45 protein-coding genes and 1 pseudogene are annotated in these 53,831 nt (G+C 59.7%); 26 read left to right on the forward strand and 20 right to left on the reverse strand.

What is annotated here, in order from left to right; translation table 11 throughout:
* Nucleotides 1-265 precede the first annotated feature (265 nt).
* The 3 genes from AC07XF_RS18245 (at nucleotide 266) to AC07XF_RS18255 (ending at nucleotide 7,006) form a co-directional block, all read left to right on the forward strand.
* Nucleotides 266-3,541: a transglutaminase family protein gene (locus tag AC07XF_RS18245; RefSeq protein ID WP_495027532.1), complete on the forward strand. Its 3,276-nt coding sequence runs from the start codon at nucleotides 266-268 to the stop codon at nucleotides 3,539-3,541.
* 88 nt (nucleotides 3,542-3,629) lie between these two features.
* Nucleotides 3,630-6,116 carry a circularly permuted type 2 ATP-grasp protein gene (locus tag AC07XF_RS18250; RefSeq protein ID WP_495027533.1) on the forward strand — a complete coding sequence of 829 codons (2,487 nt, stop codon included), beginning with the start codon at nucleotides 3,630-3,632 and terminating at the stop codon, nucleotides 6,114-6,116.
* Nucleotides 6,116-7,006: a transglutaminase family protein gene (locus AC07XF_RS18255; protein ID WP_495027534.1), complete on the forward strand. Its 891-nt coding sequence runs from the start codon at nucleotides 6,116-6,118 to the stop codon at nucleotides 7,004-7,006. Before AC07XF_RS18250 ends, AC07XF_RS18255 begins: the two co-directional genes overlap by 1 nt.
* Before the next feature lie 224 nt (nucleotides 7,007-7,230).
* On the opposite strand, the gene AC07XF_RS18260 is transcribed toward AC07XF_RS18255, so the two are convergent.
* Both AC07XF_RS18260 and AC07XF_RS18265 read right to left on the reverse strand, forming a co-directional pair.
* Nucleotides 7,231-7,410 carry a hypothetical protein gene (locus AC07XF_RS18260; RefSeq protein ID WP_007973286.1) on the reverse strand — a complete coding sequence of 60 codons (180 nt, stop codon included), beginning with the start codon at nucleotides 7,408-7,410 and terminating at the stop codon, nucleotides 7,231-7,233.
* A gap of 68 nt (nucleotides 7,411-7,478) precedes the next feature.
* On the reverse strand, nucleotides 7,479-8,066 hold the full coding sequence (locus AC07XF_RS18265; protein ID WP_495027535.1) for a cytokinin riboside 5'-monophosphate phosphoribohydrolase: 588 nt from the start codon (nucleotides 8,064-8,066) through the stop codon (nucleotides 7,479-7,481).
* A gap of 344 nt (nucleotides 8,067-8,410) precedes the next feature.
* On the opposite strand from AC07XF_RS18265, the gene azu reads away from it, so the two are divergent.
* Complete coding sequence (azu, locus tag AC07XF_RS18270; protein WP_495027536.1) at nucleotides 8,411-8,857, forward strand: azurin; 447 nt, start codon at nucleotides 8,411-8,413, stop codon at nucleotides 8,855-8,857.
* Nucleotides 8,858-9,058: 201 nt separating this feature from the next.
* Here the strand turns inward: azu and nadE are convergent, their stop codons facing one another.
* From nadE to AC07XF_RS18285, 3 genes are all read right to left on the reverse strand, one after another.
* Nucleotides 9,059-9,886, reverse strand: coding sequence for an NAD(+) synthase (nadE, locus tag AC07XF_RS18275; RefSeq protein WP_495027537.1), 828 nt, complete (start codon nucleotides 9,884-9,886; stop codon nucleotides 9,059-9,061).
* A gap of 4 nt (nucleotides 9,887-9,890) precedes the next feature.
* The gene (gene pncB, locus AC07XF_RS18280; protein WP_495027538.1) at nucleotides 9,891-11,114 is read right to left on the reverse strand and encodes a nicotinate phosphoribosyltransferase; all 1,224 of its coding nucleotides are present in this window, start codon (nucleotides 11,112-11,114) and stop codon (nucleotides 9,891-9,893) included.
* Between the two features lie 204 nt (nucleotides 11,115-11,318).
* Nucleotides 11,319-12,224: a LysR family transcriptional regulator gene (locus tag AC07XF_RS18285; RefSeq protein WP_495027539.1), complete on the reverse strand. Its 906-nt coding sequence runs from the start codon at nucleotides 12,222-12,224 to the stop codon at nucleotides 11,319-11,321.
* A gap of 175 nt (nucleotides 12,225-12,399) precedes the next feature.
* Here AC07XF_RS18285 and amaB point away from each other — a divergent pair, with 175 nt between their 5' ends.
* The 10 genes from amaB (at nucleotide 12,400) to AC07XF_RS18335 (ending at nucleotide 23,766) form a co-directional block, all read left to right on the forward strand.
* A complete protein-coding gene (amaB, locus tag AC07XF_RS18290; protein ID WP_495027540.1) occupies nucleotides 12,400-13,890 on the forward strand; it encodes an L-piperidine-6-carboxylate dehydrogenase in 1,491 nt (496 codons plus the stop codon).
* Nucleotides 13,891-14,045: 155 nt separating this feature from the next.
* Nucleotides 14,046-15,329 (forward strand): L-pipecolate oxidase, encoded by a 1,284-nt coding sequence (amaA, locus tag AC07XF_RS18295; RefSeq protein ID WP_495027541.1) that lies wholly within the window; start codon nucleotides 14,046-14,048, stop codon nucleotides 15,327-15,329.
* Nucleotides 15,330-15,691: 362 nt separating this feature from the next.
* Nucleotides 15,692-16,825 carry an ABC transporter substrate-binding protein gene (locus AC07XF_RS18300; RefSeq protein WP_495027542.1) on the forward strand — a complete coding sequence of 378 codons (1,134 nt, stop codon included), beginning with the start codon at nucleotides 15,692-15,694 and terminating at the stop codon, nucleotides 16,823-16,825.
* Nucleotides 16,826-17,075: 250 nt separating this feature from the next.
* Nucleotides 17,076-17,990, forward strand: coding sequence for an ABC transporter permease subunit (locus AC07XF_RS18305; RefSeq protein ID WP_008001868.1), 915 nt, complete (start codon nucleotides 17,076-17,078; stop codon nucleotides 17,988-17,990).
* A gap of 3 nt (nucleotides 17,991-17,993) precedes the next feature.
* Nucleotides 17,994-19,274 (forward strand): high-affinity branched-chain amino acid ABC transporter permease LivM, encoded by a 1,281-nt coding sequence (gene livM, locus AC07XF_RS18310; protein WP_495027543.1) that lies wholly within the window; start codon nucleotides 17,994-17,996, stop codon nucleotides 19,272-19,274.
* Nucleotides 19,271-20,146, forward strand: coding sequence for an ABC transporter ATP-binding protein (locus AC07XF_RS18315; RefSeq protein WP_223462546.1), 876 nt, complete (start codon nucleotides 19,271-19,273; stop codon nucleotides 20,144-20,146). The genes livM and AC07XF_RS18315 overlap by 4 nt, the downstream gene beginning before the upstream one ends.
* Nucleotides 20,143-20,859 carry an ABC transporter ATP-binding protein gene (locus tag AC07XF_RS18320; RefSeq protein ID WP_008016858.1) on the forward strand — a complete coding sequence of 239 codons (717 nt, stop codon included), beginning with the start codon at nucleotides 20,143-20,145 and terminating at the stop codon, nucleotides 20,857-20,859. The genes AC07XF_RS18315 and AC07XF_RS18320 overlap by 4 nt, the downstream gene beginning before the upstream one ends.
* Nucleotides 20,860-21,154: 295 nt before the next feature.
* A complete protein-coding gene (locus AC07XF_RS18325) occupies nucleotides 21,155-21,403 on the forward strand; it encodes a hypothetical protein (protein WP_495027544.1) in 249 nt (82 codons plus the stop codon).
* 514 nt (nucleotides 21,404-21,917) lie between these two features.
* A complete protein-coding gene (locus tag AC07XF_RS18330; protein ID WP_007991197.1) occupies nucleotides 21,918-22,688 on the forward strand; it encodes an SDR family oxidoreductase in 771 nt (256 codons plus the stop codon).
* Between the two features lie 172 nt (nucleotides 22,689-22,860).
* Nucleotides 22,861-23,766 (forward strand): cation diffusion facilitator family transporter, encoded by a 906-nt coding sequence (locus AC07XF_RS18335; protein ID WP_495027545.1) that lies wholly within the window; start codon nucleotides 22,861-22,863, stop codon nucleotides 23,764-23,766.
* 114 nt (nucleotides 23,767-23,880) lie between these two features.
* On the opposite strand, the gene AC07XF_RS18340 is transcribed toward AC07XF_RS18335, so the two are convergent.
* From AC07XF_RS18340 to AC07XF_RS18370, 7 genes are all read right to left on the reverse strand, one after another.
* Nucleotides 23,881-25,014 (reverse strand): AGE family epimerase/isomerase, encoded by a 1,134-nt coding sequence (locus tag AC07XF_RS18340; RefSeq protein WP_495027546.1) that lies wholly within the window; start codon nucleotides 25,012-25,014, stop codon nucleotides 23,881-23,883.
* A 173-nt stretch (nucleotides 25,015-25,187) separates the two neighbouring features.
* A complete protein-coding gene (locus AC07XF_RS18345) occupies nucleotides 25,188-25,760 on the reverse strand; it encodes a HupE/UreJ family protein (RefSeq protein WP_495027547.1) in 573 nt (190 codons plus the stop codon).
* A 27-nt stretch (nucleotides 25,761-25,787) separates the two neighbouring features.
* Nucleotides 25,788-26,402 (reverse strand): urease accessory protein UreG, encoded by a 615-nt coding sequence (gene ureG, locus AC07XF_RS18350; protein ID WP_007979691.1) that lies wholly within the window; start codon nucleotides 26,400-26,402, stop codon nucleotides 25,788-25,790.
* A gap of 23 nt (nucleotides 26,403-26,425) precedes the next feature.
* Entirely contained in the window at nucleotides 26,426-27,100 is a 675-nt protein-coding gene (locus AC07XF_RS18355; RefSeq protein WP_495027548.1) for an urease accessory protein UreF, read from the reverse strand.
* Nucleotides 27,097-27,597 (reverse strand): urease accessory protein UreE, encoded by a 501-nt coding sequence (gene ureE, locus AC07XF_RS18360; RefSeq protein ID WP_495027549.1) that lies wholly within the window; start codon nucleotides 27,595-27,597, stop codon nucleotides 27,097-27,099. Before ureE ends, AC07XF_RS18355 begins: the two co-directional genes overlap by 4 nt.
* 283 nt (nucleotides 27,598-27,880) lie before the next feature.
* Nucleotides 27,881-28,513: a TetR family transcriptional regulator gene (locus tag AC07XF_RS18365; RefSeq protein ID WP_495027550.1), complete on the reverse strand. Its 633-nt coding sequence runs from the start codon at nucleotides 28,511-28,513 to the stop codon at nucleotides 27,881-27,883.
* 173 nt (nucleotides 28,514-28,686) lie between these two features.
* On the reverse strand, nucleotides 28,687-29,241 hold the full coding sequence (locus AC07XF_RS18370) for a WD40 repeat domain-containing protein (protein ID WP_495027551.1): 555 nt from the start codon (nucleotides 29,239-29,241) through the stop codon (nucleotides 28,687-28,689).
* A gap of 387 nt (nucleotides 29,242-29,628) precedes the next feature.
* Here AC07XF_RS18370 and AC07XF_RS18375 point away from each other — a divergent pair, with 387 nt between their 5' ends.
* On the forward strand, nucleotides 29,629-31,698 hold the full coding sequence (locus AC07XF_RS18375; RefSeq protein WP_495027552.1) for an AsmA family protein: 2,070 nt from the start codon (nucleotides 29,629-29,631) through the stop codon (nucleotides 31,696-31,698).
* 78 nt (nucleotides 31,699-31,776) lie between these two features.
* Here the strand turns inward: AC07XF_RS18375 and AC07XF_RS18380 are convergent, their stop codons facing one another.
* The 3 genes from AC07XF_RS18380 to AC07XF_RS18390 all read right to left on the reverse strand — a co-directional run bounded on the left by AC07XF_RS18380 (nucleotide 31,777) and on the right by AC07XF_RS18390 (nucleotide 34,574).
* Entirely contained in the window at nucleotides 31,777-32,463 is a 687-nt protein-coding gene (locus AC07XF_RS18380) for a hypothetical protein (RefSeq protein WP_495027553.1), read from the reverse strand.
* A 71-nt stretch (nucleotides 32,464-32,534) separates the two neighbouring features.
* Entirely contained in the window at nucleotides 32,535-33,314 is a 780-nt protein-coding gene (locus AC07XF_RS18385; protein WP_495027554.1) for a hypothetical protein, read from the reverse strand.
* Nucleotides 33,315-33,629: 315 nt separating this feature from the next.
* On the reverse strand, nucleotides 33,630-34,574 hold the full coding sequence (locus AC07XF_RS18390; protein ID WP_495027555.1) for a LysR substrate-binding domain-containing protein: 945 nt from the start codon (nucleotides 34,572-34,574) through the stop codon (nucleotides 33,630-33,632).
* A gap of 110 nt (nucleotides 34,575-34,684) precedes the next feature.
* On the opposite strand from AC07XF_RS18390, the gene AC07XF_RS18395 reads away from it, so the two are divergent.
* The 3 genes from AC07XF_RS18395 to AC07XF_RS18405 all read left to right on the forward strand — a co-directional run bounded on the left by AC07XF_RS18395 (nucleotide 34,685) and on the right by AC07XF_RS18405 (nucleotide 36,616).
* Nucleotides 34,685-35,323: an FMN-dependent NADH-azoreductase gene (locus tag AC07XF_RS18395; RefSeq protein WP_495027556.1), complete on the forward strand. Its 639-nt coding sequence runs from the start codon at nucleotides 34,685-34,687 to the stop codon at nucleotides 35,321-35,323.
* Nucleotides 35,324-35,629 carry a DMT family transporter gene (locus AC07XF_RS18400; RefSeq protein WP_495027557.1) on the forward strand — a complete coding sequence of 102 codons (306 nt, stop codon included), beginning with the start codon at nucleotides 35,324-35,326 and terminating at the stop codon, nucleotides 35,627-35,629.
* A 96-nt stretch (nucleotides 35,630-35,725) separates the two neighbouring features.
* A complete protein-coding gene (locus tag AC07XF_RS18405) occupies nucleotides 35,726-36,616 on the forward strand; it encodes an alpha/beta fold hydrolase (protein ID WP_495027558.1) in 891 nt (296 codons plus the stop codon).
* Nucleotides 36,617-36,705: 89 nt separating this feature from the next.
* Here AC07XF_RS18405 and AC07XF_RS18410 read toward each other — a convergent pair whose 3' ends face one another.
* Nucleotides 36,706-37,593 (reverse strand): DMT family transporter, encoded by an 888-nt coding sequence (locus AC07XF_RS18410; protein WP_495027559.1) that lies wholly within the window; start codon nucleotides 37,591-37,593, stop codon nucleotides 36,706-36,708.
* 97 nt (nucleotides 37,594-37,690) lie between these two features.
* Between AC07XF_RS18410 and AC07XF_RS18415 the strand changes: the two genes are divergently transcribed.
* The 3 genes from AC07XF_RS18415 to AC07XF_RS18425 all read left to right on the forward strand — a co-directional run bounded on the left by AC07XF_RS18415 (nucleotide 37,691) and on the right by AC07XF_RS18425 (nucleotide 40,128).
* On the forward strand, nucleotides 37,691-38,485 hold the full coding sequence (locus AC07XF_RS18415) for an AraC family transcriptional regulator (RefSeq protein WP_495027560.1): 795 nt from the start codon (nucleotides 37,691-37,693) through the stop codon (nucleotides 38,483-38,485).
* 64 nt (nucleotides 38,486-38,549) lie between these two features.
* Nucleotides 38,550-38,858 carry a PsiF family protein gene (locus AC07XF_RS18420; protein WP_495027561.1) on the forward strand — a complete coding sequence of 103 codons (309 nt, stop codon included), beginning with the start codon at nucleotides 38,550-38,552 and terminating at the stop codon, nucleotides 38,856-38,858.
* Nucleotides 38,859-39,114: 256 nt separating this feature from the next.
* On the forward strand, nucleotides 39,115-40,128 hold the full coding sequence (locus tag AC07XF_RS18425; RefSeq protein WP_116263033.1) for an AI-2E family transporter: 1,014 nt from the start codon (nucleotides 39,115-39,117) through the stop codon (nucleotides 40,126-40,128).
* 114 nt (nucleotides 40,129-40,242) lie between these two features.
* Here the strand turns inward: AC07XF_RS18425 and AC07XF_RS18430 are convergent, their stop codons facing one another.
* Nucleotides 40,243-41,517, reverse strand: a complete 1,275-nt coding sequence (locus AC07XF_RS18430; protein ID WP_495027562.1) for an Hsp70 family protein — start codon at nucleotides 41,515-41,517, stop codon at nucleotides 40,243-40,245.
* A 297-nt stretch (nucleotides 41,518-41,814) separates the two neighbouring features.
* On the opposite strand from AC07XF_RS18430, the gene AC07XF_RS18435 reads away from it, so the two are divergent.
* Nucleotides 41,815-42,762 carry a DnaJ C-terminal domain-containing protein gene (locus tag AC07XF_RS18435; RefSeq protein WP_495027563.1) on the forward strand — a complete coding sequence of 316 codons (948 nt, stop codon included), beginning with the start codon at nucleotides 41,815-41,817 and terminating at the stop codon, nucleotides 42,760-42,762.
* A 27-nt stretch (nucleotides 42,763-42,789) separates the two neighbouring features.
* Nucleotides 42,790-43,095, forward strand: a complete 306-nt coding sequence (locus AC07XF_RS18440; RefSeq protein WP_495027564.1) for a chaperone modulator CbpM — start codon at nucleotides 42,790-42,792, stop codon at nucleotides 43,093-43,095.
* A 5-nt stretch (nucleotides 43,096-43,100) separates the two neighbouring features.
* Here the strand turns inward: AC07XF_RS18440 and AC07XF_RS18445 are convergent, their stop codons facing one another.
* Nucleotides 43,101-43,946 (reverse strand): RHS repeat-associated core domain-containing protein, encoded by an 846-nt coding sequence (locus AC07XF_RS18445; protein ID WP_495027565.1) that lies wholly within the window; start codon nucleotides 43,944-43,946, stop codon nucleotides 43,101-43,103.
* Nucleotides 43,947-44,034: 88 nt separating this feature from the next.
* On the opposite strand from AC07XF_RS18445, the pseudogene AC07XF_RS18450 reads away from it, so the two are divergent.
* A pseudogene (locus AC07XF_RS18450) lies at nucleotides 44,035-44,130 on the forward strand (chaperone modulator CbpM); the annotation flags it as partial.
* Nucleotides 44,131-44,310: 180 nt separating this feature from the next.
* Here AC07XF_RS18450 and AC07XF_RS18455 read toward each other — a convergent pair.
* Nucleotides 44,311-45,438 carry a sensor histidine kinase gene (locus tag AC07XF_RS18455; RefSeq protein WP_495027566.1) on the reverse strand — a complete coding sequence of 376 codons (1,128 nt, stop codon included), beginning with the start codon at nucleotides 45,436-45,438 and terminating at the stop codon, nucleotides 44,311-44,313.
* A 247-nt stretch (nucleotides 45,439-45,685) separates the two neighbouring features.
* Between AC07XF_RS18455 and AC07XF_RS18460 the strand changes: the two genes are divergently transcribed.
* Nucleotides 45,686-50,950, forward strand: coding sequence for a dermonecrotic toxin domain-containing protein (locus AC07XF_RS18460; RefSeq protein ID WP_495027567.1), 5,265 nt, complete (start codon nucleotides 45,686-45,688; stop codon nucleotides 50,948-50,950).
* Nucleotides 50,951-51,389: 439 nt separating this feature from the next.
* A complete protein-coding gene (locus AC07XF_RS18465) occupies nucleotides 51,390-51,785 on the forward strand; it encodes a DUF6124 family protein (protein ID WP_495027568.1) in 396 nt (131 codons plus the stop codon).
* A gap of 230 nt (nucleotides 51,786-52,015) precedes the next feature.
* Here the strand turns inward: AC07XF_RS18465 and ureC are convergent, their stop codons facing one another.
* Nucleotides 52,016-53,716, reverse strand: a complete 1,701-nt coding sequence (ureC, locus tag AC07XF_RS18470) for an urease subunit alpha (RefSeq protein ID WP_495027569.1) — start codon at nucleotides 53,714-53,716, stop codon at nucleotides 52,016-52,018.
* Between the last annotated feature and the right edge of the window lie 115 nt (nucleotides 53,717-53,831).

Genomic DNA, 53,831 nt, shown 5'->3' on the forward strand with positions numbered 1-53,831 from the left:
GAACCTCCAAGTTGGCGAAATCATATCGCCCTTAAGAGGTGTCCGGAATTATTAGGCCAGTTCAGCTTGCTCGCGAAGGGGCCGACTCAGGCGACGACTTCGTAGCTGGATGCCACATATACGTGCAATCGCCTTCAATCAATTTCCTGCATCGCCCGATTTTGGTGCTGTACTGCCTCCAGTAATCGAAGAAAGCGCCAGCGCTGCTGGATGGCATAAGTCTTGCGCGCTTTCCCATACGCTTAAGGCTCGCAGGAGGCACGCCGTGTCGATTCATGTCGCATTGCACCATGTCACGCATTACCGCTATGACCGCGCTATCGAGCTCGGCCCGCAGATCGTTCGCCTGCGTCCCGCCGCCCACAGCCGCACGCGGATTCTGTCGTATGCGCTGAAAGTCTCCCCGGAACAGCACTTCATCAACTGGCAGCAAGACCCGCAAGGTAATTACCTGGCGCGGTTGGTGTTCCCGGAGAAAACCGAAGAATTGCGAATTGAAGTCGATTTGCTGGCAGAAATGGCGATCTTCAATCCGTTCGACTTCTTCCTCGAGCCCTACGCGGAAAAAATCCCGTTCGCCTATGCCGCAGACGAGCGCAAGGAGCTGGCGCCCTACCTGGAAACCCTGCCCCTGACGCCGAAGTTCAAGGCTTATCTGGACGGCATCGACCGCACACCGTTGCCTGCCGTGGATTTTCTCGTCGCGCTCAATCAGCGCCTGAGCGAAGACATCGACTACCTGATTCGCATGGAGCCCGGCGTACAAACGCCTGAACACACCCTCGAACAGGCCTCCGGTTCGTGCCGCGATTCCGCCTGGTTGCTGGTGCAACTGCTGCGCAATCTGGGGCTGGCGGCGCGTTTCGTGTCGGGCTATCTGATCCAGCTGACCGCCGACGTCAAAAGTCTCGACGGTCCGTCCGGCACCGAAGTGGATTTCACCGACCTGCACGCCTGGTGCGAGGTTTACTTGCCCGGCGCGGGCTGGATTGGCCTGGACGCGACATCCGGGTTGTTTGCCGGTGAAGGGCATATTCCGTTGGCCTGTAGTCCCGATCCGTCCTCTGCGGCACCGATCAGTGGCCTGGTGGAGCCGTGCGAGTGCGAATTCAGCCACGAAATGTCCGTGGAGCGGATTTGGGAGGCGCCACGGGTCACCAAACCCTACACCGACGACCAATGGCTGGCGATTCAGGCCCTGGGCCGACAGATCGATGCCGACCTGCTCGAAGGCGATGTGCGCCTGACCATGGGCGGAGAGCCGACTTTCGTGTCCATCGATGATCCGGACGGCGCCGAGTGGAACACCGCCGCACTGGGGCCGGATAAGCGACGCTTGTCCGCCGAGTTGTTCCAGCGCATGCGTAAACACTACGCGCCCAAGGGCCTGGTGCATTTTGGTCAGGGCAAGTGGTATCCCGGCGAGCAACTGCCGCGCTGGTCGCTCAATTGCTACTGGCGCCGTGACGGCGCGCCGATCTGGCACAACGGCGCGCTGATCGCCGACGAGCAAGAGGATTACGGCGCCACTGGCGAACTGGCCGGACGTTTTCTGGCGAGCGTTGCCGAACGCTTGAAAATTCCGACACGCTTTGTGTTCCCGGCCTACGAAGACAATTTTTATTACCTCTGGCGCGAAGGGATGTTGCCGCAGAACGTCAGCGCCGAAGACTCACGTCTGGAAGAACCGCTGGAGCGTGCGCGCCTGCGTAAAGTCTTCAGTCAGGGTTTGGACAAGGTGATTGGTCAGGTCCTGCCGCTGGCCCGCACCGCCAAGGGCGATCAGTGGCAGAGCGGCCGCTGGTATCTGCGCGATGAACATTGTCGCCTGGTGCCAGGAGACTCGCCGCTGGGTTATCGCTTGCCACTCGGTTCGCAACCGTGGGTAAAAGCGGCGGAGTACCCATTCATTTATCCGCAAGACCCGAATCAGGACTTCCCGACGCTGCCCGACACAGGGCAACTGCAGAACCAAAGTGCGGCTGCCGTCACTGATGAGCGCGTGCCAGACATCGACGAGTCCGCCGATTGGCTGACCCGTACCGCGTTCTGCGCCGAAGCCCGGGAAGGCCGGTTGTACCTGTTCATGCCGCCGCTGGAGCGGGTCGAGGACTACCTCGAACTGATCGCCGCCATCGAGGCCACCGCTGAAGAACTGCTGTGTCCGGTATTGCTCGAGGGCTACGAGCCGCCGAGCGATCCGCGCTTGAGCAATTTCCGCATCACTCCGGATCCGGGGGTGATCGAGGTCAACGTGCAGCCGTCCGCGACCTGGGATGAATTGGTCGAGCGCACCGAGTTTCTCTACGAAGAGGCGCGCCAGACCCGCCTGACCACCGAAAAATTCATGATCGACGGCCGGCACACCGGCACGGGCGGCGGTAACCATTTCGTACTGGGTGGCGCGACACCGGGCGACTCGCCGTTTCTGCGGCGTCCGGATCTGCTGCGCAGCCTGATCAGCTACTGGCATAACCACCCGTCCTTGTCCTACCTGTTTTCCGGATTGTTCATCGGCCCGACGTCCCAGGCGCCCCGCGTCGACGAAGCGCGCAACGATGCCTTGTACGAACTGGAAATCGCCTTCGCGCAGATGCCTGAAGCGGGTGATGAGTGTCCTCCATGGCGGGTGGATCGGTTGCTGCGCAATCTGCTGATCGATGTGACCGGCAACACCCACCGCGCCGAATTCTGCATCGACAAACTCTATTCGCCGGACGGTGCCACCGGGCGCCTCGGATTGCTGGAGTTGCGTGCGTTCGAGATGCCGCCCCATGCGCGCATGAGCCTGGCGCAACAATTGTTGCTGCGGGCGTTGGTCGCGCGGTTCTGGCGTGAGCCCTATGCACCGCCGAAGCTGGCACGCTGGGGGACGGAGTTACACGATCGCTTCCTGTTGCCGCACTTTATCGAGCAAGACTTTGCCGATGTCATCGTCGACCTCAACGCCGCCGGTTATGCGGTGCGCGCCGAATGGTTCGCCGCGCATCTGGAGTTCCGTTTCCCCAAGGTTGGCGACTACGCCGTCAGCGGTATTGCGCTGGAACTGCGTCAGGCGCTCGAGCCTTGGCACGTGCTGGGCGAAGAGGGCGCCATGGGCGGCACGGTACGTTACGTGGATTCATCGCTGGAGCGTTTGCAGGTCAAGCTCAGCGGCTTGCCGCCCCAGCGTTATCTGCTGACCTGCAATGGCATCCCGGTGCCATTGCAACCCACGGGGCGGGTCGGCGAGTTCGTCGCTGGCGTGCGTTTTCGTGCCTGGCAACCGGCCAACTGCCTGCAACCAACCATCCCGGTCCACGCGCCCCTGGTGTTCGACTTGCTCGACACCTGGATGCAGCGCTCGCTGGGCGGCTGCCAGTATCACGTCGCCCATCCGGGCGGACGCAATTACGACAGCTTGCCGGTCAATGCCAACGAGGCCGAGAGTCGGCGGATGGCGCGTTTCTTCCGCATCGGACACACGCCGGGGAAACTTCCCATACCCAATCTGGAAATTAACGACGAACTGCCGATGACACTCGATTTGCGACGTTTCTAAACCGTACGCGACGCTCGGATTTTTCGTATATCCGGGTGTCACGAGCCTGCGTTAGTCTGACCGTTCATTGCTGTCTGCCGAGCTTTCCATGCCTGACCTGCTAGACCGCTACCCGCTGACGGCGGGCACCTATCACGAACTGCTCGACGACAGTGGCGCCGTGCGCCCGCACTGGCGTCGGCTGTTCGAGCAGTTGCAACGCAGCACGCCGGCGCAACTGGTGCAGCGCCAGGCCCTGCTGACCCGGCAAATCCAGGAAAACGGTGTCACTTACAATGTCTATGCCGATCCCAAGGGCGCTGACCGGCCATGGGAGCTGGATCTGCTACCCCATGTGATCGCGGCTGATGAGTGGGAGCAATTGTCGGCCGGCATCGCTCAGCGGGCGCGCTTGCTCAATGCCGTGCTGGCTGACCTTTACGGTCCGCAACGGCTGATAGCCGAAGGTCTGCTGCCCGCCGAGCTGGTGTTCGGTCACAACAACTTCCTTTGGCCCTGTCAGGGCATCAGCCCGCCTGACGGGGCTTTTCTGCATCTGTACGCCGTGGACCTGGCGCGCACGCCCGATGGCCGCTGGTGGGTCACGGCGGATCGTACCCAGGCGCCGTCGGGTGCCGGGTATGCGCTGGAAAACCGCACCATCGTGTCCCGGGCCTTTCCCGAGCTGTACCGCGATATGAAAGTGCAGCACCTGGCCGGGTTCTTCCGTACCTTGCAGGAAACCCTGGCCCGTCAGGCCCCGAGTGACGGGGATGCGCCATTGGTGGTGCTGCTGACGCCGGGGCGTTTCAACGAAAGCTATTTCGAACATTTGTACCTGGCGCGTCAGCTCGGTTATCCGTTGGTGGAGGGCGGTGACCTGACGGTGCGCGATGCCACGGTCTACCTGAAGACCCTGAGTGGTCTGCGTCGGGTACACGCGATCATGCGTCGGCTCGATGACGATTTTTGCGACCCGCTGGAGCTGCGCACCGATTCGGCCCTCGGTGTGCCGGGTTTGCTGGAAGCCGTGCGGCAGGGGCGGGTGCTGGTGGCCAACGCGCTCGGCAGCGGAGTGCTGGAGTCGCCGGGCTTGTTGGGTTTTCTGCCGAAGATCAATCAATTCCTGTTCGGCGAAGAATTGATCCTGCCGTCTATCGCCACCTGGTGGTGCGGTGAGGCGCCGGTTTTGGCCCAGGCCTTGGAAAAACTGCCGGAGCTGCTGATCAAACCGGCGTTTCCGTCCCAGAGCTTTGCACCGGTATTTGGTCGTGATTTGGGTGAAAAACAGCGCCATGAGCTTGCCGAGCGCATGCAGGCCAGGCCCTACGCTTATGTGGCGCAAGAACTTGCGCAATTGTCCCAGGCGCCGATCTGGCAAGCCGAAGACGGTCAACTGCAACCCCGGGCCATCGGTATGCGCGTGTATGCGGTGGCCAGCCGCGACGGTTATCGGGTACTGCCCGGTGGCTTGACCCGGGTCGCCGCGCAAGCCGATGCCGAAGTGGTGTCGATGCAGCGCGGTGGCGCCAGCAAGGACACTTGGGTGCTGGGCGATCGAGCGCCCAGCGGCGAACAATGGAAGGCTCAGCGCAACATCGGCGTGCATGACCTGGTGCGGCGCGATCCATACCTGCCATCGCGGGTGGTGGAAAACCTGTTCTGGTTTGGCCGTTACTGCGAACGTTGCGATGACAGTGCCCGTTTGCTGCGCATCATGCTGGCGCGCTATGTCGACGGCGACGACCCGCAAGCCTTGCAGGCCGCGGTCGATCTCGGCGAACGGCTGATGCTGCTGCCCGATGAAGGCGATTTACCCGAACGCCTGTTGGCAGCGTTGCTCGGCGACGATTGGCCGTTCAGCCTGCGTTCCAACCTGCAACGCTTGCAGTGGGCCGCTTCGCAGGTGCGCGGCAAGCTCTCGCGGGAAAACTGGCAGGCGCTGGTGGAGTTGCAGCGCGAAGCCATGGAGCTGGAAACCGAAGAACCGGATTTCGGCGAGTTGCTGGATTTTCTCAACCGTCTGGTGATGTCCCTCGCGGCGTTGTCCGGCTTTGCCCTGGACGACATGACGCGGGACGAAGGCTGGCGTTTCCTGATGATTGGCCGGCGTATCGAGCGTCTGCAATTTCTCAGCGGTAGCCTGGCGGCGTTCCTGCGGGGCGCCGGGGCTTTCGATCAGGCCGGGCTGGAATGGTTGCTGGAACTGGGCAACAGCAGCATCACCTACCGTTCTCGATACCTGGCGGTGGCGCAACTGATCCCGGTGCTCGACCTGCTGTTGCTCGACGAGCAGAACCCTCACGCCGTGTTGTTCCAGTTGAAACTGGTGACCCGCACCCTCAAACGCCTCAACGATGACTTTGGCGTCCCGCGTGAAGCGGGGCTGGCGCAATTGGTAGAGCGTCTGGCGCGATTCGATCTGGGCTGCCTGGAAAACCCGCTGTTCGGCGACGCGAGCGTTCGCGCCGCCATCGAGGGGTTGGCCGCGCTGCTGCAAGAGATCGCCGATGCCAGCGGGCAAGTTTCCGATCGCCTGGCGCTGCGGCATTTCGCCCATGTCGACGATGTCAGCCAGCGCACGGTGTCCGTCTGATGAGTGCTCAATACCGGATTTTCCACGACACTCATTATCACTACGACAGCCCGGTGTCCCTGGCCCAGCAACTGGCGCATTTGTGGCCGCGGCCTTGTACCTGGCAGCGCTGCACCGACCGGCAATTGCAGATCAGTCCACAGCCGACCTCGCGTCGCGATGAGCTGGATGTATTTGGCAATCCGCTGACCCGGCTGGCGTTCGAGCGTCCCCACGATGAATTGCTGGTCAACGCCAGCCTCACCATAGAAGTGTTGCCTCGACCTGTGCTGGACTTCAGTCGGTCTCCGGCGTGGGAACACACACGAAGCGCGCTCACCTACAGCAGCCAACCGTTGTCGCCAGAGTTGCTCGAAGCCTGCCGATACCGGTTCGAATCGCCGTATGTGCATTTGAAGAGAAACTTCGTCGAGTTTTCCGAGAGCTGCTTCCCGGCGGGTCGACCGCTATTGCTTGGTGTGCAGGCACTGATGGAGAAAATCTTCAGCGAGTTCACCTTTGATGCCGAGGCGACCCAGGTGGCGACGCCGCTGGTGGAGGTGCTGGAGCGCCGGCGCGGGGTCTGCCAGGACTTTGCGCACCTGATGCTCGCTTGCGTGCGTTCCAGAGGGTTGGCGGCGCGGTACATCAGCGGCTATTTGCTGACCCAACCTCCACCGGGTCAACCACGATTGATCGGTGCCGATGCGTCCCATGCCTGGGTCTCGGTGTTTTGCCCGGTGCTGGGGTGGGTGGATTTTGATCCGACCAACAATGTGCAACCGGCGCTGGAGCACATCACCCTGGCCTGGGGCCGGGATTTTTCCGATGTGTCGCCATTGCGGGGGGTGATTCTGGGCGGGGGTAACCACGACCCGGAAGTCCGCGTCACCGTGATGCCTCTGGATTAACAACGATCAAACTGTGGGAGCGGGCTTGCTCGCGAAAGCAATTTCATATTCAACAAGGATGTCGTCTGACACTGCGCTTTCGCGAGCAAGCCCGCTCCCACAGGGGATGTGCAGTGGTTTCTGGATAGGGGTATTTCAGATTGGTCTGTGAGGGTCGGCAGCAAAGCTGCCAACCCTGGACACAGATCCGGCAGGCCTGATCAGATCAACCGGCCCGGAGGTTCTCAGGCGTCGGGCGCCGAGTCTTTCGGTGCATCAACATCGTCTTCCGCCGCCACTTCACCCTCAGGGTTCAGTGCCGCTTCTTCAGCTGTAGCTTTCTTGCGCTGAAGCTTTTCCTCTTTCTTCTGCTCCTTGGCCAAGTCTCTCTGACGTTTGGCGAAGGAATAATTAGGTTTAGCCATGGGCGATCCTCTGGGGTCGAAGGTGAGGTTGAGCGGCGCATATTCTGCCCTGTATCGGTGCCGAGCCGTTAGCTGGGTTTTTGCTCGGCCCATTTTGGCGCTACGGACGGTTGCCAGGCATCCAGTGCATCGAGCAGGGTTTGCGGCGATTCGCTCACTTGCAGCATGTCACGGTGCTGCTCGCGAACGAAGCCTTCGCCGACGATGTGATCGAGAAAAGACGTCAATTTGCTGTAGAAACCGTTCACTTCCAGCAAACCCAGCGGTTTGCCGTGGTAGCCGAGTTGGCCCCAGGTCCAGACTTCGAACAGTTCTTCGAGGGTGCCAAGGCCACCGGGCAGCGCGATAAAGGCATCGCTGAGCTCGGCCATCCGAGCCTTGCGTGCGTGCATGCCATCGACGACTTCCAGGCGAGTCAGGCCGCTGTGGCCGATTTCCTTGTCCTTGAGGCTTTGCGGGATGATGCCGATCACTTCACCGCCGGCCGCCAGGGCCGCATCGGCGACGATTCCCATCAGCCCCACGGCGCCACCGCCATACACCAGGGTCAGCTTGCGCTCGGCCAACGCCCGGCCAAGGGCAACGGCTGCTTCGCGGTAAGCCGGGTTGGTGCCGGTGCTGGCGCCACAAAATACACAAACAGATGCTAAAGACATACCTTGCTCCATGGTCGATCAGGGCCACAGAGTAAAGGCAGGCGCCCGGCACTCCAAGGACTAGACTTCTTGTTTTGGCGTTTCGTACGTTCCGCTGGCGCCGCAGGCGTAGGCGGCGAGCAAACTGCACAACAGGCTGTTGATGGACATAATCAGTGCTCCGGGTTGAGGGGGACGGCCTGATGATAGGGCCGGACCAGACGCTTGGCCGGTAGATTGTTTTCATCGGTGTCATAGCCTGAAAGTTGTATACAATTTTTGATTCAAGTCATATGAACTTGCGAAGTTTTCAGGCAGTCTTCTGTCCATTCGCGATTTTGTTAACCCTGCCTTGGAGATTCACCATGTTTGCCAAACTCGTTGCGGTATCCCTGTTGACACTGGCTAGCAGCCAACTGATGGCTGCCGAGTGCAAGACCACCATTGACTCCACCGACCAGATGTCTTTTGACACGAAGGCCATTGAAATCGACAAGAGCTGCAAGACGTTTACCGTGGAACTCAAGCACTCCGGCAGCTTGCCGAAGAACGTCATGGGCCATAACTGGGTGCTGAGCAAAGACGCCGACATGCAGCCGATCGCCACCGACGGCCTGAGCGCCGGCATCGACAAGAACTATCTGAAAGAAGGTGATGCGCGCGTTATCGCTCACACCAAGATCATCGGCGCTGGCGAGACAGACTCGGTGACCTTCGATGTGTCCAAGCTGAATGCCGCTGAAAAATACGGTTTCTTCTGCTCGTTCCCGGGCCACATCTCGATGATGAAAGGCACCGTGACCCTGAAGTAATCAGGCACACCGCGTTATCGTTCTTCGCGAGCAAGCCCGCTCCCACAAGGTTCTATGTCGGACACAATTTTTGTGAACACCTGAAACCCTGTGGGAGCGGGCTTGCCCGCGAAGGGGCCAGAAGCATCGACGCATGTTTTGGCCAAAGAAAAAGCCCGCTGAAGCTCAACACTTCAGCGGGCTTTTTCATTCACTCACGGCTCAAGGCGCAAACGGCATTACACGCTTGTGATGGGTCTTGTTGTACGTGTCGCAAATGATCTTGAACGCTTCCTCACGCACCGGATTGCCGTGCAGGAAGGCGTCGATCTCGGCGTAGGTCACGCCGTGGGAGGCTTCGTCCGGTTTTCCGGGCGAGAGGTCTTCAAGGTCGGCGGTCGGGACTTTCTCCACCAGCGACTCCGGTGCGCCGAAGCTGCGGGCGATGGCGCGGACCTGGTTTTTCACCAGGCCGCTCAGTGGCGCGAGGTCGCAGGCGCCGTCACCGAACTTGGTGAAGAAACCCATCACCGCTTCCGCCGCGTGATCGGTGCCGATCACCAGGCCATGGGCCGCGCCGGCGATGGTGTACTGGGCGACCATGCGCATGCGCGCCTTGGTGTTGCCGAGTACGAAATCCACCGACACCGCATGCTTGCCTTCGAAGGCCGCCACTTCATTGGCCAGGGCCTTGACCGCCGGGCCGATATTCACGGTGTGGCGTTCGTCCGGTTTGATGAAATCCACCGAAGCCTGGGCGTCGTGCTCATCGAACTGGGTTTCATAGGGCAGGCGCACGGCGATGAATTTGTAGGCGGCATCACCGCTGCGCTGGCGCAGTTCGCGGACGGCACGCTGGGCCAGCAGGCCGGCGGTCAGCGAATCGACGCCGCCGCTGATGCCCAACACCAGGGTTTTCAGCCCGGAATTGACCAAGCAGTCCTGAATAAAGGCAATCCGTCGGGCGACTTCGGTTTCAAGAGCGGCCTCGTCGGTGAACGGTGGCTGGACCTTGAGCTGTTCAGCAATCTCACGCTGTACGGCTTGCATGAATTTACTCCTTGCTAGGTGAACTGGATAAGGCAGGAACCTGGAAAACATGTCGCAAATAAGCGACGAAATTCGGGTCTTTGCAGTGCGTCTTGCCAGGCTCGTCGGAGATCTTCGCCACCGGCTGGCCGTTGCAGGCGGTCATTTTAAGCACGATGCTCATCGGTTCGACACCCGGAATGTCACAGGTCAGGTTGGTGCCGATGCCGAAACTGACATTGATCCGACCGCGCAGCGCCCGGAATATCTCCAGGGCCTTGGGCAGGGTCAGGCTGTCGGAGAAGGTCAGCGTCTTGCTCATCGGGTCGATGCCGAGCTTGTGATAGTGGGCGATGGCTTTTTCCGCCCACAGCACCGGATCACCCGAGTCGTGGCGCAAACCGTCGAAAAGCTTGGCAAAAAACAGATCGAAATCGCCGAGGAAGGCATCCATGGTGATGCAGTCGGTCAGGGCAATCCCCAGCAGGCCACGGTATTCGCGGACCCAGCAATCAAGTGCGGCGATCTGGCTGTCGATCAGCCGTGGGCCGAGTTGCTGGTGCGCCATGATCCATTCGTGGGCCATGGTGCCCAGGGGTTTCATGTCCAGCTCCCGGGACAGGTGCACGTTGCTGGTGCCGACGAAGCGTCCGGGGAAATCGTGCTTGAGCACATTCACCACTTCTTCCTGCACGCGGTAGGAAAAACGACGTCGGGTGCCGAAATCGGCTACCTGCAATTCGGACAATTCGTCGCTGCTGGCGTTGGCGCTCAGCCAGTCGAACTTGCGGTAGAGCTGTTCACGGGCCTGCCCCAGCACGACTTCGCGGTAGCGATAGCGGTTGCGCACCTCACTGACCAGCGCCAGCAGCGGCACTTCGAACAGGATCACATGCAGCCAAGGGCCTCGCAGGCGGATAAACAGATCGCCGTTTTCGATGCCGGTGTGGATGTAGCGCAGGTTGAAGCGAAACAACCCGAGAAAACGCAGGAAGTCCGGTTTCAGGAAGCTAATGCGTTCCAGAAAACTCAATTGGTCGGCGCTCAGGCTCAGTTCGGCCAGGCGCTCGATCTGGAAACGGATCTCCGCCAGGTACGGGCGCAAATCCTCGCTGTTACGGCAACGAAACTCCCATTCGACTTCGACATTCGGATAGTTGTGCAGCACCGCCTGCATCATCGTCAGTTTGTAGAAGTCGGTGTCGAGCAGGTTCTGCACGATGCGATCGGCAAACACACTCTCGCTCATAACGGGAATCTCCAGCGTTGCAGCGGTATTGATCAATGGCGCTAGTGGCGCATATCAGGGACAAGGATTACCAGCATTTTTTAGACTAAGGCAGGCCCTTGTAGGAGCTGGCTTGCCAGCGAAAGCGGACTTTCAGTCAACATTGTTTTTGAATGTGCCGGCCTCTTCGCTGGCAAGCCAGCTCCTACAAGGCGATGGCGCCCGTCAGGTCGCATCCGGGCTATCAACCTGCTCCAGCATCCACTTCACAAAATCCCGCACCTTGGGTACTTCCGCCGAGTGCTCTGGGTACGCAAGGTAATAGGCATCGCTGCTGGGCATTGCATGCTGCCAGGGAATGACCAGCTTGCCGTCGGCCAGTTCCTCCTCCACCAGAAAACGGGGTAGCAGCGCCACGCCGCAGCCGACTTGGGCGGCGCGGATGCACATATAGAAAGTTTCGAAACGCGGACCGTGGTAGCTGTGCTCGGTGTGGTAGCCCTGGTGGTCGAACCAGTCATGCCAGGCCTGGGGGCGGGAAGCGTTTTGCAGCAGGACCAGGTCGGTCAGTTGCGTCGGGTCGGTGAACGGTGTGTCTGGCAGGCTGCCCGGGGCACACACCGGCACCAGTTCTTCGCCGAACAGCTTCAGGCATTCGGTGCCGGGCCGTGAGCCCTGGCCGAAGTAGAACGCCAGGTCGCTGCGACCTTGCAGCAGGTCGTCGGCTTCCTGCTCGCTGCACAGGTCCAGATGGATCGACGGGTGCCGCAGGCGCCAGCCTTTCAGGCGCGGCACCAGCCAGCGTGCGCCGAAGGTGGGAGGCGTGGAGACCCGCAGGACTTCTGTTTCGCCACCGTAGGAACGCAGGTAATGGGTCGACATCTCGACCTGCGTGAGGATTTTTCGCACCTCAACCAGATACAGATCGCCGGCCGGCGTCATCTGCAGGCGTCGGCGCACCCGACGAAACAGCAGGTGCTGCAATAGTTCTTCGAGTTGCGCGACCTGTTTGCTCACGGCGCTTTGGGTCAGGTTCAGCTCTTCGGCGGCCCGGGTGAAGCTCAAGTGCCGGGTAACGGCCTCGAAGCACTGCAACGCAGCGATCGATGGCAAGTAGCGTTTATTCAGCATGGGCGGTCCTTGATTCTTGTTTCTTTATTGCCAGCAATGCACAGCATGAATAAACGGAATGATATCTCTCTTAAAGGTCGTTTGTTGAGTAACCTCCGGGCAGCTAAAACTACAGGTCTGATCAGCCGTGAATTTCCGGCTGCACGTGTTCTGTCTTTTGCTTGAGGAGTGACCCATGGTTGCCGCATTGCTTGATCGTCTAGGTGTGAACCCGGCCCTGTACCAGAACGGCAAAGTGCCGGTGCATTCGCCAATCGATGGCAGCAAGATCGCCGCCGTGAACTGGGAAGGCGCCGCTGAAGTCGAGCAGCACATCAGTCGCGCAGATCATGCGTTCGAACTGTGGCGCAAGGTTCCGGCACCGCGCCGTGGTGAACTGGTGCGGCAGTTTGGCGAGGTGCTGCGCGAATACAAGGCCGACCTCGGCGAACTGGTGTCCTGGGAAGCCGGCAAGATCACCCAGGAAGGCCTGGGTGAAGTTCAGGAAATGATCGACATCTGCGACTTCGCCGTTGGCCTGTCCCGTCAGCTGTACGGCTTGACCATCGCCTCCGAGCGTCCTGGCCACCACATGCGCGAAACCTGGCACCCGCTGGGCGTCGTCGGCGTGATCAGTGCGTTCAACTTCCCGGTCGCCGTCTGGGCCTGGAACACCACGCTGGCGCTGGTCTGCGGCAACCCGGTGGTGTGGAAACCGTCGGAAAAGACCCCGCTCACTGCACTGGCCTGCCAGGCGCTGTTCGATCGCGTCGTGAAGAACTTCAGCGATGCACCTGTGCACCTGTGCCAGGTGGTCATCGGCGGTCGCGATGCTGGCGAAGCGCTGGTGGACGACCCTCGCGTGGCGCTGATCAGCGCCACCGGCAGCACCCGCATGGGCCGCGAAGTGGCACCGAAAGTGGCCGCGCGCTTTGCCCGCAGCATTCTCGAACTGGGCGGTAACAACGCGATGATCCTCGGTCCGAGTGCCGACCTGGACATGGCCGTTCGCGCGATCCTGTTCAGCGCCGTCGGCACTGCCGGTCAGCGCTGCACCACCCTGCGTCGCTTGATTGCTCATGAGTCGGTGAAAGAAGAAATCGTCACCCGCCTGAAAGCCGCGTACTCGAAAGTACGTATCGGCCATCCGCTGGAAGGCAACCTGGTCGGCCCGCTGATCGACAAGCAAAGCTTCGAGAACATGCAGGATTCGCTTGAGCAGGCCTTGAGCGAAGGCGGTCGGGTGTTCGGTGGTGAGCGCCAACTGGAAGGTCAATTCCCCAACGCCTACTACGTTTCGCCAGCCATCGTCGAAATGCCAGAGCAGAGCGACGTCGTGTGCCATGAAACCTTCGCTCCGATCCTGTATGTGGTCGGCTACACCGACTTCCAGGAAGCGCTGCGCCTGAACAACGCCGTGCCACAAGGCCTGTCTTCGTGCATCTTCACTACCGATGTGCGTGAAGCAGAGCAGTTCATGTCGGCGGTGGGCAGCGACTGCGGCATCGCCAACGTCAACATCGGCCCGAGCGGCGCGGAAATCGGTGGTGCGTTCGGTGGCGAGAAAGAAACCGGCGGCGGTCGTGAGTCCGGCTCCGATGCATGGCGCGGCTACATGCGCCGCCAGACCAACACCGTGAACTACTCGCTGGAATTGCCGTTGGCGCAGGGCATCACGTTCGACTAAATCTCGAGTCGGACAGTGATCCCCTGTGGGAGCGGGCTTGCTCGCGAAAGCGGTTTATCAGTCACATTGATGCTGGATGTGCCGACGCTTTCGCGAGCAAGCCCGCTCCCACATTTGAATGAATGTGTTTGTTGGGTTTCTGTTGGAGTCTGGCAATGCCGTTACGCGATGAGTGTCTGTGGGAAAAACTGACGCCGCAAAGGCCGGACAATTCGGCCCTCAAGGGGGAGGTCACGGTGGATGTCTGCGTCATCGGCGCCGGGTTTACCGGTTTGTCGGCGGCGGTGCATCTGCTGGAACAAGGCAAGACCGTTTGTGTGCTGGAGGCCCATCGTGCCGGCCATGGTGGTTCGGGGCGCAACGTCGGGCTGGTCAATGCCGGGATGTGGATTCCCCCGGACGAGATCGAAGCCGGGTTTGGCAAGGAGGTCGGCAGCCAGCTCAACCGTATGCTGGGTGCGGCGCCATCCCTGGTGTTCAGCCTTGTGGACAAGTACAACATCGATTGCCAGTTGCGCCGCGAAGGTACGCTGCACATGGCGCACAACGCCCGTGGCGAAGCCGACTTGCGCAGTCGTGAAGAACAATGGAAACGCCGTGGGGCGCCGGTGGAATTGTTGACGGGTCAGGCCTGCGAACAAGCGACGGGTACCCAAAAGATCGCCGCCGCGCTGCTCGATCGCCGCGCCGGCACGCTCAACCCGATGGCCTATACCACGGGTCTGGCCAAGGCAGCCATCGGCCTGGGCGGTCAATTGTTCGATCATTCCCCGGTCACCCGACTCGAACGCCAGGGCCAGCGCTGGTCAGTGCAAACCGCCCAGGGCTCGGTCATGGCCGAGAAAGTGGTGATTGCCTCCAATGCCTACACCGAAGGCGACTGGACGGAGCTGCGGCGCAATTTCTTCCCAGGTTATTACTATCAAGTGGCCTCGGTCCCGCTGACCGAAGAGGCTGCGCAGCAAATTCTCCCCGGCGGCCAGGGTTCCTGGGACACCCGCCAGGTCCTGAGCAGCATTCGTCGGGATAAGGACGGAAGGCTGCTGCTTGGCAGTCTCGGCAATGGCAATCAGAAGCCGGCCTGGTTTCTCAAGGCCTGGGCTGACCGGGTGCAGCAACACTACTTCCCGTACCTCAAACTGGTGGAGTGGGAGTGCACCTGGACCGGTTGTATCGCTTTCACCCCCGACCATTTGATGCGCCTGTTCGAACCGGCGCCCGGTTTAGTGGCAGTTACCGGTTACAACGGACGGGGCGTGACCACGGGTACGGTGGTCGGCAAAGCCTTTGCCGACTACTTGTGTAACGGAAATCCTCAAGCGTTACCGATTCCTTTCGCGCCCATGCAGCCTTTGGCCGGGGTGGGGTTGCGCAGCTGTCTGTATGAGGCGGGGTTCTCGCTGTATCACGCAGGCCAGTGCCTGCGGATCGTGATCTGAATGTTGATTTTCGTAGTGAAAAGCGGCGCTTTTTCGATCTGCAGCTAGCCTGTAGTGGTGCGGGTTGTAGCAGTCCCGCACCAGCAGTGTGCACTTCGGTGACGCACGTTGTTACAGGCTGGTTGCACGTCGTTTAAAGCCGCGGTTGCAATGATGGCGCAGGCGGGTTGCGCCTGAAAAAAATTATGGTTTTACCTTCCGCGGTCTAGACGGTTGCACGCCCAATGAAAATGGGCCCGAAACAGTCGAAATAACAAGAAAGCAGCGACTTTTTTCAGAATAAAAAACCGATGGCACGGCCCTTGCTCTGAGCATTCAGTGAAGTCGCAGTGCCAATTAAAAAAACCATGGAGCACCACCTCATGTCCCAGACGTTTTACAAGAAAGGCTTTCTGGCCCTCGCAGTGGCAACTGCGTTGGGTGTTTCTGCGTTTGCTCAGGCTGACATCAAGATCGGCGTAGCGGGACCCATGACAGGCGCCAACGCGGCATTTGGCGAGCAGTACATGAAGGGTGCACAGGCAGCAGCCGATGCGGTCAACGCAGCGGGCGGCGTGAACGGGGAAAAAATCGTCCTGGTCAAGGGCGATGACGCCTGCGAACCGAAACAGGCTGTGACAGTCGCCAAGGATCTGACCGAAAAGAAAGTCGCTGGTGTGGTAGGTCACTTCTGCTCCTCGTCGACCATCCCTGCCTCCGAGATCTACGACGAAGCCGGCATCATCACGATCACCCCGGGTTCCACCAACCCCAAGGTGACTGAGCGCGGCCTGAGTGCCATGTTCCGCATGTGCGGGCGTGACGACCAGCAAGGTATCGTGGCTGGCGACTATGTTGTCGACGTGCTCAAGGGCAAGAAAGTCGCCGTACTGCACGACAAGGACACCTACGGCCAAGGCCTGGCGGATGCCACCAAGGCTCAGCTGGAAAAACGCGGCGTGAAGCCGGTGCTGTACGAGGGTCTGACCCGCGGCGAGAAAGACTTCAGCGCCGTCGTCACCAAGATCCGTGCGGCCGGTGCCGACGTGGTCTACTTCGGCGGCTTGCACCCGGAAGCCGGTCCACTGGTTCGGCAGCTGCGTGAACAGGGCCTCAAAGACGTCAAGTTCATGTCCGATGACGGCATCGTGACTGACGAACTGGTGACCACCGCCGGTGGCCCACAGAACGTTGATGGCGTACTGATGACCTTCGGTGCCGACCCACGTCTGCTGCCAGACAGCAAGACCGTGGTAGACGCTTTCCGCAAGGCCGGCACCGAGCCTGAAGGCTACACCCTGTACGCCTACGCTTCGGTCCAGACCCTGGCTGCAGCCTTCAATGGCGCCAAGTCCAACAAGGGCGAAGACGCTGCCAAATGGCTCAAGGCTAATCCGGTCAAGACCGTCATGGGCGAGAAGACCTGGGACAGCAAGGGCGACCTGAAAGTCTCCGACTACGTGGTTTACCAGTGGGACAAGGACGGCAAATACCACCAGCTGGAAAAACAGAAGTAAGGGCTGACCCGATCGGCTGAACCCACTGATCCCCTGTAGGAGCGAGCACGCTCGCGAAAAACGTCAACGATAACGCGTGCTTGCTGGTTCAACGCGTTGTCCTCAGGTTCTTCGCGAGCAAGCTCGCTCCTACAGGGGGGCGGTGGTGGCCGGCCTGATCGTGGCTGACATTGCTCCGACGTAAATCTGTATTTTCCTTAGAAGAACCGCACAGCCACATGTGCAGGTTCTCATTGCGTGAGATTGCGTTATGGATGGTATTTTCCTGCAGCAACTGGTCAACGGCCTGACCCTCGGGTCGGTCTATGGCCTGATCGCCATCGGCTACACAATGGTCTATGGCATCATCGGCATGATCAACTTCGCCCACGGCGAGGTTTACATGATTTCCGCTTACCTCGCGGCAATCAGTCTGGCTCTGCTGGCATACTTCGGTATTGAATCCTTCCCCCTGTTGATGCTCGGCACACTGATCTTCACCATCGTCGTCACGGCGGTGTATGGCTGGGTCATCGAGCGTGTTGCCTACAAACCCCTGCGTAACTCCACCCGACTGGCACCGCTGATCAGCGCCATCGGGATCTCGCTGATTCTGCAAAACTATGCACAGATCGCCCAGGGTGCCCGCCAGCAAGGCGTTCCGACACTGCTGACTGGTGCATGGCGAGTAGAAGTCGGGACCGGCTTCGTCCAGCTCACTTACACCAAGATCTTCATTCTGGTCGCAGCGTTTGTCGGGATGGGCCTGCTGACCTATGTCATCAAGTACACCAAGCTCGGCCGCATGTGCCGCGCGACCCAGCAAGACCGCAAGATGGCCTCGATCCTGGGGATCAACACCGACCGCATCATTTCCTACGTGTTCATTATTGGTGCAGCGATGGCGGCCCTGGCCGGCGTGCTGATCACCATGAACTACGGCACGTTCGACTTCTACGCAGGCTTCGTCATCGGCATCAAGGCGTTCACCGCCGCGGTGCTCGGCGGGATTGGCTCGTTGCCTGGTGCCATGCTCGGCGGGATCATCCTCGGCATCTCCGAGTCGCTGTTCTCCGGTCTGGTCAACTCGGACTACAAAGACGTCTTCAGCTTCTCGCTGCTGGTTCTCGTTCTGGTCTTTCGGCCCCAGGGCCTGCTCGGCCGTCCTCTTGTGTCGAAGGTGTAAGCAATGTCTTCAACCACTCATAAAATTGGTCTTAAAAAAAGCCTGGTTGACGCGGTTCTTGCCGGCCTCGTGGCCCTGATTGTGTTCGGCCCGATTGTCGGCATCGTCCTCGATGGCTATGGCTTCAACCTGGAAACGACCCGGGTAGCCTGGATTGTCGCTATCGTCATGGCCGGTCGTTTTGCCTTGAGCCTGTTCCTGCAAACCCCAAAGGGCCTGAGAATTCTCGAAGGCTTTGAAAGTACCGGCTCCGGGGTTCATGTACTGGCGCCTGATTACAAATCCCGGTTGCGCTGGATCATCCCGCTGATGATTGTCATCGCCGTGGTGTTCCCGTTTTTCTCCAACTCCTACCTGCTGGGCGTGGTCATCCTCGGGCTGATCTACGTATTGCTGGGGCTGGGTTTGAACATTGTGGTCGGCCTGGCCGGCCTGCTCGACCTGGGTTACGTGGCGTTCTACGCCATCGGCGCCTACGGCCTGGCGCTCGGTTATCAGTACCTGGGGCTGGGTTTCTGGACGGTGTTGCCACTGGCGGCGATCACGGCCGGTCTGGCCGGTTGCATCCTCGGTTTCCCGGTGCTGCGCCTGCACGGTGACTACCTGGCGATCGTGACCCTGGGCTTCGGTGAAATCATTCGGTTGATCCTCAACAACTGGCTGTCCCTGACCGGCGGCCCGAATGGCATGGCAGCGCCGTTGCCAACCTTCTTCGGCATCGAGTTCGGAAAAAGGGCGAAAGAGGGCGGGGTGCCGTTCCATGAGTTCTTCGGCATCGCCTACAACCCTGACGTGAAGTACTACTTCATCTACGCCGTGTTGTTCCTGGTGGTCCTGGCCGTGTTGCACATCAAGCATCGCCTGACCCGCATGCCGGTCGGCCGCGCCTGGGAAGCCCTGCGCGAAGACGAAATCGCCTGCCGCTCCATGGGCCTGAACCACGTGCTGGTCAAGCTCTCGGCATTCACCATCGGTGCTTCGACTGCCGGGCTGGCCGGGGTGTTCTTCGCCACTTACCAGGGTTTCGTCAATCCGACGTCGTTCACTTTCTTTGAGTCGGCGCTGATCCTCGCCATCGTGGTACTCGGCGGCATGGGCTCGACCATAGGTGTCGTCATCGCGGCATTCGTGCTGACCGTGGCTCCGGAACTGCTGCGTGGCTTCGCCGAATACCGAGTGCTGCTGTTTGGCATCCTTATGGTGTTGATGATGATCTGGCGACCGCGCGGCCTGATTCGGATCAGCCGTACCGGTGTGACCCCGCGTAAAGGAGTAGCGCCATGAGCGAAGTCGTACTCTCGGTAGAGAAGCTGATGATGCACTTCGGCGGCATCAAGGCGTTGAACGATGTCAGTCTGAAAGTCCACCGCAACTCGATCTTCGCCCTGATCGGCCCCAACGGCGCCGGCAAGACCACGGTGTTCAACTGCCTGACCGGGTTCTACAAGGCCTCCGGCGGCAAGATCGAACTCAACATTCGCGGCCAGCAGACCAACGTCATCAAGTTGCTGGGCGAGTCGTTCAAGCCAACCGATTTCGTCTCGCCTAAATCCTTCGCCAGTCGGCTGTTCTACAAGGCGTTCGGCGGCACCCACCTGGTGAACCGTGCCGGGCTGGCGCGGACCTTCCAGAACATTCGCCTGTTCAAGGAAATGTCGGTGCTGGAAAACCTGCTGGTGGCCCAACACATGTGGGTCAACCGCAGCATGCTCGCCGGCATCCTCAATACCAAAGGCTATCGCAAGGCCGAAAGCGATGCGCTGGACCACGCGTTCTACTGGTTGGAAGTGGTGGATCTGGTGGACTGCGCCAACCGCCTGGCCGGTGAGCTGTCCTACGGCCAGCAACGCCGCCTGGAAATCGCCCGGGCCATGTGCACCCGTCCGCAGATCATCTGCCTCGACGAACCGGCCGCCGGCCTCAACCCTCAGGAAACCGAAGCGCTGAGCGCGATGATCCGGCTGCTGCGCGACGAGCACGATCTGACCGTGGTGCTGATCGAACACGACATGGGCATGGTTATGAGTATCTCCGACCACATCGTGGTGCTGGACCACGGCATCGTCATCGCCGAGGGCGGACCCGATGCGATTCGTAACGATCCGAAAGTGATTGCGGCCTACCTGGGCGCCGATGAAGAGGAAGTGGTGCTATGAGCCAACCCATCCTCGAACTCAAGGAACTGGATGTGTTTTACGGGCCGATCCAGGCCCTGAAGAAAGTCTCGCTGCACATCAAGGAAGGGGAAACCGTCAGCCTGATCGGCTCCAACGGCGCCGGCAAGTCGACCCTGCTGATGTCGATCTTCGGCCAGCCACGGGCAGCCGACGGGCAGATCCTCTATCAGGGCGTGGATATTACCCACAAGTCGTCCCACTACATCGCTTCCAACGGCATCGCGCAATCGCCGGAAGGGCGGCGGGTGTTCCCCGACATGACCGTCGAGGAAAACCTGCTGATGGGCACCATCCCCATCGGTGACAAGTACGCCAAGGAGGACATGCAACGCATGTTCGAGTTGTTCCCGCGGCTCGAAGAGCGGCGTACCCAGCGGGCGATGACCATGTCCGGTGGCGAGCAGCAGATGCTCGCCATTGCCCGGGCCCTGATGAGCCGGCCCAAGTTGTTACTGCTGGATGAGCCGAGCCTGGGCCTGGCGCCGATCGTGGTGAAGCAGATCTTCGCCACCCTGCGAGAACTGGCCAAGACCGGCATGACCATCTTCCTGGTGGAACAGAACGCCAACCACGCCTTGCGGTTGTCGGACCGGGCGTACGTGATGGTCAACGGCGAAATCCGCATGACCGGCACTGGCAAGGAGTTGCTGGTCAACGAGGATGTGCGTAACGCCTATCTCGGCGGGCACTGAGTTCTGGTTGTGACGCACAAGCCCCGGCGCGCAATCGCCGGGGCTTTTTTGTCTCTCCAAATACCGCCAATTCCCCTGTAGGAGCGAGCTTGCTCGCGATAAACCCGAGAACGCTGCAGGGTGTCTGGCTTCCCGCGTTATCGTTCACGACCATCGCGAGCAAGCTCGCTCCTACAGGGATCGCAGGAAATTGTGGAAAACAATATTTCCAAGCTCGCAAAGCGCGACATAAAGCCGCTGCAAATAGTTGTTTTGCCACGGTTTTGACTTGTCCCCGTTTGCTGTGGAACCGGCTGTGAATAACGTGGGAGTAGCTGGCTGCAGGCCTTTGAAACCGTGGCTTGCAGAGGTGTGGTTGTTTTTTGATCAGGTGTTTTTGAGCAACTCTCAGGCTGCTTTGTCAACCTTTTTGTTCGTGATGGAACTGCGTGGATTCAGCGTGGACAAGCCTGTGGATAAGTCTGTGATTAAACTCTGGAAAGACCCGGCTGAAGGCCGTGGTTACTGGCTTGGCGCCATCGCTGGTTTGACCCGTCAGTCATGAAAATGGCCAAGGGCTACACAGCAGGTGGTTGAGGGTCAAGCAAAAAAGTTTTGAATCCCCGCGCAAAGCCTTGTGGTTAGCGGCTTGCAGCTTTTTCACTTGCCCCCAAAGACTGTGGACCGGCCTGTGGATAACGTGCGCGCACATGGCTGCAGGCCATGCTGGTCAAGGGCTTGCCGGGGTTGAGCGTTTTTTGAACAGCTTGAGCGGTGGTTGCCGCTGTGAACAAGGCCGGGCATGCTGCCTGCTGCCGATCGGTTAAGCCACAACGCAATCTGTAGCCGCTGGCGTAGCCTGCGTCCGGCAGTGCAGCAGTCGTAAAATCAGAGTTCGCGGTACGTCAGAGAGATCGTGCAAGCCGGATTTACGACTGCTGCGCAGCCGGACGCAGCCTTCGGCAGCTGCTACAAGGGAGGCTTAGCGTCTGGGGCCGCCTGACTGATCGGCATTAGGCATGCTGCCTGCTGATTTTCTATTTCAATGGCTGGCGATCAGCCGAAGCAAGGAGAACACGATGTCCAACACCCTGTTTATTACCGGCGCGACCTCCGGTTTTGGTGAAGCCTGTGCCCGTCGTTTTGCCGAGGCTGGCTGGAAACTGGTGCTGACAGGCCGTCGTGAAGAGCGCCTCAATGCGCTGTGCGCCGAGCTGTCGAAGCAGACCGAAGTCCATGGCCTGGTGCTCGATGTGCGTGATCGCAAGGCCATGGAAGAGGCGATTGCCAATCTGCCGCCATCCTTTGCCAAGCTGCGCGGGTTGATCAACAACGCCGGCCTGGCCCTGGGTGTCGATCCGGCACCCAAGTGCGACCTGGACGATTGGGACACCATGGTCGATACCAACGTCAAAGGCCTGATGTACAGCACCCGTCTGCTCTTGCCACGCCTGATCGCCCATGGTCGCGGCGCCGGTATCGTCAACCTGGGGTCCATCGCCGGTAACTATCCGTATCCGGGCAGCCATGTGTATGGCGCGACCAAGGCGTTCGTCAAACAGTTCTCCCTGAACCTGCGTTGCGACCTGCAAGGCACGGGCGTGCGCGTCAGCAACATCGAGCCGGGCCTGTGCGAAAGCGAGTTCTCGCTGGTGCGTTTTGCCGGTGACCAGGAGCGTTACAACGCCACTTACGCCGGTGCCGAGGCGATCCAGCCGCAAGATATCGCCGAGACCATTTTCTGGGTCCTCAACGCGCCTGCGCACATCAACATCAACAGCCTGGAGCTGATGCCGGTGAGCCAGACCTGGGCCGGGTTTGCTATTGATCGCAGTGGTGGCAAGGCTTAATACCGAGTCATCGTTCTTCGCGAGCAAGCCCGCTCCCACATTAGACCGCGATCCAGTGTGGGAGCGGGCTTGCTCGCGAAGGCGTCGGAACAGACAGCACGGGACATCAGCTAGACTCCTCACCCAACAACCCCGCCGCACCCGGCGGTCTAGAGGTATTAGAGGAGATCAAGTGAGTAATCGAGGCGAGCAGTCGCTGCTCAAACAATCGACCTTCCTGATGCTCGCCGTGACATTCGCCGGGATCATCACCGGTTTTGCTTCGGGTGCCCAATCCATCCTGTTCGATGGCTTCTTTTCGTTAGTCGCGGCCTTCATCAAGGTCTTGATGCTGATCACCGCCCGGCTGATCGCCAAGGAAAGCAATCAGCGTTTCCAGTTCGGTTCCTGGCACCTGGAGCCCATGGTGTTGGTGATCGAGGGTAGCTTCATTTTCCTGGTCGCCATTTACGCCTTTCTCAACGGCGTGTTCGGCATCATCAGTGGTGGCCGCGAGGTCGAGCTCGGACTGGTGATCGTCTATGCGGCAGTGTTCACCGTCGTCGAGCTCATTTATTTTTTCTACGTCCGCCATTGCAATCGCACACTCAAATCTTCGCTGATCCAGTTCGACAACATCAGTTGGCTGGTGGACGCGATGCTGTCGGCGGGACTGCTGGTGAGTTTCCTGATTGCGCTGCTGCTCAAGACTCAGGGTTACGACAAGTGGGCGGTGTATGTCGACCCGATGATCCTGATTCTGCTGGCCTTGGGCATGCTTCCTCCTGCGTTCAAAATCCTCGGACCGGCATTGCGCGATGTGTTGGGGATCGTCCCGGATCAACTGGACGACAAGGTGCGCCAGGTGATGGACGTGGCCAAGGTTGAACATGGTTTTGACGACTACATTTCCTACGTGCAGAAACACGGCAGGGCCTGTTTTATCGAGATTCACATCGTATTGCCGAAGGATTACTGGCTCGACGGAGTAGGGCAACTGGACAGTTTGCGGGAGGAAATTTCCGCGAAGCTCGGTAAGCCGGATGCAGCGCGATGGCTGACCATCAGCTTTACCGGGGATCGCAAGTGGACTGAGTGATCAACAAGAGGTTTGTGGCGAGGGAGCTTGCTCCCGCTCGGCTGCGAAACAGTCGCAATGCAGGTTTAGGGGCCGCTTCGCGCCCCAGCGGGAGCAAGCTCCCTCGCCACAACGTCAGCCGAGATAGTCCGCTAACCCGCGATAACAGGTCGCCAGGTGGTAGGGCGTGGTCGACGGCATGTCGCGGCGGCTGACTTCACCGTGCTCATCACGACATTCAAACCAGCCTCCTGCGTGCAGCGAACGCTGCTGCAACGCCTGCAATTGACGCAGTACATCCGCTTCGCTGTCCGGGCGCAGCGTCAATGCGCGCAGGTACTCGGCCTGGGCCCAGATACGCTGCGTGGCGTCCCGGACGCCGCCGCCCGGTTCGAGGTCGAGCATGGCCCGCACCGCGCCGGTCTGTAGATCGACGCCCAATTGCTCGGTGAAGGCAAAAGCACGTTGCAGCGAATCATGCAGTTTCGAGACTCGCAGCAGAGCGGATGACTCGAGCAAGTAATACCACTCGAACTGATGCCCCGGTTCAAACCAGTTATCCACAGACCCCAGCGGCTTTTCCATCAGCACGCCGTGCTGCGGATCGATAAAGCGCGCGTGCATGGCTGTGCATAACTCAACGAGCGCGTGTTGCACATCAAGGTCTTCACGCACCGACAGCGTGGCAAGGAAAGCTTCGGCCAGGTGCATCAGCGGGTTTTGCAAAGGGCCGCTGTCCAGCGATGCCCAGTCGCGGTCGAGGGTGGCTTCGTACAGGCCGTCGCCCGTGGCGAAACGTTGGGCGACCACTTCCAGCGAGGCGTTGAGTACCGACTCCACCAGCGGCTCGCGGACCTTGTCCCAGTAATGGGCGCAGGCAAACAGGATGAATGCGTGGGTGTAGAGGTCCTTGCGCGGATCCAGCGGCGCCCCTTGTGCATCGACGCTGTAGAACCAGCCACCGTGCTCGGCATCGTGGAAGTGCCGCTGCAACGAGCGGAACAACGCGGCGGCACGCTCTTCGGCGCCTGGCACCTGACCGATCAGGCTGGCAAACAGATACAGTTGCCGGGCACAGGCCATGGCCCGGTAGCGTTGCGGTGGCAGCGGTTGGTGTTCGGCGTCCAGCGCCTCATAAGGCAACGCCATGTCGGCGTTCCAGCCCGGGCCTTGCCAGAGCGGCACGATGACGTTCAGGAAGTGCTGTTGCACCGAGGCGAACAGGGCGGTCAATTCAGGCTGGGAGGCGGAGCGGGAAACAGGCGGCATTGGCTGGCGTCGTCACGGCAGGGGCGATTGCGCGACATGTTAGCAGAGAGGTCGGCCTGAGCGATGCGGTGTCTGTCAGGCCGCCTTCGCGAGCAAGCCCGCTCCCACAGGTGTACGCATTCCAATGTGGGAGCGGGCTTGCTCGCGAAGAGGCCGTGGAAGGCACTAGAGAATTAACCCGCCAGTAACCACACCCCGGTCGCTGCTGAAGCTGCGCCCGCCAGTCGCACCAACGGCGCGGCGGCCTGCGGCAACGCCCGCACCAGCGCGTAACCTGCTGCATGCAACACCGCCGTCGCGGCGACAAAGCCTGCGGCATAGGTCCATGGACTCGACATCTCCGGCAGTTCCAGCCCATGTGCCACACCATGGAACAGCGCAAACACCGCCGTCGCACCCACCGCCATCACCAACGGTGGACGCACCGCCAACGCTACCGCCAGACCCAACGCCAACACCGACGCGGCAATCGCGCTTTCCAGTACCGGCAGGTTCAATCCTTCAAAACCCAACAGTCCGCCAATCAGCAGGGTGCCGACGAAGGTGCAGGGCAGCGCCCAGCGTGCGGCCCCTTGTTGCTGCGCTGCCCACAGACCGACCGCGAACATCGCCAGCAAGTGGTCGAGGCCGCCAATGGGATGGCTGATACCGGCGATCAAGCCGTTGTCGCCGTGCCCCGGGTGGGCGAAGGCTAGGGCTGGCGTCAGCAGCAAGGCCAGGGTGCCGAGGATGCGTTTGAGTGTCATGGATAAGCTTCCTTGTTGAAGTGGTGATCAGGCCGCGGTCAGCAAGCCCTGGCGTTCGATGAAGGCGATGATCTGTTCCAGGCCCTGGCCGGTTTTCTGGTTGCTGAAGACAAATGGCTTGCCGTTGCGCATGCGCTGGGTGTCGCTGTTCATCATCTCCAGCGAGGCACCCACCAGGGGCGCCAGGTCGATCTTGTTGATCACCAGCAGATCGGACTTGCAGATCCCCGGCCCACCCTTGCGCGGCAGCTTGTCGCCGGCCGAGACGTCGATCACGTAGATCGTCAGGTCGGACAGTTCCGGGCTGAAGGTCGCGGAGAGATTGTCGCCACCGGACTCCACCAGAATCAGGTCCAGTCCCGGGAAGCGGCGGTTCAGTTGGTCCACGGCTTCGAGGTTGATCGAGGCGTCTTCGCGGATGGCCGTGTGCGGGCAGCCGCCGGTCTCCACGCCAATGATGCGTTCCGGCGCCAGGGCTTCGTTGCGCACCAGAAAGTCGGCGTCTTCGCGGGTGTAGATGTCGTTGGTCACGACGGCCAGGTTGTAGCGCTCGCGCAGGGCCAGGCACAGGGCCAGGGTCAGGGCGGTTTTGCCGGAGCCGACCGGGCCGCCGATGCCGACACGCAGGGGTTGTGTGTTCATGTGATTCTCCAAAATAACAGGCCCTAGGAACGGAACAGGCGGCTGTATTGGCGCTCGTGGGCCATACACGCCAGGGACAGGCCGAAAGTGGCGCTGCCGTAGTGATCGGGATCGATTCGGGTGGCGTTCTGTTGAGCTTGTTGAAGCAGCGGCAACAGTTCGCTGGTCAGGCGTTGGGCGGCTTGCTGACCCAATGGCAAGGTCTTCATCAGCACCGCCAACTGGTTTTCCAGCCAGCTCCATAGCCACGCGGCCAATGCGTCCTGCGGGCTGATCTGCCAGGCGCGCGCGGCCAAGGCCCAGCCCAGGGCCAGATGTGGCTCGCTGCGTTGTTCGAGGAAGGCGCGGGCGGGTGTGTCGAGTTCCGGCAAGCCATTGAGCAATTGCTGCAACGAGTAGCCCATCTGTCGGCTCTCCTGATGCAACTCGCGGGTTTCGCGACTGGCGCGGTGTTCCTCGCAGCGTTGCAGCAATTCGCTCCAGTTTTCCTCGCTGGCGGCGATGCAATGGGCGAGCAGCAGCGGTGCTTCGAAGCGGGCCAGGTTCAGTAGTAATTGATCACTGATCCAGCGGCGGGCGCTGTCGGGATCGTGAACGCGACCGTTATCCACAGCCATTTCCAGCCCTTGGGAGTAGCTGTAGCCACCAATCGGCAATTGCGGGCTGGCCAGGCGCAGCAGCGCCCAGGCCGGGTTCATGGGCGTACGCCGAACTGGTGCAGTTTCGGCGCGTAGTTGAAGTCTTCATCACCGTGGCGCGAATGATGATGGCCGCCGCCGTAGGCGCCATGTTCCGGCTGGAATGGCGCTTCGATGTTCGAGGTATCGGCACCGAGTTGTTCGAGCATGGCCTTGAGCACGTAGTCGTCGAGCAGGCGCAACCAGCCGTCGCCGACTTGCAGGGCGACATGGCGGTTACCCAGGTGATAGGCCGCGCGGGTCAGTTCGAAGGCATTGGCGCAGGTGACGTGCAGCAATTGTTCGGGGCGGGCGCAGACTCGCACGATTCGTCCGTCTTCGGCCTGCAGGCATTCGCCGTCGTAAAGCGGCGGCTGGCCGCGCTGCAAAAACAGCCCGACGTCTTCGCCCTCGGCACTGAAACAGCGCAAACGGCTTTTGCTGCGGGCTTCGAACGTCAGGTGCAGTTCGGCGGCCCAAACAGGTTGAGGGTCGATTCTGCGATGAATCACCAGCATCGGAAGGCTTCCAGCAATGGACGATGCTCAGGCTAGAGCAAGGGGCTTGCCAATCGTGGGGAGGCGTAGGAAATGCCTGTCGGAACCGTAGGGAAAGTGTCGGCGGGATGAGAATTCTGGGTGAAGTTGGTGCGCGGCATTTGGTTTGCGCACCAAGTTGAAGCGACGCGGTTCAATGTGGGAGCGGCGGTGCGACGATTCGACTTGCTCGCGAAGGCGGTGTACCTGTCACATCCATGTTGAAAGTGATGGCGCCTTCGCGAGCAAGCCCGCTCCCACAGGTTTACTCGGTACTGCCGAGTCCTTGCCAATGCTTGAGGCCGATAAAGATAAACCGCAGCTGCTGGGTGATTTTCGCCTGGGGTGTCAGGTGTTCAGGCAAGTCCTCGGCTGGCGGATCAATGATGTCCGGCAGGGTGGCGAACACGCTTTTGACGATCAGGTCGGCCATGACGCTCAGGTCGGCGATGTCCAGATGCTGCAGTTTTGGCATCAGTGACAAATCCGCCGCCAGGTCCGAACTGATGTCTTCACGCAAACGACCGATGGCCTTGCGCACCGGCAGCGAACCGCCGAACTGCTCGCGGGCGAGAAACAGGAACTGCGAACGGTTGGCGCTGACCACATCGAGAAAGATCCGCACCGAGGCATCGATGATGCCGCCCATTACGAATTCGTTGTGCCGCACCAGGCGAATGGTTTCGCGGAATGTCTGGCCGACTTCGCTGACCAGCACCAGGCCCAGTTCATCCATATCGGCAAAATGACGGTAGAAACCGGTCGGTACGATCCCGGCGGTTTTCGCGACTTCACGCAGGCTCAGGCTGCCGAATCCTCGGCCGCCATCCATCAAGCGCCGGGCAGCGTCCATCAGGGCGTTACGGGTTTGTTGTTTCTGTTCGGCGCGGGGCAGCATCGCAAGGGCGTTTTCTGGACAGGGACGCGGCGCACTCTAGCAAATCGGCTTTGCCGGCGTCGAACGACTGTATGGGGGATCACGCGGGGAAGTGCGGCATCTATCAAGCGGACCGCTGAAAAGTCAAAAGCCCAATCCGTGGATTGGGCTTTTTTTCAAGGCGGCCATGGGGCTTAGCTCACGGCGCTGTTGCGTTCGATTACACGGTCACCACCACCTTCAGCGAGGGTCTGGCCTTGTGGAGTGCGATCCGAACCACCTTCAGCGAGGGTCTGGCCTTGTGGGGTACGGTCGGTACCATCGGCGGCGAGAGTCTGGCCTTGTGGAGTACGGTCGGTGCCATCGGCAGCAAGGGTCTGGCCTTGTGGCGTACGGTCGGTGCCATCAGCGGCGAGGGTCTGGCCTTGTGGCGTACGGTCGGTACCATCAGCGGCGAGGGTCTGGCCTTGTGGCGTACGGTCGGTGCCATCAGCGGCGAGGGTCTGGCCTTGTGGCGTACGGTCGGTACCATCGGCAGCGAGAGTCTGGCCTTGTGGAGTGCGGTCTGAGCCATCCTGAGTGATCAGGCCTTTTTCTTTCAGGCGATCATTACCGCCTTCGGCGACGGTTTGGCTGAACACCGAGCGGCTGTCTTTCACTTGTGGAGTAGCCTGGTCAGCGGCAGGCAGGGCAAATGCGGTGCTGGCCAGCATCGAGAGGGTAAGGCTAAACAGTAATTGGCGTTTCATGATTATTTTGCTCCTTGGGAGGGCGAATAAGTGGGTACGAGAGCAATGCTACTCTCGATAAGTCGATATGAAAGTTCATAAACGCAATGGTAATAATCAACGGAATTGATTGTTTGCTGCGGGCGCTCTAGAACGGGCGTTTCCGGCGATCAGTTTTGCACCGTTGTGGGTATTTTCGACCCACCTGTGACGTGCAAAAGTGCGGGGGTGGTAACGCTGATCGACTGATCGGTCAGTATTGGACTGGGCGAATTCGGCGAAATCGGTCTTTCGATTAAACCTGCCGGGTTTTTATCAGTCGTAGACTTCATGACGGGCCGCTTTCGGCTCGCTGTTTCACAGGGGCGTCGCAGTCGGGGCGCCCAGTCGTATCAGGAGCCCTGTGCAATGACGCGCACCCGTAAAATGCTTGTGTGGACCCTTTCCAGTTTCCTTACCTTGCTGGTGGTGCTGGTGCTGATCATCGTGTTCTTCGACTGGAACCGGATCAAACCGCCGCTCAATACCAAAGTTTCCGAAGAACTGCACCGCGCTTTCGCCATCAACGGCAATCTGTCGGTGATCTGGCGGCCCGAGCCCGATGAAAGCGGCTGGCGCGCCTGGGTGCCGTGGCCCCACGTGGTGGCCGAGAACCTCAGCCTGGGCAACCCGGACTGGTCGAAGCAACCGCAGATGGTCACCCTCAAGCGCGTCGAACTGCGTATTTCACCCTTGGCCTTGCTGACGCAGCGGGTGGTGATCCCGCGTATCGATCTCACCGAACCGAATGCCGAACTGCAACGTCTGGCAGACGGGCGCGCCAACTGGACGTTCAAATTCGACCCAAAAGACCCGAACGCCGAACCTTCCAGCTGGGTGGTGGATATCGGTGCGATCGGCTTCGACAAGGGCCACGTCACCCTCGACGACCAGAACCTGAAGACTCAGCTCGATCTGCTGATCGATCCGCTGGGCAAACCGATCCCGTTCAGCGATATCGTGGGCGACAAAGCCGCGAAAGCCACGCTGGAACAGGGCGCTGCGCCCCAGGACTACGCGTTCGCTCTGAAGGTCAAAGGCCAGTACCACGGCCAGAAACTCGCGGGCGAGGGCAAGATCGGCGGCCTGCTGGCCTTGCAGGATGCGGCCAGGCCGTTTCCGCTTCAGGCCCAAGTGCAGATCGCTGACACCAGCGTCGAACTGGCCGGCACCCTCACCGATCCGATGAACCTGGGCGCCCTCGACTTGCGCCTGAAACTGGCCGGTACCAGTCTGGGCAATCTCTATCCGCTGACTGGCGTAACCCTGCCGGACACGCCGCCCTATGCCACCGACGGCCATCTGATCGCCAAGTTGCACGAGGCGGGTGGCGCAGTGTTCCGCTATGAAGAATTCAACGGCAAGATCGGCGAAAGCGACATCCACGGCAATCTGACTTACTTGGCCAGCCAGCCACGGCCAAAACTCAGTGGCTCGCTGCTGTCCAATCAACTGTTGTTTGCCGACCTGGCCCCGTTGATCGGCGCCGACTCCAACGCCAAACAGAAGGCTCGTGGCGGTGACAGCAAACAACCGGCCGATAAAGTGTTGCCGGTCGAAGAGTTCAAGACCGATCGCTGGCGCGATATGGATGCGGATGTCGAGTTCACCGGCAAACGCATCGTGCACAACGAAGAACTGCCGTTCAACGACCTCTACACGCACCTGGTGCTCACCGATGGCGTGCTCAGTCTTGAACCGCTGCGCTTCGGCGTGGCGGGTGGCAAGCTGGATGCGCAAATTCGCCTCAATGGCCACACCGATCCACTGGAAGGCCAGGCCAGGCTCACTGCGCGAGGCTTCAAGCTCAAGCAGTTGTTCCCTGGCTTTGAACCGATGAAAACCAGTTTCGGCGAACTCAATGGCGACGCTGATATCAGTGGGCGCGGCAATTCGGTGGCCAAACTGCTGGGCAGCGCCAACGGCAATCTGAAAATGCTCATCAACGATGGCGCCATCAGTCGTGAATTGATGGAACTGGCGGGCCTGAACGTCGGCAACTACGTGGTCGGCAAGATTTTTGGCGACAAGGAAGTGAAGATCAACTGCGCAGCCGCCGACTTTGGCATCCAGTCCGGCCTGGCGAGTACCCGCTTGTTCGTGTTCGATACCGAGAACGCCATTGTTTACATCGATGGCACGGCGAACATGGCGACCGAACAACTGGACCTGACCATCACCCCGGAATCCAAGGGGTGGCGCCTGATTTCATTGCGCTCGCCGCTGTATGTACGGGGCAAGTTCATCAAGCCTGATGCCGGTGTGAAAGCGGTGCCGTTGATGCTACGCGGAGCGGGGATGGTGGCGCTGGGCGTGATCGCCGCCCCGGCAGCGGGGTTGCTGGCACTGGTTGCACCGAGTGGCGGTGAGCCGAACCAGTGCGCACCGTTGCTGGAGCAGATGAAGGCGGGTAAGGCGCCGAAGACGGTGAAGAACTGAACTGTACCTGCAGAAATGCTCAGGCACTGCCGAAACTCCGGGAGCACCTGAGCATCAGGTTGCATTTGAGCTTTTGATTCAGGAAGTCGGCGCTTGAACATGAAGCAACTCGGATTCTATCTTGCTTCCCAGCTTTGCTATGACGGCGTCTCTGATCTGGTTGTACTGGCGCCCATCCAACGAGCTACGCAGTAACCGGAAGTTGTTTTTTCCGTCCTTGATTGCCTTCAACACAGGTTGGTCGAGGATGTCGATTGCAACCCCACTGGTTGTTTTGAACGCGATTTGCAGGGTGATAACGGCTTTATCCTGACGAACAATTGTCAGCAAGGCAGCCGTTGAAATCGGCGCATTTTCCATTGGTGTACCAGTGGCAGACGCGTTGACTTGAAGCTTGTTGATGAGTGTCTCAATGGCCAACGAGCCAGGCGGAAGTTTCTTTAGTTCCGAAAACGCGTTAATAAGAGCTTGTCGTTCATAGCCTGGCAAGTCGCTACTGGCGCATTCTATTACCAGATTCAAAAGGCTTGCACTCTTGAATTCAAGGCGCTGAGCTGTACGACTATTAGTTATCCAGCCAGTTTTTCTGATTGTATCTGTGTAGGTGTTCCAAGATAAGTCGCGATCATTGCTTTGCTTTGCTGCCATAAGTTCGGCAAGCAAGCTGGAGTTTAAAATGTCGCTTTTGAATTCGTCGGAATGTGTACCGCAAAAAATTGTGATATTGCCATTGGCAAGATAAATATCAATAATGCTGTTGTTCATCATTGGCTCTGCTCAGGGTGGTGCGTTGAAGATTAAATCGACGGGTATTGCCGATTTAATCTCCGGGGTAGTTAAAGGTCAGGCAGATCTATAATGAGTTTTTTTCCGCTTTCACTGTATTTGCCATACAGAGTGTCACGCAAGCCGGAAAAAACCTTGGTATCTAGATAGCTGCGCACCGCACCGGATTTTATGGTGGTTGATTGGGTAGTCGACTTCCAGAACAGTATGCCTCGGGTACTTTCCCGCACATCCAGGGATATAAAGTTGAGGATCATGTTCGGTTGCCCGTTTTTATCAGCCCAGACTGGCGCAATGTCGAATTTGGCCTGGGTACCGAGTTTTTGGTTGCGATCAAAGATCTGGATGGCCGCCGGGTTTTTCTGTACGGCATCAACTGCCTGTTTAGCTACATTTGCCAAGATGGCTGCAGCATTGGCTCCGATCAGCCCCGCCGCAATCTCCAGGGCAACTTGGTCCATGGTCAGGGCCGCTCTCCTGATGGTGACTTCCTGGATATTCCTGTTCTGGGTAACCCAGCCAAGTTTACTCAGGCCGTCCACGTAGTATTTGTACCATTCGAAGAGTTGCGAGTCTTCGGGATAAAGTTTTGTCGCAGCGTTCTGCATGACTAACTTGCAAAGATTGACATCATTGATGCTCTGTTCCGAAACACCAGGAAGAAAAGCATCAATCGTATCCGGCATAACACTTGCGGTTGGTTTGTCGATGTCATGTTGAGGATTGCTTGTCAGATTTTCAGGTGCATCTGAAAAAGCCATCACTCGTGGGGTTGGAGTCAATATTGATGGCAGGGAATCAATAAATTCAAGTCGTTGTTCAACATGCATTGTTATAGTCCTTTGTTAGTTATCATCAGGCTTCTTGCCTGTGCTTTTAATATAAGTGGCGGATGGTGAAAGTCTAGCGGCTGTTTGTAACTTTATAATGTCTGTGTTGCTTTGGGAGGGGTGGAACTAAAGCTCGTTGCAACAATTTTCGATAAGGCTTGGTGGTCGTTATAGGTCTTTTAAAGTATCCGTCATATCATCAGTATGTTCTCGTCCTTTTATGGGAGTGAACGCTGCCTAAGCCGTGAGTGATGAGCGCTGTGAAAAGTTTGAAGTAGTTTGGTGATCGAACAATCGCAGCCTGCGCTGGTTTTTCTACAGAGAATACGCCGCAGTAGAAGCCTTCGGTTTTGGCAGTAATCCCGACAACGCCGCCTCCTCGGCCAACCACGCAAAAAACGCCCGCACCGGCGGATGACGTTCGCGCCCCGGCACGCACAATGCGCTGTACCCGGCGCCATCCACCTGGATGTCACCCCGGTATGGCACCAGCAACCCACTGGCGACACTTTCCGATACAAGAATATTGCTCGCCAGCACCAGGCCTTGGCCGGCAATGGCTGCTTGCAGGGCGTAATGCTCTTCGTCGTATTCGCGCACGGCGGGCGGGCCGCTCAGCCAGGTTTCGCCGGAACGGGCGCACCAGGCCTCCCAGCCGTGGGCATAGAGTTTGGAGTTGTGCCAACGCACGCTGATCAGTGTGGGTGTGCGACTCGACGCCAGCGCCACCTGTTCCGGCGAGCCGTAGACGCCAAAGGACTCATCGAACAAGCACAACCCGTACAGGTTCGGGTAATCGTCGAGGCTGTAGCGCAGCACCAGATCGACGCTGGCATCCTGATGCAGATCGATGACTTCGCAATGGGTGTCGAGACGTACGTTGATGTTCGGGTGCCGGGCGTAGAAACGTCCCAGGCGAGGCACCAGCCAAAGGGCGGCGAAGGCAGCGGTGGTGGAGATCGTCAGGCTCGCGCCGCTGCGCTGCGGGCGCAGGGTGTCGACGCTTTGCGCCACTTCCAGAAAGGCGCCGTGCAGGCTGTGGAACAGGCGTTCGCCGCATTCGGTCAGGCGTACCTGGCGCGGCAGACGCTCGAACAGCGGCACGCCGAGCCAGGTTTCCAGGGAGCGGATCTGGTGCGACACCGCCGTCGGCGTCACCGCCAGTTCTTCGGCGGCAGCCTTGAAGCTCAGCAGGCGTGAGGCGGATTCAAAGGCCCGCAGGGCGGTCAATGGCAGCGAAGCGAACATTGAAGACTCCATGGATGAAACCAATTCATCCCGACTGATTTTTGCTCATTTGAAGACGAACAGCTGCGAGCTTCAAGCTGCAAGCCACAAGCGGTTTGAGTTTAGTCCTTGAGGAGAATCAGATGAGTAAAATTCTTGCAATCCATGCCAGCCCACGAGGCGAACGTTCTCATTCCCGGCGTCTGACCGAGGTGTTTCTTTCGGCCTTGCAGGCCCGAAATCCACAATTGCGCCTGACTCGCCGCGAAGTCGGACGAGCATTGATTCCGCCGGTCAATGAGGCGTTCGTAGCCGCCGCGTTTTACCCAGAACCCGAGGCGCGGCCGCTATCGATGCAGGCCGATCTGGCGTTCAGCGATGAACTGGTCGGTGAACTGCTGGGCCATGACTTGCTGGTGATCTCCACGCCCATGCACAACTTCAGCGTGCCAAGCGGCCTCAAGGCGTGGATCGATCAGATCGTGCGGCTCGGCCTGACCTTCAATCACACGCTGGACAATGGCGTGGCCCAGTACGAACCCTTGGTGCAGGGCAAAAAGGCGCTGATCATCACCAGCCGTGGCGGGTTTGGTTTCGGGCCGGGCGGTGAGCTGGAAGCCATGAACCATGCCGACACGTTACTGCGCACGGTGCTGGGTTTCATTGGCATTACCGACGTCACCGTGGTCGCCGCCGAGGGCGAAGAGTCCGAGGCGCGCACTTTTGAGGTCTCCGCCGCCGAAGCTGAACAGCGCTTGCTCGCGCTGGCCCGGGAGTTCTAGATGGCCTGGCTGTTTCTGCTGGTCGCCGCCGGGTTCGAAGTCACCTTCGCCATGGGCATGAAATACGCCGAGGGCTTCACCCGGCTCTGGCCTTCGCTGATCACTGTGGTGGCCGCCGTGGGCGGGATTTATTTTCTGACCCTGGCCATGCGCGAGTTGCCGGTGAGCATCGCGTATCCGATCTGGACCGCCATCGGTTCACTGGGCACGGTGTTCCTCGGGTTTGCGCTGCTGGGCGAAAGCCTGTCCTTGGTCAAGTTGCTGTCGGTCGGGCTGATCGTTGCGGGCGTGGTGGGGTTGAAGTAGGGCGGATGACATAGACTTGTCATCTTCGCTGGCGATGCTTGGCGGATGTCTTGCATCCCGCCTTGCGTTACCCCCCGATCACAAGGATGTCCGCCCATGTCGCAAGGTTCTGCCCCGCGCTACCCGCTGGTGTTGGTCCCGGGAATGCTCGGATTCATCCGTCTGGTGCTTTATCCGTACTGGTACGGGATCGTCGAAGCGTTGCGCCGTGGTGGTGCGGTGGTGTTCGCGGTGCAGGTTTCGCCGCTCAATTCGAATGAGGTGCGCGGTGAGCAACTGTTGGCGCGGATTGAGGAAATCCTGCGGGAAACCGGGGCCGACAAGGTCAACCTGATCGGTCACAGCCAAGGCTCATTGACCGCCCGCTACGCCGCCGCCAGGCGTCCGGATCTCGTGGCATCGGTGACCTCGGTGGCGGGGCCGAACCATGGTTCTGAGCTCGCCGATTATCTGCACAAGCATTATCCCCATGACAGCGTCCGTGGTCGTCTGCTCTGCTTTTTGCTGCGGATGGTCAGCGCACTGATGACATTGCTGGATACCGGTTACCGCGGGCCGAAGCTGCCGGTGGATATCCATGCGTCCCATCACTCCCTCACCAGCGCTGGCGTGACGCTGTTCAACCGACGTTATCCACAGGGCTTGCCCGAAACCTGGGGCGGTCACGGGCCGGAAGAGGTAAACGGCGTGCGCTATTACTCCTGGTCCGGTACCTTGCAGCCGGGCATTACCGATCGCGGGCGCAACCTGCTGGACGGCACCAACCGCAGTTGCCGACTGTTCGCCAAGACCTTCGTCCGCGAAGCCGGGCATTGCGACGGCATGGTCGGGCGCTACAGCTCGCACCTGGGGACGGTGATTGGCGATGAGTATCCGCTGGATCACTTCGATATCGTCAATCAGTCGCTGGGGCTGGTCGGCAAGGGGGCCGAGCCGATCCGGTTGTTTGTCGAGCATGCGGCGCGGCTAAGCGCGGCTGGACTTTAGACCGCGTTATCGTTCTTCGCGAGCAAGCCCGCTCCCACATGGGAATGCATTCCAAATGTGGGAGCGGGCTTGCTCGCGAAAGCTTCGGATCAGACAACGCTTATCTTGCGACCAAGCACGGTAGTCCAGCGCTCGGAAACAATCACCCCGCCCAGCGTCAACACACCACCTACCAAGTGATACATCGCCAATTGTTCATGCAACACCACCGCCGCAATCAATGCGGTGATCAACGGCAGCAAATTGAAAAACTGCGTGGTACGGCTCGGCCCCAAACGCACCACTGCCTGCATCCACGCCAGCGGCGCGACCATCGACGCCAGCAGGCAGGCGTATAGCACCAGCGGAATGTTCTGCAGGGTCGGGCCGACTTTCGGTGAGGCGAGGAACAGCGGAAACAGCACCACCACGGCCACCAGCACCTGCAAATACAGGAGCACCAGCGGCGGCAGTTTCAGCTGCCATTTTTTCAACAGGGTGCTGTAGACCGCGTAGGCCAGGGTGGCGACCAGCATCATCGCGTCGCCCAGGTTGACCCCGTGCTCCAGCAATGCGCCAAGGCTACCGGACGACACCACCACCAGAACACCGGCAAACGAGAGCATCGCGCCGGCCAAGGCACCCATGGTCAGGCGCTGGCCGAGGCTGATGATCGCCATGGCGAGCGACATCAGTGGCATCAGCGACAGGATGATGCCCATGTTGGTGGCCGAGGTCAGGCTCGCGGCGAAGTACGCCAGGCTTTGATAAACCGCCATGCCCAGTACCCCGAGGACAAAGATCTTGCCCAGTTTCGGGCGGATCAGCGGCCAATGGGCGAGCACGGGTTTGAGCATGAAGGGCGTGAACAGCAATCCGGCCAGCAGCCAGCGGTAGAAACCGATTTCGGCGGGGAAAATCGCCCCGGCCGACATTTTGGTGATCACGGTGTTGCCGGCCCAGATAAAAATGGCCAGCAGGGGATAAGCGTATTGCATCGGGAAAAACCAGAACGTTAATGAGGGGCAATTATCCGCTTGTCTGGATGCAAGCCTATACTTCGGTCCAGACAATCCGCCCCTGATGACAGACAGCATGAGCAGTAAACACATCGACCTGCTGGATTTCAGCGAACTGCCGTCGGCGGTGTATTTCCGCTACGCCGATTTCGACGCCCACGAATACGCCGCACCCCATCGACATCCCTGGGGGACGCTGGAGTACGCAGCCCACGGCGTGTTGCACATGGACGTCGGGGGCAGCCGTTTCATGTCGCCACCGCAATACGCAGTGTGGGTGCCGCCGCAGATCGAGCACAGTTTCTACAGCCACCAACCGGTCAACTACCGCGCGGTGTGCCTGGCACCCAAGGTGTGCGCCGATCTGCCGCTGCGTGCCTGCACCCTGGCCATCAGCGACATCCTCAAGGCGATCCTCAAGGACTTCGCCGCCCGGGACGTGCAAATTCCCGAGCAGGCCGCCGACCAGCGTCTGGCCCAGGTATTGGTGGATCAACTGCAACAGGCCCCGGTGCACGAGTGCTATCTGCCCTACGCCAGCAGCCCAGGATTGCTGGGGATTCTGGAAGCATTGCAGGCCGAGCCTGGGGATAACCGCCCCCTGTCGGAATGGGCCGCACGCATCCATGTCAGCGAACGCACCCTGGCACGGCAGTTCGTGCGGGAACTGGGCATGAGTTTCGGTGAGTGGCGCCAGCGCCTGCGTTTTCTGGCGGCGATCGAAGCGCTGGATAGCCAGCGCAGCATTCAAGAGATCGCCTTCGACATGGGCTACAGCACCGGTTCGGCGTTTATCGCGATGTTCCAGCGCCAGGCCGGGTGTACACCGGAGCAGTATCGGCGCAGCCATCTGGAGAACAGGAAGGTGTAACAGGGGTTGTCTACACTCCAGTACGAGGCCGCGCCCCTCGGTGTGGCGACCAGGAGAAAACTCCATGAAGATGTTGCGTGCCCCTTTGTTGATGATCGGATTGCTGCTCTGTTCCCAGGGCTTCGCCGCCACAGCCCAACAGAACAAGATGACCACCTGCAACGCCGACGCCACGGCCAAGAGCCTCAAGGGCGACGAGCGCAAAGCATTCATGAGCACCTGCCTGAAGGCCGCACCGGCGGCAAACGATGCCGGTAAAGCGTTGACACCGCAGCAAGAGAAAATGAAAACCTGCAATGCCGACGCCGCCACCAAAGCCCTCAAGGGTGATGAGCGCAAGGCGTTCATGAGTGATTGCCTGAAGAAAAAATAATTCACAGGGATCAACTCAGTCGAGTGTGGGAGCGGGCTTGCTCGCGAAGGTGGTGTACCTGTCAAATCAATGTTGAAGGTGATGGCGTCTTCGCGAGCAAGCCCGCTCCCACAGGTGATCGGCGATGTATGGGCTGACTGGGGAATTTCAAAATTTGCCCAGCCCCCGACCAAGGTCGATCCACACAATCCTAGTGCTCGCACCGGATCGCTGGCAGACTGCCAATCCTTTTTACGCCGTTCGTTTTTGAGGCTGTATGCCAACGTTTTCTCAGCGTCAAATTTTGCTGGTCATCAGCTGGGTCATCATTTTTGGCGGGTTGCTGCTGGTCCTGCCGCTGCGGTTGCTGCCGAGCTTGCTTGCCGGGTTGCTGGTGTTCGAACTGGTCAACATGCTCACCCCGCAACTACAACGGTTGATCGAAGGCCGGCGTGCGCGCTGGCTCGCGGTGGCATTGCTGGGGACTCTGATTGTCAGCGTGCTGTCGCTGATCTTTGCCGGTGCCTTCAGCTTCCTGCTGCACGAGGCGGAAAACCCCGGCGCTTCCCTCGACAAGTTCATGGGCGTGGTCGACCGCGCGCGCGGGCAACTGCCGCCGTTCATCGACGCCTATCTGCCGGCCAGTGCCGCTGAGTTTCGCGTGGCGATCGGCGAATGGGTCAGCAAGCACCTCAGCGAGTTGCAACTGGTGGGCAAGGACGCGGCGCACATGTTCGTGACGTTGCTGATCGGCATGGTGTTGGGCGCAATCATAGCCCTGCAGCGCGTGCCGGACCTGACCAAGCGCAAACCGCTGGCTGCCGCGCTGTTTGATCGTTTGCACCTGCTGGTCCAGGCGTTTCGCAACATCGTGTTCGCCCAGATCAAGATTTCCCTGCTCAACACCTTTTTCACCGGGATTTTCCTGGCGGTGATCCTGCCACTGTTCGGCATCAAGCTGCCGCTGACCAAAACCCTGATCGTGCTGACGTTCCTGCTCGGCCTGCTGCCGGTGATCGGCAATTTGATGTCGAACACCCTGATCACCATTGTCGGCCTGTCGCTGTCGATCTGGGTTGCCGTGGCGGCGCTCGGTTACCTGATTTTTATCCACAAGCTCGAATACTTCCTCAACGCGCGCATCGTCGGCGGGCAGATCAGTGCCAAGTCATGGGAGTTGCTGCTGGCGATGCTGGTGTTCGAGGCCGCGTTCGGCCTGCCGGGGGTGGTGGCGGGGCCGATTTACTACGCGTATCTGAAGAGCGAGTTGAAGCAGGTGGGGATGGTTTGATCAGGTAAATGTGGTGCCTGATCTGACGCCTTCGCTGGCAAGCCAGCTCCTACAGGTTTTGCATCAATCCTGTAGGAGCTGGCTTGCCAGCGAAGGGAGTGCCTCGGTTTTGGATCAGTCCATCGAGCCGTAACGTTTGGCTGCTTCAATCGCCAGACCACTACCGATACTGCCAAAGATGTTCCCTTCCACATGCCGCGCCTTCGGCAGCATCGCCGAGACGCTGTTGCGCAGCGCCGGAATGCCGCTCGAACCGCCGGTGAAGAACACCGTATCGACTTGATCGACCCGCACATCGGCGTTTGCCAGCAGTTGGGTGACGCTGTTGCGCACCCGCTCCAGCAGGTTGTCGATGGCCGACTCGAACAGCGCACGGCTCAAGTCCACGCTCAGGCCGGCTTCAATGCGGTCCAGTGGCACGTGGCGGTTGTCGGCGTGGGTCAGCTGGATCTTGGTTTCTTCCACTTCCATGGCCAGCCAGTGCCCGGCGCGCTGCTCGATCAGCTTGAACAGGCGATCGATGCCGCCGGTGTCTTCGATGTCGTAGCGCATGCTGCCCAGGGCCAGTTGCGATTTCTGTGAGTACACCGAGTTGATGGTGTGCCAGGTCGCCAGGTTCATGTGGTGGCTGGTGGGCATGTAGGCGCCGCTCTTCATCCGGCTGCCGTAGCCGAACAGTGGCATCAGGCCGGCCAGCGAGAGTTGCTTGTCGAAGTCGGTCCCGCCGATGTGCACGCCGCCGGTGGCGAGGATGTCGTCCTGACGGTTTTCCACAGCACGACGCTCTGGCGACAGGCGCACCAGGGAGAAGTCGGACGTACCACCGCCGATGTCGACGATCAGCACCAGCTCTTCTTTCTCGATGGTCGACTCGTAGTCGAATGCCGCGGCAATCGGTTCGAACTGGAACGAGACTTCCTTGAAGCCGATCTTGCGTGCCACGTCCACCAGGGTGTCTTCGGCTTCCTTGTCGGCCATCGGGTCGTCATCGACAAAGAACACCGGGCGACCCAGCACCACTTCTTCGAATTCCCGACCGGCGGCCGTTTCGGCGCGGCTCTTGAGCTGGCCGATGAACAGCCCGAGCAAGTCCTTGAACGGCATCGCCGTGCCGAGGACGCTGGTGTCGTGCTTGATCAGCTTGGAACCCAGCAGACTCTTGAGCGAGCGCATCAGGCGGCCTTCATAACCTTCCAGATACTCGTGCAGCGCCAGCCGGCCATAAACCGGGCGGCGTTCTTCGATGTTGAAGAAGACCACCGACGGCAGGGTGATCTTGTCGTCCTCCAGCGCGATCAGCGTTTCCATGCCGGGGCGCAGCCAGCCGACGGTGGAGTTGGACGTGCCGAAGTCGATACCCACGGCACGGGCTGGAGATGCGTTGTTCATGTCTTTCAGGTTCCGGTTAAAAAACGGCCGCGCAGTGTATGCCAGTGCGCGACAGATTCGAAGGCCGGTTATCTGCTAAATCTCGCCTGACGATCCTTGAAAGACGAACCATCGCCCCCAAACTACCCTGCATCAACCGGACAGCCACGGGAGTGCTCGCAAGAAGCCCCGTCTGCTGCCGATAAACTTCTGCTGCGCCGCCCGGTCACAAAAATGAGATCGGTCGAACCAATGGCTGCAAACAAGCGCATGCTGTGGCCTGTGGCGCGATTTTGATAACGGATGGTGATTCCCGCGATGGACTTCAAAGACTATTACAAGATTCTCGGCGTGGCGCCGACCGCAGACGATAAGGCGATCAAGGCCGCCTATCGCAAGCTGGCGCGCAAATACCACCCCGACGTCAGCAAGGAAAAGGATGCCGAGGCGAAGTTCAAGGACGCCTCGGAAGCTTATGAAGCACTGAAAAGCGCCGACAAACGCGCCGAATACGATGATCTGCGCCGCTATGGCCAGCACGGTCAGCCATTCCAGGGACCACCGGGCTGGCAGAGCCGTGGCGGTTTTGGTGGCGGCGGCCAGGACACGGGCGATTTCTCGGACTTTTTCAGTTCGATCTTCGGTAACCGTGGGCCTGGGTTTGGTGGTGGAGAACAGTCGCGTCGCAGCACAGGACGTCGAGGGCAAGACGTGGAAATGGAACTTGGGGTTTTTCTCGAAGAAACGCTGTCGACCGAGTCGAAGAAGGTCACCTTCCAGGTGCCGCAGTACAACGCGGCTGGCCAGCATGTGAGCAATACCAGCAAAAGCCTGAACGTGAAGATCCCGGCCGGCGTGACCGACGGCGAGCGTATTCGCCTCAAGGGGCAGGGCGCTCCGGGCGTGGGTGGCGGCGCCAATGGCGACCTGTACCTGACGATCCGTTTTGCACCGCATCCGAAATACGACGTTGAAGGCGAGAACCTGATCATCACCTTGCCATTGGCGCCGTGGGAACTGGCGCTGGGCGCCGAAGTCGCCGTGCCGACCCTGACCGGCAAGATCAACCTCAAGGTGCCGGCGGGCAGCCAGAACGGCCAGCGCATGCGCGCCAAGGGCCATGGCCTGATGAACAAGGCCGGTGAGCGCGGTTACCTGTTCGTGCAACTGAAGGCCGTGATGCCGAAGAAATCCGACGATGACATCAAGGCGCTGTGGCAGGAACTGGCGAAAAAAGCCGCGTTCGATCCGCGTGAGCATTTTTGATCCCATAGAACCAAGGAGTCACTGACAATGAGCAGTCCCCTGATCGTTCAACTGGACATGGCAGAATTCTGTGAGGCGACTGAGTTGTCGGACGCCTACGTGATCGAAATCGTCGAGCACGGCATCCTCGAACCTCAGGGTACTCAGCCCAAGGACTGGCGTTTCAACGACTACGAGCTGACCCTGGCCAAGCGCGCCGCCAAGCTGCGGCGCGACCTTGACCTGGAATGGGAAGGCGTCGCCCTGGCGCTGGACCTGCTCGAAGAAGTCCAGCAACTGCGGGCCGAGAACCGCATGCTCAAGCAGCGATTGGGGCGGTTGTTGGTCGAGTAGACGTTTTAGTCCCGTAGCTTTTTAATTTTTTCTTGCAGTTGGTGCAAATCGACTTTTTCAACACTGCTCTGCAGGGGGTTGCCATTAGCGTCGTAAGTCACATAGTAGTGGCGGGTGGCGCCACCCTTTAGTGTTCTAGTCGGGGGGACAGGAGCCACAGGGTATTGAAAGGGTTCGCTTTTCCAGATTTCACTGTAACGACGAGGTTCACTTGGTTTCCAATTGGGGCTGATGATACCCACCTGCCCACCCGAGTCATTAAAACGAGGTATTTGTTTCTTGGGTGGAATCGGTGGAGGCGCTCCATTTTGAGTTGCGTGATCGCTAAGATTTCGAGTGGTTACATCTGAGTGCTTCCTGGCCGGTGTCGTGGTTGGGGCAGCCATTGAACGTGTTTGAGTGGGATCGGGAATTAGGGAAGTTAGGCTGGAGGTACTGGGTGCACTACCCAATTGGCTCCCGCCTCTTAAGGAAAAGAGCCGAAACCTTATATGCCCCGTCGGGTCCGAAAAATTCACCGGATCCCCCACACAATATATATACGGATTCAACCCGCCCTTCCCAAACGGGCTCAAGCTGTCCGGACTATGAAAACGCATCAACACCGGGTTGTAAGCCCTGTAGCCATTACCCAGCAGATACCAGCCAAATCGCCTCTCGTGCAGCTCACCGTTAAAACCCAGTCGCCCGCTAATCTCCTGCCGCCCGGATTGTTCACCATAGACTGAATACGCGATTGAATTGGCCTTGCCGTCAGCGACTTCGACCAGCACCGAGTTTTTACTGTCGGTGGCTAGCAGGAGAGTGTGTGACTGGCGCAAGGGGCGATTACTGTTTGCGGGGTCGGTCATGACAAGGTCTGCCTTCGAGGTTTAATTCGTACTCCCAGTTTTACTCGGGCGGCCAGAAGCTGGGAACTATCAGAACTGATAGTGCTGCGTTGGGCAGGCGCTGGACCTGCTTGAAGAGGTCCAGCAACTGCGGGCCGAGAACCGCATGCTCAAGCAGCGATTGGGGCGCTTGTTGGTCGAGTAACTCAAAGAGTGACACCCATCCTCTGGCGAGGGAGCTTGCTCCCGCTGGGCTGCGCAGCAGCCCCAAAAAAATCGAGTCAGCACATTTCAACAGGTTCAGCGCAATTGCAGGGCTTGCGACCGCTTCGCGCTCGAGCGGGAGCAAGCTCCCTCGCCACAAAAGCCGTCCCTCGGCAAGCGACTAGACTTTCCTCGGCAACACCACGGTAAACGTCGTGCCATCGCTCTCATTGGAACTGACTTCAATCGTCCCCTGGTGGGCGTCGACCACTTCCTTGACGATAAACAGCCCCAACCCAAGGCTTGTGGTGGGCTCGCCGAGTTCTTCGCTGGCGCTGCGCACCAGCGGGTCGAAAATCGTCGGGATCGCGTCGACGGGAATCGGGATGCCGTCGTTGTGCACGGTCAGTCGAACGCTGTCGGCCTCGCCCTTGAGGGTCAACGTCACTTCACGTTTGCTTGAGCCGTGCTGCAAGGCATTGCCGATCAGGTTTTGCAGCATCTGATCGAGCCTGCGCGGGTCCCAGATGCCGCAGGTGTCACCCTGTACATCCAGGTTCGGATCGCATTCCGGTTGACCGGCACAGGCCCGGGCAATCGCTTCCCGCGCCGCTTCGGCCAGGTCCATGGACATCGCCTCGATCGGCAGGTGCTTGCCCAGGCGGCTGCGCACCAGTTCCAGTAAATCCCCGACCATCACCGCCAGGTGCCCGGCGCTGCGCTGGATATTGATCGCGCACTTGAGCGCATCACCTTCCAGCGCGGCTTTGCGTAGCAGTATTTCGGTGGACATGCTCACCGCCTGCAAGGGCGCGCGCAGGTCATGGCCGAGGATTGCCAGAAAAATGTCTCGCGAGTGATTGACCCGTTCGGCGTAGGTGGCGGTGGATTCAGCGAGGGCTTCGTCGACGGCTTCGTTGAAACGAATCATGTCCTGGAAGTAGGCCAGGTCAGGCGATTGCAGGCTGTTGACCCACAGGCGGATGACACAGGCGCGCAAATGACGGAACTCACTGGTCATCTGCACCAGATCAAAACCCACGGTATGACGCAATTCGCCATGGCTGGCGCCGGCCTCGTCCAGGCTCGGGGTTTTCTCCGGTCCTTCGCCGCGCGCCTTGGCTGCTTGTTCGGTGGGTGTCTGGGGTTTGCACATGTCCCGGGCCGAGGCCAGCAGTATCGACCGGGCATGGTCACGCAACGCGGCGCCGTCCATGGCATCGGCGGCCGGGGTGATGGTTTTGGCGAACTGCTCCCACTCATCGACGATGCGATCAACGTTTAAGACGATGAACTCGGAAAGACGCATGGCGGTTACCTGAGCATGAATCGAAGGACGCGAGTCGAATAGTAGCCTCTTCGCCGGAAAAAACACGACCGCTCATGCGCTGGCATCAATGGCGGGTTATGTGGCGGTATTTATGTATTGAAGGCGCCCTGATTTTCGATCTGTCCGGGCTCTTTCGGCGTGCTTGCCAAACAGTTATTTGGACTTTTGTTTCAGGCACTGGCGAATAAGCTGTTGGCTCTTTTTCTTGTTTGAAAGTGATCGACCAATGTCTGATTTGCATGGAAGCAACTCGATAGAAACCACCGAAACGTCTCCCGCCGACAGCACCGGCATTCATTACCAAAGCGTTCTGGGCGTCATACCGGACGCTATCAAAAGTGCCTCGCCAACGAGGTTGAAAACCCTTGAAACCCTGCGGCCACGGATACCCGAATGGTATGGCGGCGCACGGGAAATGGACCGCCAGTACCTCAAACAATTGATCGATGAGCGTTGGCGCCTGCAAGGCGTTCTGGACAAGACCCTGGGACGCTTGCAGCACGACATCGATGCCTTTGCCGAGCCGCTGCTCGACGCGCTTTTGCAGTTGAATTTCAATACCACCGCAAAAGCCAGTGAGCTGAGCGTCGAACTTGAAGTACCCAGCAAGATTGCCTTTGTCATCGATAACGGAGCCACGCGTGTCCGCACATCCACGTTGCTGGAAGCGGCATTGCACAACTTCGAGGCGTCTGAAACCGCTGAAGACGCGTGGCGTAGCGGCTCGGGTGTTTACCGCAAGGATCAGCGTGGCAGGCTTGCGCGGATGCCGGAAATACCCCTGCCAAGGTTTGCAGCCTTGTGTCGGGAGCTGGACATCGGCGGGCAGTATCAGCAACACATCAAGTCCATCCTGCTGCCCGCCACAACCAAGGCGCGGCAGACCTTGCAGCAGGACTCGCTCGCCAGTGAGAAAGCGGCTTTTGATGTGGCAGCACTGATCGCCCGGTTGAACGGCGACATCAGCGATCACGCCTACGGCAGGCTGCTCGATGTTCGGCAAAGCCGCGCCGATATCACGCTCTATGGCCAGCCATTGCGCTGCCATCGCCTATCGCTGATGGGTTTCCGGTTGACCGGCATCGTGTTGTTCAGCGCAGTCAGCGAGCCCTCGCGGGCCAGGCAAGCCGTCGAGGCGTTGACCCCCGACAGCCTGAAGTTCTGGCTCGACTGGTCGCGGCGCATTCCTGTTTTACCGGGCAACGAATACGAGCAGTACAAGCTGTTACAAGCGTTCTTTGCCAATGGCCCGCAGGGTGTGGTCGACGATGTGCTGCGCAAGGAGGACATTTATCAGCAGAGTCGTTTGTCTGGTCCGTTGATCGCCTATGTGCCGGATGACCCTGATCATCCGCTCAAGGAATATCCGTCGCTGACCGCGTTCATGAAAACGCTGATCGGCCAGTTGCGCGATACCGAGTACCAGGCCTTTTTCAGCCGGTTCGTGGCGCACAAGGACAAGGGGCATTTTTTCGCCCGGGTCAACGAACGCCTCACGACCTTTACCTGGCATCAGCGCGAACCGCTCGACATGGGGCCGTGGTGGCGTGAAACGGCGGTCGAGAATCCCAACGCCGAACCGATCACCAATCTGATCATTGGCGATCTGTGGCAGACGTTGTTTGTCGAGCGCCGCGACAAAGCCATTGCCGATGCCCGTCACATGGCCGTGCCGACCGACGATGAGGATGCCCAGGCCCGTTTCAAGCGCTTGACCAGTTACCTGTCGATCGGCTGGAACATATTCAATTTCGCCGCGATGCTGGTGCCGGGCCTGGGTGAAGCCATGCTTGGCGTCATGGTCGCGCAAATGCTCGCCGAACTGGCCGAAGGCGTCGAAGACTGGAATAAAGGCGACAAGGAAGAGGCCTCGGCGTACCTCAATGGCGTATTGATCAACTTCGCGCAACTGGCGCTCATGGGGGCCGGGCACGTATTGCCGGGTGGCGTGCCGACGCCGATCAAGGTTTCGCCTTTCGTCGAGGGGCTGAAACCGGTGGAGGTGGCCGGCAAGCAACGGTTGTGGAACCCGCAACTGGGTCCATACGAGCAAACATTGACTCTGCCTGTGGACGCGCCGATCAGCGACAACGGTCTGTACAAGCATCAGCAACAGGACCTCCTGCGACTGGAGGGCAAGACCTACAGCGTGAAACAGGACCCGGCGACCGGACGGCATCGTTTGCAACATCCAACCCGCTCCGATGCCTATCAACCATTGCTGGAACACAACGGTGCCGGTAGCTGGAAGACCGAACTCGATCAGCCGCTGGAATGGGACAAAACCCGATTGCTCAGGCGCCTGGGGCCTTCAGTGGAGGGGCTTTCCAACGAGACACTTGAGCAGGCGCTGCTCGTCAGCGGCGTGCACGAGAGCGTGCTCAGGCGGATGCATGTGGAACATGAAACCCCACCGGTCATGCTGGTCGACACGCTCAAGCGCTTCAAGGCGCATGCCGACGCGGCAGCTTGTGCACAACGCATCCTCACCGGGCGGATCGGTGAGGAGTGGGCCGATTTCGTCTCGAAGTTCATGACCGAATTGCCGGGCTGGCCCGAGGGCAAAGCCATTGAGGTCTTCGACCAGACGGACGGGGCAGGCACAACGGTTAAAGAAGGTTACGTGGATGCGCAACCGGGGCAGACATTAAGAATGTCGCGGCAGGAGGTTCTCGCCGGGAGATTGCCTGAGCGAGTTGTCGACTTTCTTGAAGAGCAGGAACTGCGCGAGGTTATAGGCCAATGGCTGGCCGGTGATCGACAGGCGCGAATCGATGCCATACGAACGCTGCTGGGCTCACAGGCAAGCAAGTCCGGCAGACGGCTTTTCGACAGTCTGCATGTACGTCGCGAGCGCTCGGGCAATCCGTTGGTGAGACTGCTCAAAAGAGATTACCCGCAGCTCTCCACCGGCATGGCTGAAGACCTGTTACAGCGCGCCCAACCCTCCGATCTGCAGCACTTGAATGATAAGCAGCGCATACCCCTGACGCTGGCGCAGCAGGCGCGGGATGCAGAGCGCCAGGTGCGCCTGACGCGCGCTTATGAAGGGCTTTACCTCGACGAACTGCACACCCTCGACAGCGACCGCTTGGCCTTGCACACGCTTGAAACCTTGCCGGGCTGGCCAGCGGATTTGCGTCTGGAGATCCGTGAGTATTCCGCCCAGGGTTCATTGCTCGACAGCATCGGTGCGCAGAATGCGCCGGAGCGAAAGGTGCTGGTTCTTGGGCCGGGTGGAAAGTATCAGGCGTGGGACGGTCTCGAGCAGCATCTGCACGGTGACGACTCGCTGTATGCCTCCGTTCTGCACGCATTGCCCGATCGCGCACGTGTGGCGCTGGGGTTTGAGATTCATGACGATGTTCGACTGGAAGAAACAATCAAGGCTCGCTCCATTGCCCGCGAACGACTGGCACCAGTCCTGCTGGAAAACCCGAACCTCAAGCCTGCTTACGATCCGGCCGTCATGCGCTTGCGCGGTGGCATGCAAGGTTATGCGCAGCAGGTGCCGCGCGGTACGGGATTACGGCGGCGGGCGCGGTCACTGTATCCGGGCTTCACGGCTGAGCAGGCCGAAGCGTTGCTGACGGGGTTTATGCGCGACGGCGGTTCGGCCCATGAACGACTGGCTGCGTTGGAGGCCGAGTTCAATCAGTTGAACCGGGTGTTGCGACGTTGGGTGGACTCACCGACGGCTTCTTTTCGTTTCAGCGCGTCGGGAAGGTTAGAGTTGGAGGCGCGCGAGCAGCTTTATAAAGCGATCCGGCAATGCTGGCAGCGAACCGGCCCTGCCGGGGTGGAGGCGCCGGGTGTGGTATTGCCGCAGGCATTGAATCTGGACAATTTCCCGATGATTCGTCGGCATCTGACGAACCTGCCGAAGCTGGAGGCTAATTTCGACCATGTAACCAGTCTGAACCTGCGCAGCGCAGAACTGCGTGACGAGCACCTGCCCTTTCTGGATTCGTTCCGCCGCGTCAGGTACCTCAATCTGCAAGACAACCTGCTGACCGCCGTGCCGCCCGTGATCAGTGACATGCCTCATCTCTGTGATCTGTTCCTCAATGACAACCGCATTGAGCTGGATGGCGTGGCGCTGGATCGACTGAAAAAGCTGACGGGGCTGCGGGCATTGGGGTTGCGAGGCAACCCGCTGAAACTCATTCCGGACATCAGCCGGATGCCACGACTGCAAGTGTTGCTGCTCAATGGAACGGGCCTGGACAGTTGGCCCATCGGACTGTTTGCCCAGCCGCGGCCGCGCAATATTTTTCTCGATCTGCGCAATAACCCGATCAGCCACATCCCTGATGTCGCACCCGGTTCGTTTCGTGCCGAATTGCTGGCGCGGACCCTGATCAGCCGCGAGCCACGCTGGATCTCGGCGGACAACCTCGACACCCTCAAAATGTACATCGAGTCGGTCGGAATGGACCCCGAGCGTCTCTATCCGCCTCGAGGCACGTTGGACAGCGCGGACTGGTACGCGGGTATGACCGAACGGCAATGGCAACTCAAGCAGCAAGCCTGGGATGAAGTCGAGGATGAATTCGACTCGCTGCCGTTTTTCAATGAAATCCGTCAGCTCACGATGTCCGCCGACTTCAAGGCCGAGGGCGAATATCAGGTGGATCTGACGGCCAAGGTCTGGCGAATGATCGAGGCGATGGCCCGCGACAACGAGCTGCGGGTGAAGCTGTTCAGCGAGGCCGCCACGCCCACCGAATGTGTGGATGGTGGGACGCAATTGTTCAATGCCATGGGCATGCAGGTGTTGATCCATGAAGCCTATGCCTTGCAGCGCGCAGATCTGGTCGAGGCGCAATTGCTGGTATTGGCTCGAGGCAAATCCCGACTCGATGAACTCGGAGCAATCGCCCGGCAGCGGGTCGCGACGCGAGTGGCGGCCGGTGAGCGCTTCCGTGCAGTCGACGGTCTGGGGAATGTCACCGGCACTATCGACGAGGTTGAGGTGCATCTGGCGTACATGACCGATCTGGCTGAACGTCTCGACCTTCCATGGCAGGCCCGGGGCATGCAGTTCCGCAGGATGGCCGGGGTCAGCAGGGGCATGATCGAAGCCGCGTTCGAGCGGATCGTGGCGCTGGAGGAGGGGGATTTGCTGGTGGAGCGGATTCTTGACCAACCGCTGTGGCGAACCTGGCTGGAGTCGGCGAACGGTGAAGAACTCAACGGTTTGAAGAGACGTATCGATGCCACCACCGAGTTGCAGGATGCCTTGCGGCGTCGGGGTGAGGCGGTGGAGCTGGACGCCAAGGCTGTTCTGGAGGTGGAGATCAAGGCGCTTTGTCGCGAGTTGGGTAGAGGCGAAAACGAATTCGCCGATGGTCGACTCATGAGTGACGATGCCTATGCCCAGGCGTTGAGCGATATCGACCGGCAAATCAGGCAACGGCTTCTGGCGCTTACCCGACAAGCGATGGATCGAGCCCGGTTGCCGCGACTGGAAATTTTCGCCGATCGATAAGGGCCATAAGGATATGGGAAGCGTCCTCAGTTTCTGAGGGTTTTTCATCGTGGGTAAAACGCTTTCCTGCATTTTTAAACATGGATCGACAGGCCTTGTTTAACCGTGCTCGAAGTTACTTCACGAAAGCTACAAAACCTTGTGCCATTGCCTACGGTTACGCCAGAATCCGCCGGCTTGTGCGTCTTTGCTCTTGGGCTTTATCGTTTCCCTGTCGCTGACAAAAACAGCGGCCGGGTTTGGTAGACCTGTTGCATCGACGCATAGCGTCACCCTGTTCGGCCCTTTCATCGGGCTGTGCTTTATGGTGGCCATGCGCAGGGTCCCTTCGGGGGCGCCGGTTCCGATGCCCGGTCTACCAACCTTCGTATGGCCGCCACCCTCCGTTTGGTAGCGAGATGGTGACGGCTCCTTTTTAAGTAGCATCGGAGTTTTAACTATGTTCAAACCAACACCGAATCCCCCGGAAACCGATCCGACATCGCCCTACGAGTCCCTGGATTCCAACAAGCTCCACGAAGCCGCCGAACGCGCCCTCGACCATCACTTCCCGCCCACCGAAAAGAAACCACCCAAACGCAAGGGCCAGCTCTTCAGCGTCTGCCCGGACGTCAACACCGAATCACTGCTGGCCAACGCCTCGGAAGACCTGCTGTCCATCAGTGCCATCGCCGCCGACCTCGCCGACCATGTGCAAGGCTCAAGCCGCTCCGTTGCCCTGGCGCTGAGCCGCATGGCTGACGGTGTGCATTTGTTGGTGGATAAAGCGCTGGATCATCTGGATGAACCGGAAATGGCGGCAATAATCGCCAAACAACAAACCCGATCCCTGTAGCCGCTGTCGAAACCTGCGTTCGGCCCTGTAGCAGCTGCCGAGCCTGCGAGGCGGCGTTCGGCTGCGCAGCAGTCGTAAATTCTGGATGCGAGGTTTATCTGAAACACCGCTTCGTCTGGTTTTACGACTGCTTCGCAGCCGAACGCCGCCTCGCAGGCTCGACAGCTGCTACAGAGCCGAACGCAGCCTCGCAAGCTCGGCAGCTGCTACAGAGCCGGACGCAGGCAAACTCAGAACAGGAAGTAGCGCTGCGCCATCGGCAATACATCCGCCGGTTCACACCACAACAACACACCGTCGGCCTTGACCTGATAGGTCTGCGGATCAACGTCGATGTTTGGCAGGTAGTCGTTGTGGATCAGGTCGGTTTTCTGCACGTCGCGGCAGCCTTTGACCACGGCGATTTTCTTCTTCAGCCCCAGCGCTTCAGGCAAGCCTGCATCCTGTGCCGCCTGACTGATGAAGGTCAGGCTGGTGGCGTGCAGCGAGCCACCGTAGCTGGCGAACATCGGGCGGTAGTGCACCGGTTGTGGCGTCGGGATCGAGGCGTTGGCGTCGCCCATCAGGCTGGCCGCGATGGCACCGCCCTTGAGAATCAGCGTCGGTTTTACACCAAAAAATGCCGGGCGCCAGAGCACCAGGTCGGCCCATTTTCCCACTTCCACCGAGCCCACTTCGTGGCTGATGCCGTGGGTGATCGCCGGGTTGATGGTGTACTTGGCGATGTAGCGCTTGGCGCGGAAGTTGTCGTTGCCTTCACCATCACCGGGCAGCGGCCCGCGCTGTTTTTTCATCTTGTCGGCAGACTGCCAGGTGCGGGTGATGACTTCGCCGACCCGGCCCATGGCCTGGCTGTCGGAGCTGATCATCGAGAACGCGCCGAGGTCGTGGAGGATGTCTTCGGCGGCAATCGTCTCGCGGCGGATGCGGCTTTCGGCGAAGGCCACATCCTCGGCAATGCTCGGGTCGAGGTGATGGCAGACCATCAGCATGTCGAGGTGTTCATCGATGGTGTTGCGGGTGAACGGCCGGGTCGGGTTGGTGGAACTCGGCAGCACGTTGGCCAAACCGCAGGCCTTGATGATGTCCGGCGCGTGGCCACCACCGGCACCTTCGGTGTGGTAGGTGTGAATGGTGCGGCCCTTGAATGCGGCGAGGGTGGTCTCGACGAAACCGGATTCGTTGAGGGTGTCGGTGTGGATCGCCACCTGCACGTCGAACCGGTCGGCCACGCTCAGGCAATTGTCGATGCTCGCCGGGGTGGTGCCCCAGTCTTCATGCAACTTGAGGCCGATGGCACCGGCCTTGACCTGTTCGATCAACGGCTCGGGCAAGCTGGCGTTACCCTTGCCGGTCAGGCCGATGTTCATCGGGAAGGCATCGGCGGCCTGGAGCATGCGCGCCAGGTGCCACGGCCCGGAGGTGCAGGTGGTGGCGTTGGTGCCGGTCGCCGGGCCGGTGCCGCCACCGATCATGGTGGTCACGCCGCTCATCAGCGCTTCTTCGATCTGCTGCGGGCAGATGAAGTGGATGTGGGTGTCGATGCCGCCTGCGGTGAGGATCATGCCTTCGCCGGCGATGACTTCGGTACTGGCGCCAATGGCGATGTTGACGTTGGGCTGGATGTCCGGGTTGCCGGCCTTGCCGATCGCCGCGATGCGCCCATCCTTGAGGCCGACGTCTGCCTTGACGATACCCCAGTGATCGATGATCAGCGCGTTGGTGATCAGGGTGTCGACCACTTCGGCGGCGAGCAATTGGCTCTGGCCCTGACCGTCACGGATGACCTTGCCGCCGCCAAATTTCACTTCTTCGCCGTAGGTGGTGAAGTCCTGTTCCACTTCGATCCATAGCTCGGTGTCGGCCAGGCGGACCTTGTCACCGACGGTGGGGCCGAACATGTCGGCGTAGGCTTGACGGGAAATCTTCATTCGTTCGCCTTGAGATTCAATTGATATTGAGACCGCTCGCATTACTCGCTATCGCTGGCAAGCCAGCTCCTACAGGGAAATGCGAACCACTGTAGGAGCCGGCTTGCCGGCGAAG

Source organism: Pseudomonas sp. GW821-FHT01C01, from assembly GCF_059422645.1.

Bases quoted from the DNA above. Each gene is read 5' to 3' on its own strand.
- ureE (WP_495027549.1), bottom strand. From the start codon at position 27,597: ATGCTGGTGATTCATCGCAGAATCGACCCTCAACCTGTTTGGGCCGCC.
- AC07XF_RS18385 (WP_495027554.1), bottom strand. From the start codon at position 33,314: ATGCATGTTGAACAACGACTTGAATTTATTGATTCCCTGCCATCAATA.
- AC07XF_RS18390 (WP_495027555.1), bottom strand. From the start codon at position 34,574: ATGGAGTCTTCAATGTTCGCTTCGCTGCCATTGACCGCCCTGCGGGCC.
- AC07XF_RS18445 (WP_495027565.1), bottom strand. From the start codon at position 43,946: ATGACCGACCCCGCAAACAGTAATCGCCCCTTGCGCCAGTCACACACT.
- amaA (WP_495027541.1), top strand. From the start codon at position 14,046: ATGCCGTTACGCGATGAGTGTCTGTGGGAAAAACTGACGCCGCAAAGG.
- AC07XF_RS18420 (WP_495027561.1), top strand. From the start codon at position 38,550: ATGAAGATGTTGCGTGCCCCTTTGTTGATGATCGGATTGCTGCTCTGT.
- AC07XF_RS18255 (WP_495027534.1), top strand. From the start codon at position 6,116: ATGAGTGCTCAATACCGGATTTTCCACGACACTCATTATCACTACGAC.
- AC07XF_RS18395 (WP_495027556.1), top strand. From the start codon at position 34,685: ATGAGTAAAATTCTTGCAATCCATGCCAGCCCACGAGGCGAACGTTCT.
- AC07XF_RS18250 (WP_495027533.1), top strand. From the start codon at position 3,630: ATGCCTGACCTGCTAGACCGCTACCCGCTGACGGCGGGCACCTATCAC.
- AC07XF_RS18400 (WP_495027557.1), top strand. From the start codon at position 35,324: ATGGCCTGGCTGTTTCTGCTGGTCGCCGCCGGGTTCGAAGTCACCTTC.
- livM (WP_495027543.1), top strand. From the start codon at position 17,994: ATGTCTTCAACCACTCATAAAATTGGTCTTAAAAAAAGCCTGGTTGAC.
- AC07XF_RS18300 (WP_495027542.1), top strand. From the start codon at position 15,692: ATGTCCCAGACGTTTTACAAGAAAGGCTTTCTGGCCCTCGCAGTGGCA.
- AC07XF_RS18440 (WP_495027564.1), top strand. From the start codon at position 42,790: ATGAGCAGTCCCCTGATCGTTCAACTGGACATGGCAGAATTCTGTGAG.
- AC07XF_RS18435 (WP_495027563.1), top strand. From the start codon at position 41,815: ATGGACTTCAAAGACTATTACAAGATTCTCGGCGTGGCGCCGACCGCA.
- AC07XF_RS18260 (WP_007973286.1), bottom strand. From the start codon at position 7,410: ATGGCTAAACCTAATTATTCCTTCGCCAAACGTCAGAGAGACTTGGCC.
- azu (WP_495027536.1), top strand. From the start codon at position 8,411: ATGTTTGCCAAACTCGTTGCGGTATCCCTGTTGACACTGGCTAGCAGC.
- AC07XF_RS18305 (WP_008001868.1), top strand. From the start codon at position 17,076: ATGGATGGTATTTTCCTGCAGCAACTGGTCAACGGCCTGACCCTCGGG.
- AC07XF_RS18315 (WP_223462546.1), top strand. From the start codon at position 19,271: ATGAGCGAAGTCGTACTCTCGGTAGAGAAGCTGATGATGCACTTCGGC.
- AC07XF_RS18330 (WP_007991197.1), top strand. From the start codon at position 21,918: ATGTCCAACACCCTGTTTATTACCGGCGCGACCTCCGGTTTTGGTGAA.
- AC07XF_RS18370 (WP_495027551.1), bottom strand. From the start codon at position 29,241: ATGAAACGCCAATTACTGTTTAGCCTTACCCTCTCGATGCTGGCCAGC.
- AC07XF_RS18365 (WP_495027550.1), bottom strand. From the start codon at position 28,513: ATGCTGCCCCGCGCCGAACAGAAACAACAAACCCGTAACGCCCTGATG.
- AC07XF_RS18460 (WP_495027567.1), top strand. From the start codon at position 45,686: ATGTCTGATTTGCATGGAAGCAACTCGATAGAAACCACCGAAACGTCT.
- AC07XF_RS18345 (WP_495027547.1), bottom strand. From the start codon at position 25,760: ATGACACTCAAACGCATCCTCGGCACCCTGGCCTTGCTGCTGACGCCA.
- nadE (WP_495027537.1), bottom strand. From the start codon at position 9,886: ATGCAAGCCGTACAGCGTGAGATTGCTGAACAGCTCAAGGTCCAGCCA.
- ureC (WP_495027569.1), bottom strand. From the start codon at position 53,716: ATGAAGATTTCCCGTCAAGCCTACGCCGACATGTTCGGCCCCACCGTC.
- AC07XF_RS18265 (WP_495027535.1), bottom strand. From the start codon at position 8,066: ATGTCTTTAGCATCTGTTTGTGTATTTTGTGGCGCCAGCACCGGCACC.
- AC07XF_RS18455 (WP_495027566.1), bottom strand. From the start codon at position 45,438: ATGCGTCTTTCCGAGTTCATCGTCTTAAACGTTGATCGCATCGTCGAT.
- AC07XF_RS18375 (WP_495027552.1), top strand. From the start codon at position 29,629: ATGACGCGCACCCGTAAAATGCTTGTGTGGACCCTTTCCAGTTTCCTT.
- amaB (WP_495027540.1), top strand. From the start codon at position 12,400: ATGGTTGCCGCATTGCTTGATCGTCTAGGTGTGAACCCGGCCCTGTAC.
- ureG (WP_007979691.1), bottom strand. From the start codon at position 26,402: ATGAACACACAACCCCTGCGTGTCGGCATCGGCGGCCCGGTCGGCTCC.
- AC07XF_RS18410 (WP_495027559.1), bottom strand. From the start codon at position 37,593: ATGCAATACGCTTATCCCCTGCTGGCCATTTTTATCTGGGCCGGCAAC.
- AC07XF_RS18380 (WP_495027553.1), bottom strand. From the start codon at position 32,463: ATGAACAACAGCATTATTGATATTTATCTTGCCAATGGCAATATCACA.
- AC07XF_RS18465 (WP_495027568.1), top strand. From the start codon at position 51,390: ATGTTCAAACCAACACCGAATCCCCCGGAAACCGATCCGACATCGCCC.
- AC07XF_RS18285 (WP_495027539.1), bottom strand. From the start codon at position 12,224: ATGCTGAATAAACGCTACTTGCCATCGATCGCTGCGTTGCAGTGCTTC.
- AC07XF_RS18425 (WP_116263033.1), top strand. From the start codon at position 39,115: ATGCCAACGTTTTCTCAGCGTCAAATTTTGCTGGTCATCAGCTGGGTC.
- AC07XF_RS18415 (WP_495027560.1), top strand. From the start codon at position 37,691: ATGAGCAGTAAACACATCGACCTGCTGGATTTCAGCGAACTGCCGTCG.
- AC07XF_RS18340 (WP_495027546.1), bottom strand. From the start codon at position 25,014: ATGCCGCCTGTTTCCCGCTCCGCCTCCCAGCCTGAATTGACCGCCCTG.
- AC07XF_RS18430 (WP_495027562.1), bottom strand. From the start codon at position 41,517: ATGAACAACGCATCTCCAGCCCGTGCCGTGGGTATCGACTTCGGCACG.
- AC07XF_RS18355 (WP_495027548.1), bottom strand. From the start codon at position 27,100: ATGAACCCGGCCTGGGCGCTGCTGCGCCTGGCCAGCCCGCAATTGCCG.
- AC07XF_RS18320 (WP_008016858.1), top strand. From the start codon at position 20,143: ATGAGCCAACCCATCCTCGAACTCAAGGAACTGGATGTGTTTTACGGG.
- pncB (WP_495027538.1), bottom strand. From the start codon at position 11,114: ATGAGCGAGAGTGTGTTTGCCGATCGCATCGTGCAGAACCTGCTCGAC.
- AC07XF_RS18405 (WP_495027558.1), top strand. From the start codon at position 35,726: ATGTCGCAAGGTTCTGCCCCGCGCTACCCGCTGGTGTTGGTCCCGGGA.